Genomic DNA, 57,671 nt, shown 5'->3' with positions numbered 1-57,671 from the left:
AGCGCTTCCGGCAATCGGTTGGCATCAATTCCGGCGTTCACGGCAAGGCGCGCTGCTTCCGCGAGGACGGCCATCGCGCATCCCACGATCACCTGGTTGCAAAGTTTTGTGGTCTGGCCGGCGCCGACCGGGCCCATGTGAGTGAACCTGCGTGCCATGGCCAGCACATAGGGCCGCACCCTCTCGATATCACTGGCTTCTCCTCCCGCCATGATGGCGAGCGTGCCTTCCTCGGCGCCCTTCGTGCCCCCGGACACCGGCGCATCGATCCAGCCTGCGCCGTTCGCGTTTTTCAGTCGCGTTGCGAGATCGCGCGCCGCGTCAGGATGTATCGACGAGAAGTCGACGACAAGCTTGCCTGCGCCCGGCGCGGCCGCCAGGCCTTCAGGCCCGAAGATCACCTCCTCGACCGCCGCCGCATCCGTCACGCACATGAAGACGATGTCCGAGTGTACCAGAAGATCACGAGGCGTGGCCGCACGCTTGGCGCCGGCCTCTACGAGCGGAGCCGTCTTGCCCTCTGAGCGGTTCCAGACAGCGACCTGATAGCCGGCCTCGAGCAGGCGCCGGGTCATCGGCGCTCCCATGAGTCCAAGGCCGAGATAGCCGAGCCTCTCGGTGCCTTGCGGGTTTGCCTTGCTCTCATCAGCCATAGGTTGCCTCCTTCTGTCGCACTGCGGCGCCGCTTTACCATACATTGTGTATCCGACGGCAAAACCGTCCTGCTCGCATGGCTTGCCTGATTGTTTGAACCATGAAACATTTGCGGCGGTCGGGTTGGGGGCGCCGGTCGGCGCCGGAGCAGCGGAGTGGCACGATGCGAACCGTTTCGAAGTGGATCCTGGCGTTGGGGGCGGCAGCGGCCGCGAGCGCGGGGGCAAGCCCATCATGGGGGCAGCAGACGATCCGCGTCGGCTGGACGATCCCGGCCGAGGAATCCAAGTACTGGATGATGCGCAGGCCGGCCGAGTTTCCCAGTATCGGCAAGACCTACAACATCGAATGGACCCAATTCCAGGGCACCGCGCCGATGACGCAAGCATTGGCGGCCGGCGCGCTGGACTGCGCGACGCAGGCGCCGCTCTCGCTCTCCAATGGCGTGGTCGGCGGCAATCTCAAGGCCTATATCGTCGCGCAGCACGTTTTCGAGAAGCCTGGCGGTTTCTCGGTCTATTGGGCCGTCATGGATGACTCGCCCATCAAGACGATCGCGGATCTCAAGGGCAAGACCGTCGGGATTTCCGTGATCGGCGGCGGCACACAAGGGCCGTTCAACTTGCTGCTGAAGCAAAACGGCGTCGATCCGGCCAAGGACATCAAGCTGGTCGAGGTCGGCTTTGCCGTCTCCGAGGACGCGCTGCGGCAAGGCCGCGTCGATGCCGTCAACATGAACCAGCCGTTTGCCGCGCGCGCGGAGGCGAAGGGCGGCACCAGGAAGCTGTTCTCGCTGTCTCAGGCCATGCCAAACATCGTGCACATCCTGGAAGCCTGCCGTGCTGATTTCGTCGACAAGAATCCGGAGCTGGTCAAGGCCTATGTCCGCGACATCACGTCGGGCATGAAGAAAGCGCTGGCAAACCGCGAAGAGACTCTGAAGGTCGTCAATGAAGTTCTGAAGGCGCCCATTCCTGTGCTCGAGACCTATCTCCTGAAGGACAACGATTTTGGTCGCGATCCCGGTGCGGCGCCGAACTTCCCCGCGATCCAGAAGATGCTGGACATCTATGCCGAGACGGGAATGCTGCCGAAGCTGGATGTCGCGCAGTTCAAGCATCCGACCATCGTCGCTCCGCTGCAATAGGCGGTCAGCCGAGTTGTCCGAAACAGGGGATCGAGGCGTCCCGGATCATCCGGGACGCGCATGAAGAAGATGCGCGCATGAAGAAGTTGCGGTCACGCGTTACCACTGACGGTCTCGACCGAGCCCCGCATCGTGCATTCATGCGCGCGATGGGTCTCGACGACGCGGCGATTGCAAGACCGATGGTCGGTGTCGTCAGCATGAAGGGCGAGCAGACGCCCTGCAACATGACGCACGATTTCCAGGTCGCCGCGGCAAAGACGGGCATCGAGGAAGCCGGCGGTACGCCGCGCGAATTCTCGACCGTGTCGGTCTCCGACGGCATCAGTATGAACCACGAGGGGATGAAGTTCTCCCTGTTTTCGCGCGAACTGATCGCCGATTCGATCGAGGCTGTCGTCCACGGTCTCGCTTACGACGCGCTGATCGGGTATGGCGGATGCGACAAGACGCTTCCTGGTGTGATGATGGGCATGGTTCGCTGCAACGTGCCCTCTATCTTCATCTATGGCGGCAGCTCGCTGCCGGGACGTGTGGATGGACGCACCCTGACGGTGCTCGACTCCTATGAGGCTGTCGGCAGCTTCATGACCGGCGAGATCGACGGCGCCGCGCTCGAACGGATCGAGCGCGCCTGCCTGCCGACCATCGGCGCATGCGCCGGCCAGTTCACCGCGAACACCATGGGAATGGTGTCGGAAGCGATGGGGCTGACCATTCCGAACGTTTCGATGGTGCCCGGCGTCTATGCCGAGCGCGCGCAGATATCGCGCCGGGCCGGACGTCTGATCATGGAGATGCTGGAACGCGGCGGTCCGCTGCCGCGCGACATCGTGACGCGGAAATCCCTGGAGAACGGGGCGGCGATCGTTGCTGCCACTGGCGGCTCGACGAACGCCGCGCTGCATCTGCCGGCGATTGCTAACGAGGCCGGCATTGCATTTACGATCGATGATGTAGGCGAGGTCTTTGCCAGGACGCCGCTGATCGGAAATCTGCGCCCGGGGGGCAAGTACACGGCAAAGGATGTCTACGACATCGGCGGTGCCGCGGTGGTGATCCGTGAGCTGATCCAGAGCGGGCATATCGATGGCAGCTGCATCACGATCACGGGCCGAACGCTTGCCGAAGAATATGGCGCGGCCTCCGCTCCCGATGGAGAGGTCGTTTACGCGTCTCGTGCGCCAATCATGCCCGATGGGGGCGTTGCAGTTCTGAAGGGCAATCTCTGTCCGGACGGGGCGGTGATCAAGGTTGCTGGTTTGAAGAGCCAGTTCTTCGAAGGTGTCGCGCGAGTTTTTGAGGACGAGGAAGCCTGCGTCAAAGCGGTTCGTGACCGCAGCTACAAGGCGGGCGAGGTTCTTGTGATCCGCAACGAAGGACCGGTCGGCGGTCCCGGGATGCGTGAAATGCTCGGCGTCACCGCGCTGATCTACGGGCAGGGCATGGGCGAAAAAGTGGCGCTGATCACCGACGGTCGGTTCTCGGGGGCGACCCGCGGCATGTGCATCGGCTACGTGTCTCCCGAGGCGTTCGTTGGCGGTCCGTTGGCGCTTGTTCGCGACGGCGACAGGATACGGATTGATGCCGCAAACCGTCGGATGGATATGCTGGTCGACGAGCAGGAACTTGCGGCGCGCCGACGCGATTGGAAGCCTCGCCCGCCGCGGCATCGCGCCGGCGCACTTGCTAAATATGCGCGCTTGGTCGGGCAGGCGCCGGGCGGTGCCGTTACGCACGAAGGTCCGGCAGAATGGCCCTGGTTCGAATGACGCGCCTTGCCAGCGCGACGACGGCAGCAGTCTGGCAAGCTTCTTGCTAAGCTCGTGCTGCGAATGGAGTGCATTCAGCAGACCAGTTGCGCGGTGTTCGCGCGTTTGAAGTGAGAGACGAGATGAAGGTGGCGCCTTCGAGATCGGGCGAATGGGTGAGACCGGTGAAATCAACAGAGCCGGCTTCTACGATCATCGAGATCGAGCACGTCTCCCAGGTATTCCAGACCTCGGCGCGCAAGGATCACTTGGCGCTATCGGATATCTCACTAACGATCGACGAAGGCGCCTTCGTCTCCATCCTCGGCCCGTCCGGTTGTGGCAAGTCCACCCTGCTTTACATCGTCGGGGGCTTCGTCAATCCGACCAGCGGCACGGCAACGATGAAGGGACGAGCGATCACAGGGCCGGGCCCGGATCGCGGGCCCGTGTTCCAGGAGTTTGCGCTGTTTCCCTGGAAGACCGTACTCGGAAACGTGATGTACGGCCCGCGCCAACAGGGCGTGCGGGCTGCTGAAGCCGAAGGGCAGAGCCGCACCCTGATCGAGATGGTCGGCCTCAAGGGCTACGAAAACTTCTATCCCAAGGAGCTGTCGGGTGGCATGAAGCAGCGCGTGGCGCTGGCCCGAACGCTCGCTTATCATCCCGAAGTCCTGTTGATGGACGAACCGTTCGGCGCACTCGACGCGCATACCCGGACGCGCTTGCAGAACGATCTCCTGAACATCTGGGAACGCGATCGCAAGACGGTGCTGTTCGTCACCCACTCGGTCGACGAAGCCGTCTTCCTCTCCGACAAGGTGGTGATGATGTCGAAATCGCCCGGCCGCATTCGGCAGGTGATCGACATAGATCTGCCGCGGCCGCGCCGGCGTAGCGAGCTCTTGCTCGATCCACGGTACCAGAAGTACATCGTCGATATCGAGCGCATGTTCGATGAGAGCGACGAAGGCGGCGCGCTCTCATGATGTCGTCGACTGCCATGGTCAAGCGTGGTGCTCCGGTGCTGGCCTGCGTCGGATTGCTCGCGGCGTGGCAGGTCGCATCACTTGCGCTGAAGAACGACAGCTTTCCGACGGCGATCGAGGCGATCCGCGCGATCCCGGACATCCTCGGAGACAGGGAATCCCTGATCAACATTCTGGCGTCGCTCCGCCGCATGGCGATCGGATTCGGCGTAGCCGTGCTTGTTTCGATTCCTCTCGGTCTTTTGATGGGCCGTAGCCGCGCAGTCGCGGCCTTCTTCAATCCGCTCCTGATGGTGATCTATCCGGTGCCGAAGGCCGCCTTGATGCCGATCATCATGCTTTGGCTGGGCGTCGGCGACGTCACCAAGACTTTGGTGATCTTCCTCGGCGTTAGCCTGCCCGTGATCTACCATAGCTTCGAGGGTGCCAAGGCGGTCGCGGAGAAGATGCTGTGGTCAGGTGCTGCGATGGGGCTTTCGCCTGCTCAACGCCTAGTGCGGATCGTGCTGCCCGCGGCGCTGCCGGAAATCCTGACCGGATGCCGCACGGGATTGGTGCTGGCGCTGATCACGATGATCACCAGTGAGATGATCGCCCGTCAATCGGGCGCCGGCAACATCCTGTTCAATGCGCTCGACATGGGCCAGTACGACACGGTCTTTGCGATGATCATCATCGTCGGTGCAATGGGAATCTGCCTCGACGCGATCTTCGAAAGGATTCGCGCCAGGCTCGTGCGCTGGTCAGAGCCGCAGTTCGACATGCCGCTGAGCTTCTCATGATGTCGCGCCTCCTTTCCCCGAATATCCTTCTTGGGATCGCGCCGATCTTGCTGGTGATCGCGGTGTGGCAGGGCTTGGTATCATTCGGCTTTGCGCCTGCGGTCTTGCTGCCCCCGCCGGGTTTCGTCTTCAGCCGGCTTCTTCAGCAGCTCTTGACGTTTGCATTTCAACAGGAGATCGCAGCAACACTGATCCGGCTCTTTGCCGGATTCGCGATTGCGGTCGTGCTCGGCGTGAGCATCGGTATCGCAGCTGCCGCCAGTCCGGCGATCAACGCCGTGGTACGGCCGATCGTCCGTGTATTGGCGCCGTTGCCCAAAGTTGCGCTCTATCCGGCGCTCCTGCTCTTGCTCGGGTTCGGACACGGATCGAAGGTCACATTGGTGGCAGCGGACGCACTATTTCCCATTCTCCTGTCCACTTACTATGGTGCATCGACCGTCGAGCAGAAGCTGATCTGGTCGGCCATGGCGGCAGGAACGCCGCGCTACGAAATCCTCTTCAAGGTGGTGCTGCCGGCCGCCATGCCGTCGATCCTGACCGGCTGCCGGATCGGTCTTGTCATTTCCTGCATCGTGGTGTTTCTGGCCGAGATGATCACGTCGACGGACGGATTGGGCCATGCACTTGTGACTGCTGCCCGAACTTTCCAAGCCGTCGATATGTTCGTGCCTCTGATCACGATCTCGCTGCTGGGGTTGATCCTGAACGGCTTGCTGGGAGCGCTGCGCTCGTACTTGCTCCGGGGCTTCCCCGAGGCGTAACAAACAAGAATCCTGACGACCGGGAGTGGACCATGCTGGCTGACCGCATTGAGGCGAAATGGATCGACGCATTCTGCGAGATATTTGAGCGATGCGCCGTCAAGGCCGGCGACACCGCGGCGATCCTCTCGGAAACCCAGTCGCGTGCGTTGAACGTGCATCTGGCGGAGCTCGCGCTGCTGCGGATGGGAGCGCGTCCGTTTCACGTGGTGATGCCGACTCCGCGTAACCGGAACGTCGTCCCGGTACGCTCCACCGGGGCGAGCGAGGCGATCCAGCGGCTTGGTCCGGTCATCACCGCGCTTCAGCAGGCGGGCTTCGTTGTGGATTGCACCATCGAAGGCCTCATGCACGCGGTCGAGACGCCGGAGATCCTCAAAGCCGGCGCGCGGATCCTGGTGATCTCCAACGAGCATCCCGAGGCGCTGGAACGGATGGTGCCGGATCCCGCGCTCGAGAGACGTGTGCGTGCCGCGGCCAAGATGCTGCGTGGAACCAAGCGGATGCGGGTGACGTCGAAGGCCGGAACGGCGCTCGACATCGACATGGTCGGCGCCTCCACGGTCGGTGTTTGGGGCTGGACCGACAAGCCCGGCACGCTGGCGCATTGGCCAGGCGGTATCGTCGTCAGTTTCCCCAAGAGCGGCAGCATCAACGGTACGCTGGTGATGGCGCCAGGCGACATCAATCTCACCTTCAAGCGCTACCTGACATCGCCTGTGACGATGACGCTGAAGGACGATTATGTCGTCGAGCTGGAAGGTGAGGGCACGGACGCGGCGATGATGCGCGCCTATCTTGCGGCCTGGGGCGACCGCGAGGCCTATGCCGTCTCGCATGTCGGCTTCGGCATGAACCCCGGCGCACGCTACGAGGCGCTGTCGATGTACGATCAGCGCGACACCAACGGCACTGAGATTCGGGCCGTCTCCGGCAATTTCCTGTTCTCGACGGGTGCGAATGAGTTCGCTGGCCGCTACACGGCGGGCCATTTCGACCTGCCGATGATGGGAACGACGATCGAACTCGACGGGGTTCCCGTCGTCCGCGAAGGTGTGCTCCAGGACGTCTTCGGCTAGACTAGCCGAGATCGCGCACGGGCGGCCGTGCCAAGCCAAAGTGGCGGAGCAGGTCCACCATGGCCTTGAGCCGCTCGACTCGATAGGCATCGACGTCGAGGCCGGAATAGTCGAGGAAGCCGGCACCCGTCCGCAAGCCGATTCGTCCCTCGCTCATGTTGCGCGAAATCACTTCCGGCGCGCGATAGCGGTCGCTCCCGAGTGCGCCTTCGAGATAGCGGCTTGCATAGTACAGGATGTCGCCGCCGCCCCAGTCGATGAATTCGAGCAGGCCGAGCACGGCGTAGCGGAAGCCGAAGCCATAACGGATCGCCTTGTCGATGTCTTCCGCACTGGCGACGCCTTCTTCAACCATGCGGGCGGCCTCGTTCATCGCCAGCGCCTGGATGCGCGGGACGATGAAGCCCGGCGTCGCCGCGCAGACCACCGGGACCTTGCCGATGCCTTCGAGCAGCGCCTTGACCTCGCCGATGATGGCGGGATCGGTGGCCTTGCCGGGCGACACCTCGACCAGCGGGATCAGATAGGCCGGGTTGAGCCAATGCACGTTGAGGAAGCGACGAGGATTCAGGATCGCGCTGGACAGGTCGTCGACCAGGATCGTCGACGTCGTCGAAGCAATGACGGTGTCCGGGCCAACCTGCCTTGACGCTGCCCCCAGCACCTCGCGCTTGAGCTCGACGACCTCGGGCACGCCCTCGAAGACCATGCCGGCCTCGGAGAGCGCGGCACCACTATCGCCGGCTGCCACCACCGAGACCCGCGCGATGAGCGGATCGACATCCGCCTCGGTCAAGAGCCCCAGCTTCGACAGGCTGGCAAAGGTCTTCCTGACCTCGCCGAGCGCGTCCGCTTCCAGCCTGGCGAACTCCTCCGCGGAGCGCGGCTTGACGTCGATCATCGTGACCATGTGGCCGGCATAGGCGAACGCGACGGCGATGCCGCGCCCCATGCGGCCGGCGCCGAGACAGACGATGTGGACGCGTTTGGTCATCGACAGAATCCATTGCGAAGCAGCGTCTGCAGTTCAGCCTTGCTGAGATTGCCGAGGCCCAGCGTCTCGAGCGTTCGGCCGCCTTGCGCAAAATCTTCGCCGCAGACCGCGCCACCGATCGACAGAAACGCTTTGGCCAGCGGTGTGGCCGCGCCAGCCAGGCCTGCGACGGACACCAGCAGCGACAGCCCGAGCCGCAGATCCTCCCGCATGTAGCGGTGTTCGCTCAGCACGATCCGTTCGCGCCAGTCGCCGGAATCGGTCAGCCGGTCGTGCGAGCCGCGGCCGTACATCCAGATCTCGCCTTCTCTCGCGTAGTGATGAGCGAGCGGGAAATGTGGTGCGCCGTAACCGAGCGCCTCGCGCACCGCGATCCGCTCGGCATCGAGCGCGTCGGTCACCCGCCGGATCGCGGCTTGCGTGCCTTCCTTGTGGATGTCCCACTTTTCGAAGTGCTCGATCGGGCCGGCATTCATCACGATCAGCGGCGGATGGATGATGGGTCCTGCATTCATCAGCGCGCCGGACAGCGCATCCCCGCACGGCTCGATCACGCCCGGGAAAGCGCGTCCGATCACTTCGAGAGCGTGGGGCGCCTGATCAAGCGGGAACACCCCGACCGGCAGGCGTTTGGCACGGATGGTGATGGCGACCTCTAACGGCCCGTGCTTTCGCGTCAGCCAAGGCAGGGTGCCGGTCTCGGCAAAGCTTGCCTTGGCATTGTTGCCGGCATCACGGGCGGCTTGGGCGAAGATCATCGAGCCGAATGTCGCCGGCGGCAGAAACACGACCTGGCCGTCTCGCAGATGCGGGGCGAGCAGGCGGGCGATATCCGGTTGCGCGAAGGCAGGGGCGGGGCACAGGATCAGCTCCGTGCCTTTGACGGCTTCGGCGATATCGGTCGTGACGAGCGCGAGCTTCACGTCGTGAGACCCATTATGGTCCTTCACCACGATGCGTGAGCCGGCGGTGCGCTGGGCCGCGACCTGATCGGCATCGCGGCGCCAAAGCCGCACCTCGTGCCCCGACAGCGCAAAATCGCCCGCGGCCGCGAAAGAGCCGTTTCCTCCACCCAGAACCGCAATTTTCAAGGCGCTTCTCCTTGCCCGCGTGACTGCGCATCAAGCTGCTTCAGCAGGAAATGCTGGACCTTGCCGAGCGCCGTCCGCGGCAGATCGGTAACGAAGACAATCTCGCGCGGAACCTTGTAGCGCGCGAGTTGCGCCTGGAGATGCGCCCTCAATTCGTCCGTTCCGAGTTGGCAGCCGGATCTCGCAATGACATAGGCGACCGGCACCTCGTCCCAGCGCGGGTCGGGCCGGCCGATCACGGCGCATTCGCTGACATCGGGATGTTCGAGCAGAACGCGCTCGACCTCGGCCGGGTAGACGTTCTCCCCGCCGGATATGATCATGTTCTTCTTGCGGTCGCGGACCCAGAAATAGCCGTCGGTATCGCACAGGCCGATATCGCCGGTGCGATACCAGCCATCGTGCAGCGCGTCGCGCGTTGCGGCCTCATTGCCCCAATATTCGAAGAACACGTTGGGCCCGCGCACCGCGATCTCGCCCGGCGTGCCCGCGGGCAGTTCGTTGCCGGAATGATCGACTACCTTGGCTTCGCAGCACAGGCCGGCAAGGCCGGTCGACCCCGCTCGCGAGAGGTCGCCCCCGAGCCGAGTATAGACGGCAATGGGACAGGTTTCCGTCGAGCCATAGACCTGAAGCACGGGTACGCCGCGTGCGACGAAACGCTGGATCAGTTGCGGCGGCACGATGGTCGAACCGGTTGCCACTGCCTTGAGTGATGAGAGATCGGTCGTCGTCCATGCGGGATGCTCGCTTACGGCCTGAATGACCGCCGGCACCATCACGGTCAGAGTCGGTCGCTCCCGTTCGATGGCCGCAAGCGCGGTATCCGGCGTGAAACGGGCGTGGATCGTGACGGTTGCGCCGAGCTGGAGCGCAGGCGTGGTCTGGATGTTGAGACCGCCGACATGAAAGAACGGCAAAATCGTCAGCACGTGATCGTCGGACGTCATGTTGTGCATGTGCTGGCTCATGACGCCGTTCCAGAACAACGCCTCCTGACGCAGCACTGCGCCTTTTGGTCGTCCCGTCGTTCCTGACGTGTAGACGATCAGGAGAGGGCAGGAGAGATCGGTGTGCTGGTTGCGGTCGCTGCCCTGGCTGCGATCCAGCAGCGCTTCGAATGTCACCCCACGTGGCGGCTCGAAATCGAGGCCGACGACAGATACCCCTGGCGCGGTCTGCGCCAGTTCGGGAATAACTCCCCCGAAAGCCTGCTCGAGCACCAGGACCTTGGCGCCTGCATCGTTGAGAATGAACAACTGCTCGGCCACCGCCAGCCGCCAGTTCAGCGGTACCAGCATCGCCCCGAGCCGCGCGCAGGCGTATAGCAGAACCAGATAGTCCGGCCGGTTCAGGCTCAGGATCGCGACACGGTCGCCGCGGCCGATGCCGAACTCCCGCTTCAGGGCGGTCGCGGTTCGCTCGATGCGTGCGGCGAACGCCGCGTAGCTCAGCCGATTCCCTTCGAAGGCGATGGCTGTCTTATCTGGCGCGAACGCCGCGTTGCGATCGATCAGACTGCAGAGATCCACGGTCACTCGTCCGTTTCACCAGCCTCGTACAGCGCTTCGCGTCCGATCCGGTCGAGGCAGAGCTCCGCGGTCCAGGGCAGCATCAGCGAGCCGCAGCGGCTGTCGCGGTAGATCCGCTCCAGTGGCAGCGACCGGAGCATGGCCTGACCGCCGCAGGTTCGGATCGCGAGCGCGGCAAGCTCATTGGCGCCCTCCATCACCGAATATTGTGCGGCATAGGCTCGGAGCACCTGCTCCTTGCTCGGATTTGCGCAGGCTTCGGTGACGGCCTGGAACCAGATACCCTTGATCTGCTCCAGCTTGATCTGCATCTGCGCGACGGCGATCTGCTTGGTCGGATACATCCGCCGCTTGACCGGCGGCATGCCGGGCACCTCGCCCCGAAGGTAGCGCACGGTGAAGTCATAGGCGGCTTGCGCGAGGCCCATATAGGTCGGCGACAGCGTCAGGAACATGTGCGGCCAGCGCATCGCAGCCTGGAAATAGACGCCGCGCGGCATCAGCGCGGAATCCTCCGGCACGAACACGTCCTTGAACAGGAGCGTCCGCGAGACCGTGCCGCGCATGCCGAGCGGATCCCAATCGCCGACGACCGAGACCCCTTCCGACTTGGCGGGGATGGCCAGATAGAGCGTGTTGCGTCGCGATGCCTTCTCGCCCTGCTCGATCTCGGTGCAAAGCACGCCGTAATAGTCGGCGTGGCCGGAGAGCGAGGCGAATATTTTCTTGCCGTTGACGATCCAGCCCCCCGCAACCGGCTTTGCCTCCGTTCCGAAAGCAACGCCGCCCGCAGCCGCCGCACCACCTTCGGAGAAGGGTTGCGAGTAGATCGCGCCGTCCTCGACAATGCGCTTGTAGTGAACGGCGCGCCGCCGCTCGTGCTCGGCGCGCGTCTGCTCATCCATGTCGAGATCGTCGGCCAGCGGGCCCGACCATAGGGTCGAGCACACATGCATGTTCCAGGTCAGCGCAGTCGCGCCGCAATAGCGGCCGATCTCGGCTGCCGCCAATGCATAGGTCTGGTAATTTGCGCCGAGACCACCGTGCTTCTTGGGGACGGCGATGCCGAGCAGGCCGACGCGATGCAGATCGCGATAGTTTTCGGTCGGGAAGATCGCCTCGCGATCGTAGGTCGCGGCGCGACCGGCGAACACGCTCTGGCCGATCTCGCGGGCGCGCGCAATGATGCCGGCCTGCTCGTCGCTCAGGCGGAACGCGGCGGGATCGAAGATCGGCGCATCGAGCACGACCTTGTCGGTTGCGCTGATAGTCTTGCTGACTTGCATGGTCATTGCGCAATCACCTCACGCTTTGCTCGTAACGGAGTTCAGGAAGCGGCCGAGAGCTTCGTCGAAGGCACCGGGGCGCTCGAGGTTGGCGAGATGCCCCACGCCGGCGAGCTCGACATATTCCGCCCCGGGGATGTAGGTCGCCGTCTTTGCCATCATCGGCGCAGGCGCATTGTTGTCCTTGGAGCCGGACAGCAGCAGCGTGGGGACGGAGATATTTCCAAGCGTGCTGCGCTGATCGAAGCCGATGAGAGCCAGCATCATGGCGCGATAGCTTGCCTCGGGCACGCTCCCCATGCATTCGCGCGCCAGCTCCATCCCGTTCGGATCTGGATCATCGCCGACCAGCTCATTCACCAGCGCTGGCGCCAGCGACTTCATCGTCTCCCCGCGATCGAGGGGCCCGAGCCGTGCCGCGATGAATGATTTCTGCCACTCGCCGTCGGCCTTCCCGAAGGCAGGGCTGGTCTGTGCCAGCACGACCGCACGCGCCAGTGTGGGGGACTGCGCCAGCCACTTCTGGACGATCATGCCGCCAATGGAATGGCCGACCAGAATAGGCTTGGCCGCACCAAGCTGCTCGATGAATTGCTGAAGCGCATCGGCCAAGGCTGCAATGCTGACGCTCGCGAGCGGCGTCGATCCGCCATAGCCCGGCATGTCCCATGCGATCGCGCGGAAGCGGTCGCCGAATGTGGCAAGCTGCCGCCGCCACGCCCGCGCCGCGCCGCCAATGCCATGCAGGAAAATCAGGGGTACTGCGCCCGGATCACCCGAGGATTCATAGGCGAAGCGTCCGTCCTTTGTTATCATTGGCGCAGGCTGCGACACGCGACATCCTTTTGCTTGGCCTCTTGATGCTAACAGGCCTGTGGGGGATGGGAAGAGATAATTTTATACTTAAAGCAATTTCCGGGCCGCTTCTGTGCGGCGGCACTCCGAGAGACGATCGCGCTTTCGTTGCAAAAATTTGAAGGTTAAAATATATTGCAAGAACGATCACAAGATCCGAGGGAGTCAGCGCATGTCCGGGTTGCCGCACTCGCTGCACGCGCTGGTGACCGGCGGCGGTCGCGGCATCGGTCGTGAGATAGCTGCTTCTCTCGTCGGCGCTGGCGCGACCGTAACCGTGCTTGGCCGAAATGCGGCGGTTCTCGAAGAGGCAGTCAGTGCAGGTGCGGCGCACTTTGCGGCTGTCGCCGACGTCTCGAACGAAGCGTCTCTGAAAGCCGCCATTGCCGGAGCGAGTGCGCGCAAGGCGATCGACATTCTGATTGCCAATGCAGGCAGCGCTGAATCGGCGCCGTTTGCGAAATCGGATACCGCCCTTTTCACGCGCATGATGGATGTCAATTTCATGGGCGTCGTGCATGCCGTCCAGGCTGTCCTGCCGGGGATGAAGACCCGCCCCTATGGTCGTATTGTCGCGGTCGCGTCCACGGCCGGGCTCAAGGGCTACGCCTATGTCAGCGCGTACGTCGCAGCCAAACACGCGGTGGTCGGGCTCGTACGTTCTCTCGCCCTCGAGATGGCCGGAAGCAACGTGACCGTGAATGCGGTGTGTCCCGGCTTCACCGACACCGATCTCGTCGCAGGCAGCATCGAGAACATCATGAAGAAGACGGGGCGTAGCCGCGAGCAGGCGGTCGCAGAGCTCGCGAAACACAATCCGCAAGGACGCCTGATCACGCCGCAGGAAGTGGCAGACGCGGTTCTCTGGCTGTGCGGTGAGGGCGCGAGCGCAATCACCGGCCAGGCGATTGCCGTGGCTGGGGGCGAGGTCTAGCCTGCCCGATGCAGGCGCCCGGAACAAGGAATCCAAGGAGATCGCATGAGCAGACCCGCCAATCCCGTTACCTTGCCGCTTGCAGATTACTCGCCGCAGCACTTCCTGCTGGCTGTGGTCGACGGTGTCGCGACAGTCACGCTCAACAGGCCCGAACGAAAGAATCCGCTGACGTTCGAAAGCTACCGTGAGCTGACCGATTTTTTCCGTGCCTGCGCCTTTGACGACGCGGTCAAGGTCATCGTCGTCACCGGTGCCGGCGGCAATTTCTCGTCTGGCGGCGACGTGTTCGAGATCATCGGGCCTCTCGTGAAGATGGACACCAAGGGGCTGACCGCCTTCACGCGCATGACCGGCGACCTCGTCAAGGCGATGCGGGCATGCCCTCAGCCGATCGTGGCCGCGGTCGAGGGTATCTGTGCCGGGGCCGGGGCGATTATCGCCATGGCCTCCGACATGCGCCTTGCTGCGAGCGGGGCCAAGGTGGCGTTCCTGTTCAACAAGGTGGGGCTGGCCGGCTGCGACATGGGCGCTTGCGCGATCCTGCCGCGTATCATCGGGCAGTCCCGCGCCTCCGAGCTGCTCTACACCGGCCGGTTCATGACCGCGGAAGAGGGCGAGCGCTGGGGCTTCTTCAGCCGCATCGTCACGCCGGAGCAGGTGCTGCCTCAGGCCCAAGTTCTGGCGAAGCAGATTGCGGAAGGACCGACCTTCGCCAACACCATGACCAAGCGGATGCTGGCCATGGAATGGGCGATGTCGGTGGAGGAGGCGATCGAAGCGGAGGCCGTTGCCCAAGCGCTGTGCATGACGACGGCGGATTTCGAGCGCGCCTTCGAGGCTTTTGCCAACAAGGTCAAGCCGGTCTTCAGGGGCGACTAGGCCGACCGTCTTTACGGCGGCCACGCCAGCAACGGGGACTTGCGTAAAACTATTTTAGGCTTAAAATAGTTTCATGGCCGGGTGAAGTGGCGAGGCTCCCATGAAAGTCGCGATCATCGGTGGCGGACCTGCGGGTCTCTATGCTGCGATCCTGCTCAAGAAGCAGCGCCCGGCCGCCGACATTACGGTGTACGAGCGCAATCGGGCCGACGACACCTTCGGCTTCGGCGTGGTGTTCTCGGACGCGACGCTCGATAATTTCGAGAAGCACGATCTTCCGAGCTACCGTCGCATCACCCAGGAGTTCGCCTACTGGGATGACATCGCCGTGCACTTTCGCGGCACGGTGCATCGCGTCGGCGGAAACGGCTTTTGCGGCTGCTCGCGACGCAAGCTGCTCTTGATCCTTCAGGAGCGCGCCCGCGAGCTCGGCGTCGTCTTGCACTTCGAAGTGGATATCGACGACGAGTCCCGCTTCGCCGATGCCGATCTCGTCCTGATCTCCGACGGCATCAACAGCCGCTTCCGCGAGAAGTACGTCGACCATTTCCAGCCGGAGGTCGACATCCGCTCCAACAAGTTCGCCTGGATGGGCTCGACCAGGCCGCTCGATGCCTTCACTTTCATCTTCCAGGAAACCGAGTGGGGACCGTTCATCGCCCATGCCTATCAGTATGAGGCCGGGCATTCGACCTGGATCTTCGAGACCGATCCGGAGACGTTCGAGCGGGCCGGGCTGACGGGGCTCGACGAAGCCCAGTCCGCCGCGCGGATGGCTGACATCTTCGGCTGGTTCCTTGGTGAGCATCGATTGCTGACCAACCGCTCGATGTGGCGCAATTTCCCGATGATCCGCAGCAAGCGCTGGGTCAAGGACAACATGGTCCTGCTCGGCGACGCGAAGGCGAGCGCGCATTTCTCGATCGGCTCGGGTACCAAGCTCGCGATGGAGGACGCGATCGCGCTTGCCGAAGCCATGGAGAAGGCGCCCAGCATCGGGGCGGCGCTGGAGGTCTACGAGAACGGCCGCCGCGAAGAGGTCGAGAAGACGCAGCATGCCGCCGACGTCTCGCTGGTCTGGTTCGAGCACGTCGACCGCTTCTGGGACTTCGATCCCGTGCAGTTCGCATTCGGCGTCATGACGCGCTCGAAGGCGATCACCTACGACAATCTGAAACTTCGCGCCCCGGATTTCGTGGCGGAGGTCGAAAAGTCGTTTGCAAGGCAGGTGCGCGGCAGTGGCTTCGATGTCGACACCGATCGGCCGATGGTGCCGCTATTCCAGCCGTTCCGCTTGCGTGAGATGGAGCTCGCCAATCGCGCGGTGATGTCGCCGATGTGCATGTATTCGGCGAAGGAAGGCGTGCCGACGGATTTTCACCTCGTGCACTACGGATCACGCGCGATCGGCGGGGCCGGGCTGATCTTCACCGAGATGACCTGCGTCAGCCGCGATGCCCGGATCACGCCCGGCTGCGCCGGCCTGTGGAACGACGAGCAGGAGGCTGCCTGGCGCCGCATCGTGGATTTCGTCCACGGCAATTCAGCCGCGAAGATTTGCCTGCAACTGGGCCACGCCGGCCGCAAGGGCGCGACCAAGCTGATGTGGGACGGCATTGACCGGCCGCTGGACGAAGGGGGCTGGGAAACCGTTTCGGCATCGCCGCTACCCTATTTCCCCGACAGTCAGGTGCCCCGCGAACTCGATCGCGCGGGGATGGTTGCGGTGAGAGACGCTTTCGTTGCGGCGGCAGAGCGCGGCGAACGCTGCGGCTTCGACATGTTGGAGCTGCACTGCGCCCACGGCTACCTGCTCGCGAGCTTCATCTCCCCGCTGACGAACACCCGCACCGACGATTATGGCGGTTCTCTTGAGAATCGCCTGCGTTTCCCGCTCGAGGTGTTCGAGGCGCTGCGCGCGGCGTGGCCGTCGTACAAGCCGATGTCGGTGCGCATCTCCGCAACCGACTGGGCTGACGGTGGCATCACCGGCGATGATGCCGTTGCCATTGCGCGGGCCTTCGCCGAGGCGGGTGTCGATCTCGTCGATGTCTCAACCGGCCAGACCGTGCGCGATGCGCAGCCGGTTTACGGGCGCATGTTCCAGACCCCGTTCTCCGATCAGGTCCGCAACGAGGCGCGCGTGGCCACCATGTGCGTCGGCAACATCACCACGGCGGACCAGGCCAACACCATTTTGGCCGCCGGCAGGGCGGATCTCGTCGCGCTCGGCCGTCCGCATCTCGTCGATCCCTTCTTCACCATGAAGGCGGCGGCCTGGTACGGGGCCAACGATGCATTCTGCCCACCCCAATATCTTCCGGGAAAAGATCAGATTTTCCGCAACAGCGTGCGCGACCGGCAGGATCTGGAGGAGCTGAGAATTAAGGCTAAGCCCAAGACCCGCGCCGAGCTCAAGGCGGAGGCGACAAAGCCGCTTGCGGCGGAGTGACCGACCGTGCGACGTTAACCCATTGCCTGTGTTTCGAGTGGAGTTTGGGCGATGAAGGCGATTATCGTCGGTGGCGGTATCGGTGGTCTCACCACGGCATTGATGTTCCGCTCGCGGGGCCTGGACTGCGAGATTTTCGAGCAAGCCGACACCATTCGCGAGCTTGGCGTCGGCATCAACACGTTGCCGCATGCGATGCGCGAGTTGGCCGGGCTCGGCCTGTTGCAGCGGCTCGACGACGTCGCGATCCGTACCGATCAGCTTTACTACCTCAACCGCCATGGCCAGGAGGTCTGGCACGAGGCCCGCGGCATCGACGCCGGTCACGACGTGCCGCAATTCTCGATCCATCGTGGGCGCCTTCAGGGCGTCATCCATCGTGCGGTCGAGGAGCGGCTCGGGCCGGACGCAATTCACACCGGGTGCCGGCTTGGCGCCTTCACGCAGGATGAGGGCGGAGTCACCGCCTACTTCTTCGATCGCGCAGGCGCGCACGTCCACACCGCGCGTGGCGATATCCTGATCGGCGCCGACGGCATCCACTCGCGCGTCCGCGAGACGCTGTTCCCGAACGAAGGGCCGCCGTGCTGGAACGGCTTGATGCTGTGGCGCGGCGCCCGCGACTGGCCGCTGTTCCTGACCGGGAAATCGATGATCGTGGCCGGCGGTCTCAATGCCAAGGTGGTGATCTATCCGATCGCGGAAGGATCGAGCCCGGCAAGCCGCCTCACCAATTGGGCGGTGCTGGTCAAAGTGGGCGAGGGCAATGCACCGCCGCCGAGGAGGGAAGACTGGTCGCGGCCGGGGCGGCGCGAAGAGCTGATGCCGCATGTGGCGCGCTTCTCCGTGCCGTATATCGACGTCAAGAGCCTGATCTCGGCCACGCCCGAATTCTACGAGTATCCGACCTGCGACCGCGATCCCTTGCCCTATTGGTCGTCCGGGCGCGTCACGCTGCTCGGCGATGCCGCGCATCCCATGTATCCAGTCGGCTCGAACGGCGCCTCACAGGCGATCCTCGACGCGCGCTGTCTTGCGGATGCGCTGGTGCGCGCCGAGCATCCACGCCAGGCGCTGCGCGAGTATGAGACGAAGCGCCTGCCTATGACGGCAGAGATCGTCCGCTCAAATCGGCGCGGCGGCCCTGAGGGCGTCATCGATGCCGTCGAGCAGCTTGCGCCCGACGGTTTCGATAATGTCGACAACGTCCTGAGCTATTCCCAGCGCGAGGCGATCGTGCGTGGCTACGCCACCAAGGCCGGCTTCGCAGCGGTCCCGGGACTTGCGGCGGTACGCGCCTGAAGCGATTGCCGCGGCTCGTTCACCTCTCCCGCAAGCTGGAGAGGGGAGCGCGCCCAATCAAACCCGATCTCTTCGCGCTTTAGCCGCCACCGGGAGGCGGCGGCAGGAAGTGGATGTTGAACTCGGCGGCCATCGTCACCACGTCTTCCGGCTTCTGCTCCTTCATGTTGTGAAGGCCCCAGAACAGGTCGAACAGCTTGCGGCTCGGAGAGACCCAGAACAGCACTTTTGCGGTCTGCTCCGACTTGTTGAAGATGCCGTGAGGGACGCCCATGCCGAGGCGGATCAGGTCGCCGGCGCTGGCCTGCGACTCCGAATCGCCGAGCATGAAGTCGAGCTTGCCCTCGAGCATGTAGAGATACTCATCCTGATCGGGATGAATGTGCGGCGGCACGAACGTGCCTGGCGGCAGTGTCGCATGCCAGGAGAAGCTGTGTTCGGCGTAGCTCTTTGGCACATAGGTCTGGCCGAGGATGTTCCAGGAGATGCCCTGGATGCCCTCGTTCGCCCGGGTGATGCCGGTGATTTCGCTCTTCATTGCAGTCCTCCCGTAACGCGATACGCAGCTTAATTCGCCGCCTTGCAATCCTTGGCATAGCGGTCGCCGTAATTCTCGAAGACCTTCTGTACGATCTCGGTCTGGAACTTGCCGTCCGGACGCTTGGCGACCTTGGTCAGGTAGAAATCCTGGATCGGATAGCCGTTGGTGTTGAACTTGAAGGAGCCGCGCAGCGAGGTGAAGTCGGCTTTCTTCAGCGCGGCGGCGACTGCCTCCTTCTTGGAGAGGTCGCCCTTCAAGGCCTTGACGGCGCTGTCGATCAGCATCGCGGCGTCATAAGCCTGGAATGCGTAGGTGCCGGGAACGCTGTTGTAAGCCGCTTCATAGGCCGCAACGAACTTCTTGTTCTGCGGGTTGTCGAGATTTGGCGCCCAGTTCGCGCCACCGAACATGCCGACGGCCGCATCCTGTTGCGCCGGCAGCGTCGATTCGTCCACCGTAAATGCCGACAGCACCGGAATGGTGTCCGCAAGGCCGGCCTGCCGGTACTGCTTGACGAGATTGACGCCGAGGCCGCCCGGCATGAACGTGAACAGCGCATCCGGCTTCTGCGAGGAAATCTTGGAAAGCTCCGGCTGGAAGTCCAGCGTGTTCAGCGGCATGTAGGATTCCTCGACGATCTCGCCCTTGTAGTCGAGCTTGAAGCCCGCCACGGAATCCTTGCCCGCTTGATAGTTCGGGACCATCAGGTACATGCGCTTGTAGCCACGATCCTGCGCGACCTTGCCGAGGATCTCGTGCACCTGATCGTTCTGATAGGACGTCACATAGAAGAACGGGTTGCAGTCCTTGCCGGCGAAGGTCGACGGACCGGCATTCGGGCTGATCAGGAAGGTCTTCGATTCAGTGACGGGCCGGTGGATCGCCTGGAGGATGTTGGAGAAAATCGGACCGACCACGAAATCGACCTTCTCGCGCTCCAGAAGGCCCTTGACCTTGGTCACCGCCGCATCCGGCTTGAGCTCGTCGTCGACGACGACGACCTCGACGTCGCGGCCGCCCATCTTGCTGCCGAGATCCTTTACGGCCAGCGTGAAGCCGTCGCGAACCTGTTGGCCCAGTGCGGCGGCAGGTCCCGACAGGGTCACGATTACGCCCAGCTTGATTTTGTCCTGGGCGAGGGCAGGGGTCACCACGGTGCCGAGCAGCACGGCGGCTGCGGCCAAGGTCGTTTGCGTCTTCATGATCTGTCCCTCGTGACGATCGGCTTGCGCTGCAAGCACGTACTCCAATCCAAGATTATGCCGATGATGACAGCCGCGGCAAGCTGAGCTCGAGGCGTCGCATCCTGCGAACGGCGGCGCATGCAAGCGGCGCGCCAATTATTTGAAGCCTAAAGAAATTGTCGTGCGGTCGATTGTTGCAGCTTTGGACTTGCAGCCGGCTCCGATTTACTTGAAGCTCAAAACGTTGGGGAATCCGTGCCGGCGCCAATGCCGGCCGCGAGTGGCTGCATCAACATGCTCGATTCCGAGACCAAGGCCGTCGAAACGCCGGAGGACCACGCCGAAGAGCTTCGGCTGTGGCTACGCCTCCTGACCTGCACGACCCTGATCGAGGGCGAGGTTCGCGGCCGGCTGCGGCAGCGCTTCGACGTCACCTTGCCGCGTTTCGATCTGATGGCGCAGCTCGACAAGGCCCCTGACGGCATGACGCTGTCGGATGTCTCCAAGCGCATGATGGTATCGAACGGCAACGTGACCGGCCTGGTCGAGCGCCTCGTGGACTCCGGTCATCTCGATCGGCGAACCTCGGAGACCGACCGCCGCGTCCAGGTGATCCGCCTCACGAAGCTCGGACGCGCCGAGTTTCGCCGAATGGCTGCGGAACACGAAACCTGGATTGCCGATCTTTTCGCCGATCTGACGCCGAAGGATGTCCGCGAGCTGATGCGCCTCCTGGCCAAGACCAAGGCGTCCGCGCAGAAATCGGCCGCGCGCCGCCGGTCGTAAGCCCGCCACAGGGACGGGTCGCCGATCCCTCTTGCCGCAGGAAAAAGCACATGATGCCCAAAATCGGCTATTGCGCCGAATTGTTTTAAGCCTAAAATGTTTCCAGATCGTGCTGCCGGGTGCAATCCATGCTGAAAGGAGCGTGCGATGGCCAACGCCGCCAAGATTCAAGTGACGGGCTCGCATGACGGCGATGCCGCAACGGCCCATGTCGATACGTTCGCACGGCAGAACCTGCCGCCGCGCGAGCTCTGGCCCGACTTCATCTTCACGCGGCCGGAGCTGAACTATCCGTCGCGATTGAACTGCGTCAGCTATTTTCTCGATCGCTGGGTCGAAGAGGGCCACGGCGACGCCCCTTGCGTCATCAGCCCCGCCGTCAGCTACACCTATCGCGAGTTGCAAGCGCTGGTGAATCGCATTGCCAATGTGTTGGTCGGCAAGCTCGGTCTCGTGACCGGCGGGCGCGTGCTGCTGCGCTCGGCCAACAACCCCATGATGGTTGCGACCTATCTCGCCGTGATCAAGGCGGGCGGAATCTGCGTCGCGACGATGCCGCTGTTGCGCGCGAAGGAGCTATCCTATCCGATCCAGAAGGCGGAGATCACGCTGGCGCTCTGCGACGGAAAGCTTTCCGAGGAGATGGAAAAGGCGAAAGCCGGGGCGTCCAATCTCGGGCGGGTCGTGTATTGGGGCAACGGCGCGGCCGACTCGCTCGAAGCGCTGATTGCCGACGCAAGCCCGGAGTTCAAGGCCGTCGATACTGCCGCCGACGACGTCTGCCTGATCGCATTCACGTCGGGCACGACGGGAGATCCCAAGGGCACCATGCATTTCCACCGCGACATGCTCGCGGTCTGCGACGGCTACGCGCGCAACATCCTGCGCGCCGAGCAGAAGGATCGCTTCGTCGGCTCGGCCCCGCTCGCCTTCACCTTCGGCTTCGGTGGGGTGCTGTTTCCGATGCATATCGGCGCCTCCTTCGTCGTGCTGGAGAAGACCACGCCCGATGACATCCTCACGGCGATCGAGCAGCACAAGACCACGGTCTGCTTCACGGCGCCGACCGCGTACCGTGCCATGATCGGCAAGCTGCCGGGCCGCGACATCTCCTCGCTACGCAAATGCGTCTCCGCGGGCGAGACGCTGCCCAAGCCGACATTCGATGCCTGGCTCAAGGCCACCGGCATCAAGCTGATGGACGGCATCGGTTCGACCGAGATGCTGCACATCTTCATCAGCGCGACCGAGGACGAGATCCACCCGGGCGCGACGGGGAAGCCCGTGCCGGGCTATGAAGCCAAGATCGTCGACGATGAGGGCCGCGACGTGCCGCCCGGGACGATGGGCCGGCTCGCCGTGCGCGGGCCGACCGGGTGCCGTTATCTGGCCGACGAGCGGCAGCGGAAATACGTCCAGAACGGATGGAACATCACCGGCGATACCTATCTGATGGATAGCGACGGCTATTTCTGGTACCAGTCGCGCTCTGACGACATGATCGTGTCGTCCGGTTACAACATCGCAGGGACCGACGTCGAAGCGGCGCTGCTCACGCATCCGGCTGTCGCCGAGTGCGGCGTGGTCGGTGCGCCGGACGAGGCGCGCGGCATGGTAGTTAAGGCCTATGTCATCGCCGCGCCCGGCGTGACTGCGGACGCGCAGCTCGTTGTGGAGCTGCAGGAGCACGTCAAGCGCGAGATAGCGCCTTACAAATATCCGCGCGCGATCGAGTTCGTGACGCAACTGCCGAAGACCGAAACCGGCAAGCTGAAGCGCTTCGCCCTGCGGCAGCTGGCGCAGGTCGCGGTAACGTCCTCAGGCGTCGCTGCGGAATGAGAGAAGGATAGAGAATTGTCTGTGACGACGCCGAAAGGCCCGCAACTCGCGGTGCTGCCGACGGCAGCCGAGGACGGAGCGCGCATCAAGGCGCAGGTCCTGCAGCCATCGGGCTGGCCGGTGCCGAAGGGCTACGCCAACGGCATGGCTGCCGAGGGGCGCATCGTCGTCACAGGCGGGGTGATCGGCTGGGACGCCCAGGAGCGCCTCGCTGAAGGCTTCGTCGCGCAGGTACGCCAAACCCTGGACAACATCGCCGCGATCCTGGCCGAGGCCGGCGCCCGGCCCGAGCACCTGGTGCGGCTGACCTGGTACGTCGTCGACATGGACGAGTACCTGGCCAATCTGAAGGAGCTGGGCAGGGTCTACCGCGAACTCTTCGGAGCGCACTATCCTGCGATGGCGCTGGTTCAGGTGGTTCGCCTGGTGGAGAAGGCGGCGCGCGTCGAGATCGAAGCCACCGCCGTCGTTCCGCACTGAGCTCTGCCGTGATCAGCTTGCCTTGATCAGCTTGCTTTGGCGAGCTCGTCGTCCTCGGGCGAGTTCAGATAGACGCCGGTAATGGTGTCGACCCAGCACAGATGGTCGTGCACCTTCTTCACGCCCTCGACATTCTCTGCTGCGACGATCGCGGCCTGCCGTGCACGCTCTTCGCTGATGACGCCGCTGAGATGAACGATGCCATCGCGCACGATGACGTTCAGCCCGAACGGGCACCATTCGTTCTTCTCAATGGCGTCGATGATGCGGCCGCGGATGTGATCGTCGTCGGCGGTCGGATCCGGAACTTCGCGGGCGAGCCCGGCCACCGCCTGCAACAGGTTGGCGCGGGAGACGATCCCGACGACCTTGTCGCCGCGCACGACCGGAAGTCGCTTCACGTTGTTCCGCTCCATGAGGTCGACGATCTCCGCAAGCGCCGTATCCTCCCTGATGGTCACCGGCGAGTCGGTCATCACTTCCGAGACCTTGCGGCCGTGCTCGTGGACGAAGTCGCTGGCCGATGTGCCGGGACCAAGGATGAACCGCAGCCAGCGTCCGCGCTTGCGTCCGGTTCCGATTTCGCTGCGGCGGATGAAATCTCCTTCCGAGACGACACCGACCAGCTTGCCGGTCTCGTCGACGACGGTGAGGCCGCTGACATGCCGCTTCAGCATGATATTCGCCGCTTCGACGATGCTGGTGTCGGGGGTGACCGAGATGACCGATCGGGTCATGATCTGGTGGGCGCGCATGGATAACTCCGCTGGCTTGTTGAAACGTCGATGCACGAAACCTAGCGCGGGTATCGAGGTGCTGTTTGACGCAAGTCAATCGAACGCGGTTGATCCTGATTGAGAACTTGTCATCCGATCCGGATTTGATGCAGCTCAACACGGCGCTGAGGCCTCGCGATACCCTTCAAGACACGTCCAACTGAAGCCCGCAGGAACATGAGCTATGAGCGTCGTGCAGATATTTCCACGGGCTGAAGAGCCGGCGGTGCAGGTTCTCCCCGCCCATCCCGTCGCCGGTCCCGAGGCCTCGCCTCTGAGCCCCGGAAAGCTCGAGTCGATTCCGGTCGCTGCCGATCCCGCGCCTGGATCAGAACCCTATCCCCTGGATCGCGCCTTGCACGCGATGCTGGCGCGGTTCACGGGCGGAATCTCGCCGCTGGCCTTGTCGCTCGCCTGGCTCGATTGGAGTTCGCATCTCGCCGCGGCGCCGCAGCGCCAGATGGAGATCTCGCGGAACGCCCTTCGCGACGTCGGCCGGCTCGCCGAAGCTGTCGCGCACGCGGCGTCGCCCGGGCAAAAGCCGTGGTCTGTGATCCAGCCGCAGGAGCGGGACCGCCGGTTCAGGGGATCGCAATGGGAGATCGCGCCGTTCAATCAGCTGGCGCAGGCGTTTCTGCTCGGAGAGCGCTGGTGGCGCGATGCTGCGCTGGGCGTACGCGGCGTATCGCACGCAAATGAAGCCATCGTCGAGTTCTCGATGCGGCAGATGCTCGACATGCTGGCGCCGTCGAATTTCGCGGCGACCAACCCGAAGGTGCTGGAGAAGGCGTTCCAGAGCGGTGGGGAGAACTTCGTCTTCGGCTGGCAGAACTGGTGCAGCGACCTGATGCGCCTGCTCTCCAACTCGAAATTGGCGGACGACGGGCAGTTTGCGGTCGGCAAGACGGTGGCGGTTTCGCCCGGCAAGGTCATCTACCGCAACGCGCTGATCGAGCTGATTCAATACCATCCAACCACCGCGCAGGTGCGGCCCGAACCGATCCTGATCGTGCCGGCCTGGATCATGAAATACTACATCCTCGATCTGTCGCCGCAGAACTCGCTGGTCAAGTATCTCACCGGGCAAGGTTTCACCGTGTTCGCGATCTCCTGGCGCAACCCGGATGCGAGGGATCGGGATATCGCCTTCGACGACTACCGCAGGCTGGGTGTCATGGCGGCGCTGGACATGATCGGCTTGGTCATGCCGGGCCGGAAGACCCACGCGCTCGGCTATTGTCTTGGGGGTACGTTGCTGTCGATCGCCGCTGCCGCGATGGAGCGCGACGGCGACAACCGCCTCGGCACCGTCACTCTTCTGGCCGCGCAGACCGATTTCACCGAGGCCGGAGAGCTGACGCTCTTCATCAATGAGAGCCAGGTGACCTTCCTCGAAGACATGATGTGGCAGCGCGGCTATCTCGACACGACGCAGATGGCCGGCGCTTTCCAATTACTGCGCTCCAACGAACTGATCTGGTCCCGGCTGTCACACGATTATCTGATGGGCGAGAGCGCAGCGCCGAGCGACCTGATGGCCTGGAACGCCGACGCCACGCGGCTGCCGTATCGCATGCACTCGGAGTATTTGCGCAAGCTGTTCCTCGACAACGATCTGGCGGGCGGGCGCTATCTCGTCGGAGGCCGCAGCATTTCGCTCTCCGATATTCACGCGCCGATGTTCGTGGTCGGCACGCTCGCCGATCACGTGGCGCCATGGCGATCCGTCTACAAGATCCACTATCAGGTCGATGCCGACGTGACGTTCCTGCTGACCAGCGGTGGTCACAATGCCGGTGTCGTTGCGCCTCCGGAGGAGCCAGGCCACAGCTATCAGGTGCTGACCAAGGCTGCTGACGCGCCCTATGTCGGTGCCGATGAATGGCTGAAGCTGGCTCCGCGCGTTGAAGGGTCGTGGTGGCTGGAATGGACGAAATGGCTGGCGGCGCGCTCCGGCGGGCCCTGCGATCCGCCGCAGATCGGGCTTGGCGGCGCAACCAGCCTGCCCGACGCGCCGGGAGACTACGTCCACACCTAGACTTCCGGCTCGGAGCCAGGCGCGAGGTCCGAGGAGCGGAAGGGCTTGGCCTTGTCCAATTTCCGGTAGGCCACCGACGCGGTTCGCAACAGCTTCTTTTCACGCTTGCGGTCGAGGAAGCGCTTGGCGGCATCGCGGCCGGCGCCGTTCAGGGACGCTGCCAACGCTTGTCCTCGTGCATCGTCGTTCAATTGTCCGAGTGCTCTTTGTGCCTTGCGCAATTGCTTGAGGATGGACTTCTGCTTCGTCGCCGCGCCATGGGCGAACAGATCCGCGAGCGACTCGACCGAATAGGTCAGCCGCTTGTTGAGAAGCCGCAGCTTGTGTCGTTTCTCGACGTCGAGCTTGCGGAGTTTTCGCGCATTCTTGAGCAGTCTCGTCTCCCACTCGGTCAGCCGTTCCGTCGCGTGCTCGGCGAGCGTGCAGTGGCGCAATCGAATGGCTTCCTTGTTGCGTCGGGTCGACCAGGGGCCGCTATCGATCCACTTCGAGGTCTGCTCGACCAGACGGCGGTATCGTGCTGATTGCAGCGAACGCGCCAGCAGCCGGTGGCTCTCCGCGCGCTTCTCGTTCCAGTGCTGAAGCTCGGCGACCACGGCCGGTTCGTCGCCACTCTCGGCGACGATCCGCTCGATTGCCACGTCGAGGTCCCGCACCATGCCGAGCTGGCCGTTCAGCCACTTCAATTCGGCCCAGACATTCGGCCGCAGTGCATCGTCGACCATCGGCGAGAAGAAGCGGATGGCTGTTCGCAGATGCGTCAGTGCGATGCGGATCTGGTGCAGCGCGTCGGGATCGCCGCGGCAGGTGCCGTCGTGCTGAGCGAGTACGGCGTCGAGGTGACGGCGGCCGATGATCCGGAAGGCCGTGTCGCAGGCCATGCCGGGGCTGAGGCGGGCGGGCAGCGCATTGCGCCGCGCCGCAGGCTTGGCCTGCGTGGTCGCCTTCGAGCTTGCGCTGGGTCGCGACATCCTTGCCCGCGTCAATCCGATTGCCTTACTTGCCCTTCAGCGATCGCGTCCCGGCAGTTCTGGAGCGTCTGCTCTGGTGTCCCGGATGCATCGATGATCGCCCAGCCGACATGGCCGATATTATAGTGCTCTTGCAGCGCGGCAACCTCTTGCGTTGCGTCCGATGCGTCTCCCCGGCGGCTACCGATCCGCGCCTGCCGGGTCGCGAGGTCTGCGACCAGGAACAAGCCGTTCAAGGGTACATCGCGCTCGCGTGCCAGCGCGGCGATCGTGTCGCGTTCGTCCTCGCGGGCGAATACGCCGTCGATGATCGCGGAATGGCCTTGAGCCAGCACCCGCCGGGCGTGCTGCGCCAGCGTCTCGTAGACGCGGGCTGTGACCTCCGGCGTATAGGCGGATGGCGGCAGGCGGTGCGTATCCTCGACCCCGAACATTTGCTTGCGGACGAGATCGCTGCGCAGCACGACGGCTCCCGGCTGCGGCGCGACGACCGGCGCGAGCGCGCGCGCCAGAACACTCTTTCCGGTGCCGGACAGCCCGCCGACGGCAATTAGACGCGGAGCAGGAGGGTGGATCAGCGTCCTGGCGAGGTCGAAATAGCGCTTTGCCTGGTCGAGAATGCCGGAACTGTTGGAATGCGGCCGCTTCAGTCGTGCCAGGGCAACCTGGGCGCGGATCGCCGCCCGGATCGACATGAACAGCGGCAGGGCCGACAGCGCGTCGAGATTGCCAGCCGGCGTCACGGCGAGATAGCGGTTCAGGACCACGTTGGCCGCGCGCGGCTGATTGTGATGCAAGAGGTCCATCAGCGTGAACGCGAGATCGTAGAGCACGTCGACCGTTGCCATCTGCGCATCGAACTCGATGGCATCGAACAGCACGGGCCGCTCATCGATCAGAACGATGTTTGCAAGATGCAGATCGCCATGGCAGCGGCGCACGAAGCCCTGGCGGCCACGCTCTGCGAGCAGGGAGCGAATACGCAGAAATGCCTCGTGCGAGGCCTCGCCGAGCTGCTCGATGTCGTCCGCGTGGAAATATCCGTCGGCCCGCAGACCGTCACTGTTGCCGTCGATCAGGATCGGGACGGATGAGACCCAGGCTTCTCCGTCGGCGCGTGTCGCCGCCGCGTGCGACGCCACGATTGCGTCAGCGGCAGCCGAGGCGAGCTTCGCCTCCAGCGGGCCGGCCTTTGCCAGATGATCCAGCGTCCTGTTCTCGTCGAAGCGCGACATGTCGACCGCATACTCGATCGGCCGGCCGGCGCCATCGACCTTCAGAGATCCATCCGGCTCTTCGGTGATCGCCACGACGCCGTGATAGATCTGCGGCGCCAGCGGCCGATTGATCCTGATCTCCTCCTCGCAGGCCGCCTTGCGCTTCTCGAGCGTCGAATAGTCGAGGAACGGAAACCGGACGGCGCGCTTGATCTTCAGCGCGCGCTTTGCGTCCAGGAACACCGATGCCCCGTGCGTGTCGATCCGCGTCACGCCGGGATGATCGGTCAGCATCTGGAAGATACGCTCCTGGGCCGCCGTTTCATCCTTGATCGAAGCGGGCATCGAAAGCACCATCACGGCGTCAGCACGGCTGCGCCGAGTATCTGGCCATTCCGTAGCATGTTCAGAACCTCGTTGGCCTGATCGAGCGGAAACGCCGTCGTCTCGGTGCGCACGCCGGCTTGCGGAGCGACCTTCAGAAAATCGAGGCCATCCTGCCGGGTCAGATTGGCGACCGAGACCAGCTGCCTTTCCTGCCAGAGCAAGTCATACGGAAAGCTCGGAATGTCGGTCATATGGATACCGGCGCATACGACGCGACCGCCCTTGCGCACGGCGCGCAACGCGGCCGGGACAAGCTCGCCGGCTGGTGCGTAGATGATGGCGGCGTCGAGCGGCTCGTCGGGCGCTTCGTCCGATGCCCCCGCCCAGACCGCGCCGAGACGACGTGCAAGGTCCTGTGCAGCGGTGTCGCCGCGTCGCGTGAAGGCATGGACGGATCGCCCCTGCCAAACCGCGACTTGCGCGATGATGTGGCCGGCTGCGCCGAAGCCATAGAGGCCAAGCCTGTCGGCGGGGCCGGCCAGGACCAGCGAGCGCCATCCGATCAGTCCTGCGCACAGCAGAGGCGCAATCTCCACGTCGCTGCCGGCCTCACCGAGCGGAAAGGCGTAGCGTGCATCGGCAATGGTGTGGGTTGCGTAGCCGCCGTCGCGCGTGTAGCCGGTGAACAGCGGTGCGTCACACAGGTTCTCCATGCCGTTCCGGCAGAAGCGACAGTTTCCGCAGGTGAAGCCGAGCCAGGGAATGCCGACGCGATCACCCAGCGCATGTGTCGTAACATTCGGGCCCAAGAGATCGACCCGCCCGACGATCTCATGGCCAGGCACGATCGGATAGCGAATGTCGGGCAGCTCGGCATCGACGAGATGAAGATCGGTCCGGCATACGCCGCAGGCGTTGATCTTCACCCGGAGCTGACCCTCGCCCGGCATCGGGTCAGGCCGCTCCTCCATCTGGAGCCGCGCTCGTGGGGCCCGCAACACCATCGCACGCATGAGTTTCTCCGGGGCGAACCGCTCCGAGCAATTATTCATAGAATGACCAAACGGCCAGTCCTTGACGTCGGTCAACCTGTTCCCGGGTGACCGGACGAGGCTGCGCTGGCTTGACGCGGATCAAGCGGAATCGACGAGAGCCGGCCTATCGTGGCGACTGAGGAGAATTTCGATGCCCATCAAGGACGTCTTTCTGCCCCTTGTCGGCCAGCCGCGCGGACCGGCCGTGGCCGCGATAGAGAAGTGCGTGGCTGCAGCCGCCGATCTCGGTGCCAGGATCGCCGTGCTCGCGCTCGCGGAAGCAGTTTTCGAGCGGCCGAAGGTGACGCTGGCTGGCTCTCGTCGATCATTTGACGGAGCATGGGGTCCATGCCTCGTTCGAAGCGACGAAAGGCGGCGGCAGGTCGATCGGCAAGGTACTGGGAAGCTGGGCGAATTCCCATGGCATCGATGTGATCGTGATGGGCGCCCAGCATCATTCGCGCCTGAATGAGATCGTCTGGGGCGGTGTGACAAAGACCGTCATTGGCCAGCCACCGTGCTGGGTTATGATCTCACACTAAGGCTCCTTCTTCCGGCTTGATCGTCAACCAACGGAACCGCCGCTGACCCGGCGCATTTGCTTCCATGTCAGTTTATCGTTTGAACAACCTGCTGTCGCCGCGCTCGGTCGCGCTCGTTGGGGCGAGCGCCCGTCCGGGGTCCGTGGGACGCGCCGTCCTGGAGAACATCCGCAAGGGCGGATTCAAGGGGCAGTTCGGCCTCGTCAATCCGCGCCATGCCGAGATCGGCGGCGTCGCGGCGGTGACGAGCCTGGACAGGCTGGACTTCGTGCCCGAGCTCGTGGTCATCACCGCCCCCGCGGGCGAGATTCCAGGCATTGTCGAACAAGCCGGGCGTCGCGGGTCTGCGGGCGCGCTGATCGTCTCGGCCGGACTTGGCCAGGGAACGGGATCGCTGTACGAGGCTACAAGCACTGCGGCCCGCAAATACGGCATGCGGCTGATCGGGCCGAACTGCCTCGGCATCATGATCCCCGGCGTCAGCCTCAATGCCAGTTTTGCTGCGCACATGCCGGGGGCAGGCAACCTTGCGCTGATCTCGCAATCGGGCGCAATCGCTGCCGGCATGGTGGATTGGGCCGCCCAGCGGGGCGTCGGCTTCACCGGTATCGTCTCGATTGGCGACCAGATCGACGTCGATATTGCCGATCTGCTCGACTATTTCGCGATGGATCACAAGACCCGCGCGATCCTGCTCTACATCGAGGCCATCAAGGATGCGCGCAAGTTCATGTCTGCGGCGCGCGCCGCTGCGCGCGTGAAGCCCGTCGTCGTGGTGAAGTCCGGCCGCATGGCGCAGGGGGCGAAGGCCGCCGCCACCCATACCGGGGCGCTCGCAGGCGCCGACGCCGTCTACGACGCAGCGTTCCGCCGCGCGGGCGTCCTGCGGGTCTCCGATCTGCGCGAGCTGTTCGATTGCGCCGAGACTCTCGGCCGCGTTGAATCGCCCATGGGGAAGCGCCTCGCTATCCTGACCAACGGTGGCGGCATCGGCGTCCTCGCGATCGACCGATTGGTCGAGCTCGGAGGAATTCCGGCGACGATCTCGGCGGAGGCCCGCAAGAAACTCGATGACGTGCTGCCGCCGACCTGGTCCGGTGCAAATCCGGTCGACATCGTGGGCGACGCGGATGCCTCGCGCTATGCCGCGGCGCTGGAGGTGCTGCTCGCCGATACCGATAACGACGCAATCCTCGTCCTCAACGTACAAACAGCGATCGCCTCGGCCGCCGAGATCGCCACGACTGTCACGGAGCTCGTCGGCAAATATCGCGAGCAGCACCGCCGATGGGCGAAGCCCGTACTGGCGGCCTGGGTTGGAGCCGATCAGCATATCATTCAGGCGCTCTCCGACGCCGGTGTGCCGAACTACCCGACCGAGGACGATGCCGTGCGCGGCTTCATGCATCTGGTCCGCCACCGCGAAGTGGTTGAGGAGTTGAGCCAGGTTCCTCCCGCGATGCCTGATACGTTCGTTCCGGACGCCAGGGGAGCGAGACAGATCGTCACCGCCGCAATCGCGGACGGCCGTGAATGGCTCGAGCCCGTCGAGATAAAACAACTGCTGGAAGCCTACGACATCGCGATGGTGCCGACCTATGCGGCAACCGATGTCGAACAGGCGGTGGCCTATGCCACGGACATCATCGCACAGGGCGGCACCGTCGTCCTGAAGATCATGTCGCGGGACATCATTCACAAATCCGATGTCGGCGGCGTCGTTCTCAACTTGACCACGCCCGAAGCAGTCCGAGGGGCTGCCACGGGCATTATCGCGCGTGCGAAAAAGTTGCGTCCGGAGGCGCGCATCGGCGGCGTCATCGTCCAGGCGATGGTCGTCAAGGCAAAAGCGCGCGAGCTGATCCTGGGTCTCGCCGACGATCCGACCTTCGGCACGGTGGTCGTTTTCGGCCGGGGCGGGACGGCGGTGGAGATCATCAACGACAAGGCGCTCGCACTGCCGCCGCTAGATCTGCAGCTGGCCCGCGATTTGATCGACCGTACGCGCGTGTCGCGACTGCTGAAGGCCTATCGCGACGTGCCGGCGGTCAAGCAGGACGCCGTCGCCATGGTCCTCGTCAAGCTGGCGCAGATGGCCGCGGACATTCCCGAGATCCGGGAATTCGACATCAACCCGCTGCTGGCGGACGAAACCGGCGTGACCGCGGTCGATGCACGCGTCGCAGTCGGGCCGCCGCAGCGCAAGTTTGTCGGCTCCGGCCCGGCCAATTTCGCCGTTCGCGCCTATCCGTCGCAATGGGAGCGCCGACTCAAGCTCAAGGACGATTGGCGCATCTTCGTGCGGCCGATGCGCCCCGAGGACGAGCCGACCATCCACCAATTCCTGCGTCACGTCACGGCGCATGACCTGCGCCTGCGTTTCTTCGCCCCGATGAAGGAGTTCACCCATGAGTTCATCGCGCGCCTGACCCAGCTCGACTATGCGCGCGCGATGGCCTTCATCGCATTCGACGAGGCGACCGGCGAGATGGTCGGCGTCGTCCGGCTCCATTCGGACTCGATCTACGAGAGCGGCGAATACGCCATCCTGCTGCGCTCCGATCTCAAGGGCAGGGGGCTGGGCTGGGCCCTGATGCAGCTGATCATCGACTACGCGAAGTCGGAAGGGCTGAAGACCATATCGGGCGATGTGCTCCAGGAAAACATCGTGATGCTCGAGATGTGCCGCCAGCTCGGCTTCGAGGTGAAGCCGGATCCGGACGAGCCCGATATTTGCGACGTCAGACTGAACCTCTGAGCTCGCCCCCTAGGAGCGTGCCTCGGCCGAACTTGCATCGGCGGACGTCTTGTCTTTCGTCTTGGCATTCGCCCGCAAATTCCTGATGATGACCGCGATCAGCGGCATCAGCACCGGCACGATCGTGCTGAACGGATGATGCACCGCGCCTGACACCTGGGCCTGGAGCGCGCGCGCCTCAAGCTGCAGGGCTTCGATCGAGGCGCCGTGAATTTCGTTGGCAAGCTCGATGTCACGTCCTGACGGAGCGCGGCCGGCGATCACGAAGAGAACGGCCGCGATGACGAAATTCACGGCGCCGAGGATGGCCGCGGCGGCAATTGCGCTCCAGATCTGCACCAGCGCGAAATAGGCAGACAGCTCCAGCATCAGAAGCCCGAACGCCGCGATCAGCGCCGCGAAGGCCCGCAGGCCGAGGCCGATCAGCAGATGGCGCAGCCTGATGTCCGCGATGATCCTGTCGGTGCGCCACAGCACGCGCAGATGTTTGACCACATTCTCGGTATTCACCTAATGTCTCCTCAACATGAAGCCGACAACCACGCCCAGCGCGAAGGCGGACGCGAGCGACGTGATCGGGCGCTCTGTTATGAGGCCTTGGAGCTGCTCCTGCTCTTGTTCGACGGTCTCGCCGAGCTCGGTGAGCGCGGCCTTGATCTGATCGGCGAGCGCCTCGGCGCGATCTTTCGAGCTCTCGAACATCTCCTCGCCGGCGGTGCTCAGCAAGCGTGTGACGTCGACCTTCAGCGCCCGCAATTCTTCGCCCATCCTGTCGCTGTCGAACATGAATCTGGTATCCTTGTTGAATTGAAGCAAGCCTAAGTCCGGCCCGCGCGAACGCGCTTGATTTGTGTCAAGATGTAAAGCGTGTCCGGGTCTTGAGACAGGTCAAACCGGCCGCCACATGCTGGCCTAGAAATGCCGGCTGAATGGGGACCGATTGTCCCGACGAGGTGGAAGCGTGAACCACGAACCGCTGTTGCTCGCGACGCCGTCCGGCGACGAGCTGAAATTGCGCCCTGAAGGGCCCTGGACTGCCGCGAATGTGGTGACGCTCGAGACTTTGTCCCGGTCTGTCGGAGCCGACGTCGATCGCTCGCGCGTCGTAACCCTGGACATGTCGGGCATCAGCGCGCTCGACACGCTCGGCGCCTGGATCCTGGAAAAGCTGTCGCGCAGGGCCTCATCCTCAGGCAGATCGGCCGAATTCGTCGGTGTCGCCGACCATTTCAGCGGGTTGCTGGACGAGGTGCGCCAGGTCAACCGCCGAACGCCCGTCCCGGCGGCTGCGCCCAATCCGGTTCTGGCGAGGCTGGGCGATCTCGGCAAATCCACGGTCGGGTCGCGTGAGGACATCACCATCTTCCTCCAGATGCTCGGCGCATTGTTCATGGCCGTGATCGGCGTGCTGCGCCGGCCGCGTTCGTTGCGAATGACGTCGCTGGTCTATCAGCTCTACCGCATCGGGTGGCAGGCGATTCCCATCGTCGCGCTGATCACCTTCCTGATCGGCGCGATCATCGCGCAGCAGGGCTTCTTTCACTTCCGCAGATTCGGCGCGGAGTCGTATACCGTCGACATGGTCGGCATCCTGGTGCTGCGCGAGCTTGGCGTGCTGATCGTCGCCATCATGGTCGCCGGCCGGTCGGGAAGCGCCTATACCGCCGAGCTGGGCTCGATGAAGATGCGCGAGGAGATCGACGCGCTCTCGACCATGGGGCTCGATCCCGTCGACATCCTGATCCTGCCGCGCATCGCGGCCCTGGTCATTGCGCTGCCGATCCTTACCTTCATCGGATCGATTGCCGCGCTCTATGGCGGCGGTCTCGTCGCTCAGTTCTATGGCGACATGGGGCCGGCGATCTACATTGCGCGGCTGCATGAAGCCATCTCCGTCACCCATTTCCAGGTGGGCATCCTCAAGGCGCCGTTCATGGCGCTGGTGATCGGGATCGTGGCCTGCAGCGAGGGATTGCGCGTCAAGGGCAGCGCGGAGTCGCTCGGACGGCAGACCACGACCTCGGTGGTGAAGTCGATCTTCCTGGTGATCGTCCTCGATGGCCTGTTCGCTATCTTCTTTGCCTCGATCGGAATGTGACGATGGACGGACCGCAACACCAGTTCGCGATCCGCGTCCGTGATCTCGTGGTCGGCTTCGGCCGTCAGACCGTGCTCGACCATCTCTCGCTCGACGTTCGCCGGGGCGAGATCCTCGGGCTGGTGGGGGCGTCCGGCGGCGGCAAATCGGTGCTGATGCGGACCATCATCGGCCTCATCCCGCGCAGGAGCGGGACCATCGAGGTCATGGGGCAACCCGCCGGCGGCCACGGTCGAAGCGCGGCCACCGCATGGGGCATCCTGTTCCAGCAGGGCGCGCTGTTCTCCTCGCTGACGGTCCGCCAGAACGTCCAGTTTCCGCTCCGCGAGAATCTGGTTCTGTCGCAGGAGCTGATGGACGAGATCGCAATCGCCAAGCTCGAAATGGTCGGGCTGCGCGCCGAGGATGCCGACAAATATCCGTCGGAGCTGTCCGGCGGCATGACCAAGCGCGTGGCGCTGGCGCGCGCGCTCGCGCTCGATCCGCCGATCCTGTTCCTGGACGAGCCGACCTCGGGCCTCGATCCGATCGCCGCCGGCGAGTTCGACGCGCTGATCAAGACGCTGCAAAAGACCCTGGAGCTCACCGTGTTCATGGTGACCCATGACCTCGCAAGCCTGACCACGGTCTGCGACCGCGTCGCCGCGCTGGCCGACGGCAAGATCGTGGCGATCGGCCCGATGCGCGAACTGCTGCAATCCGAGCATCCCTGGGTGCGCGCCTATTTCCACGGCAAGCGCTCGCAGATGCTGCAACACGAGATGAGATGAGAGATGGAAACCCGTGCTCCCTACGTGCTGATCGGCAGTTTCGTGCTGGCCGCGATCCTCGCGGTGTTCGGCTTCGTCTATTGGCTGAACAACACCGGCGGCATCGGGCCGCGCACGAACTACCAAGTGCAATTCCAGGGGCCGGTGCCGGGCCTCCTGGTCGGCGCCGGCGTGCTGTTCAACGGCATCCGCGTCGGAGAGGTGACACAGCTCGGGCTCGTGCCGGACAACCCGCGCTTCGTCAATGCGACGATCTCGGTTGCCACGGCCACGCCCGTCCGTGCCGACACCAAGGTCGGCCTCGAATTCCAGGGCCTGACCGGCGTGCCGGTGGTGACACTGGAGGGCGGCGTGATCGTCGCCAAATCCGGCGAGCTCCCGACGTTGATCGCGGAGGCCGGCGCCGGCCAGAGCATGACGCAAGCGGCGCGCGATGCGTTGCGGCGGGTGGATACGGTGCTTCAGGACAATTCCGGCCCGCTGAAGGACACCATTGCGAACTTCAAGACCTTCTCCGAAGGGCTCGCGCGTAACACCGGCAAGATCGATGGAATTCTGGCGGGCGTCGAGAAGATGACGGGCGGCGGCGCGCCCGCGCAGAAGATCACCTATGATCTGCGCACGCCGCAGAACCTCGGGCAGGCCGGCAAGACGCTGTCCGCGCCGCTGGCGATTCCCGAACCGACGGCGGTCGCAATGCTGCAGACCCAACGCATGCTGTTCGCGCCCGCGGGGGACAGGCCGGGCTTTGCCGAGTTCCTCTGGGCCGACAGCATCCCGAAACTGCTGCAGGCGCGCCTGATCGACAGCTTCGAGAACTACGACATCGCTCATGCGCCGCTGCGCACGACGGACCTCGGGCAGGCGGATTACCAGCTCCTGATCGACATCCGGCGCTTTCGGATCGCCACGGAGGGGGAGCCTCGGGCCGAGATTGGACTGTCGGCGCGGATCGTCGACAAGAACGGCAAGGTGATCGCCTCGCGCGTCATCGAGGCCAGCGAAAAGCTCGACAAGGTCGAGCCGGCCGCTTCAGTCGCCGCCTTCGATGCAGCCTTCGCGCGCATCGCGAAAGAACTGATCGGGTGGACCGTGCAGGCGGTGTGAGACCGCTATTCCAGCGTCTTCAGGTAGGATAGCAGGTCGTGGATCTGCTCCGGACTGAGCTCGAAGACCGGCATGTCGCCATGACCGGTGGAGATCCCCTCGGCCAGCGCCTCGCCAAGGCTGTCGATCGGATAGCGCCGGTGCAGCGTTCGCAGCGGAGGCGCGATCGCGATCGGACTCTTCGAGACGCGGTCGATGGCGTGACAACGTGCGCAATTGGCCTGAGCAAAAGCCTTGCCGCGTCGTTCGGCCGTGGGGGCCGCCAGCGCAGGCGTCATCAGAAGCAGCCCAATCAGGCCGTAACGCAGTGCGCTTTGCAGCATGGAAAAGTCATCCCGTCGAACTGTTTAGGCAGAATATGACTGGGATGCCACTCGAATTTGATCTGGGTCAATCGGCTGTGGCGCGGTGCAGTAAAATGCAGCTGCGCGGTGGACTCGGCCTGGTGTCGGGGGCAGCCGGCGCGGGGAGCGGTGGATGAAGCCTTCCGTGGTCACGATTGAGCCGAACGGACATTTTTGCGACGATTGCGCCGTACGCGGAGCTGCGGTTTGTTCATCGCTGGATACGGCCGAGCTCAGGGAATTCGAGCATCTCGGCCGCCGCGTCCATTTTGGCTCGGGCGATACCGTGTTCTCCGAGGAGGACATCACGACCTCGTTCTACAATGTCCTCGAAGGCGTCATGCGGCTGTACAAGCTGCTGCCCGACGGCCGGCGGCAGATCGTGGGTTTCGCGTTGCCCGGCGATTTCCTTGGGATGAATCTGTCCGGCCGGCACAATTTTTCGGCCGACGCAATCGGCGCTGTGACGGTGTGCCAATTCGCAAAAGTGCCCTTCAACCGTTTCATCGAGGATCGGCCGCAGCTGCTCAGGCGAATCAACGAGCTGGCTATTCGCGAGCTGAGCCAGGCTCGCGACCATATGGTCCTGCTTGGCCGCCGCTCGGCCGAGGAGAAGGTCGCGACCTTTCTGCTCGGCTGGCGTGAGCGGCTGGTCGCGCTCAAGGGTCTGTCCGACACGGTACCGTTGCCGATGAGCCGTCAGGATATCGCCGACTATCTCGGCCTGACCATAGAGACCGTCAGTCGCACCTTCACCAAGCTGGAGCGTCAGGGCGTGATCGAGATCATTCACGGCGGCATCAGCCTGCTCGATCCGGCTCGAGTCGAGGCCATGGCCGCAGCCTGACATCCTGTCCACAACGCCCTCGTATTTGATCCCGATCAATGACGCCTGCCGTGTGCGGCAAATAATGCTCCAAACAATCAGGGAGGAGCATGATGCCTGCTGACGCGTTGGTGGTGACCGTTATTGTCGTCGCGATCTTCGTCACATTCGCTGCAGTTCTGGCTTGGGCAGACCGGCAAACCAGCGCGGGCCGGCTCGATCCGCATTCCAAGCCCTGAAGCTCCTCAGGTCCTGGTCCGCCTTCGGCGTGCCAGCGGTTGATGTTTGCCTGGCCGGTGCTGGCCGCTCGGCAGCGCCTCAACGCAACCGCGGCTTGCGGTGCCTGCAACTTTGCATCGATTGAGATGCGTCGGCACATCCTTCGGATGCAAAACTTGGGTTTGCCACGGCCTTTTCGTGGCAATTGCCTCAAATCGCGCGCGTGCTTTCAGGTTGAAAAGCCTGATAACGTTGACTACGCAGGAGCCAGTGCCTCGTAGCCTTAGGAGCCCCGCGGCGTGCCTCAGGACAAGACCGGCGATCCCCGACAGTCGGCGGGCAACAAACTATCGGTCCTGCGCAAGCACCCGATCTTCGCGGATCTGGAGCCGGAGGCACTTGATCAGCTCTGCCGCTACGCCAAGCACACCACCGTCAAGCGCGGCGCGACGATCGCCGCCAAGGGTGATCCCGGCAACAGCCTGTTCGCGGTGATCGCGGGGACGGTGAAGATTTCCTCCTCGTCGCCCGACGGTCGGAACGCCATCCTCAACCTGATCGGTCCGGGGGAAATTTTCGGCGAGATCGCGGTGCTCGACGGCGCGCCGACGTCGGCGGATGCGACCGCCAACACCAATTGCGAGCTCTACGTCATCGATCGCCGGGACTTCCTGCCCTTCGTGAAGAGCCAGCCGGCGCTGGCGATGAAATTCATCGAGCTGCTCTGCGCGCGTCTGCGCTGGACCAGTCAGCAGGTCGAGCAGGTGATCCTCCAGAATCTGCCGGGCCGGCTTGCCAGCGCATTGCTCGGTCTCACCGAAGAGCGCAAGCTGGACTCCGGCAGCGGCACGCTCGCCATCACCCAGCAGGAGATCAGCGAGATGGTGGGGATGACGCGCGAGAGCATCAACAAGCAATTGCGCGCCTGGGCCGGCCGCAACTGGGTACGTCTCGAGCACGGCGCCATTGTCGTGCTGGATATGGAGGCGCTGCGCGAACTCGCCGAGAGCGGGCTCGACGGCGGGTGATGCCTCAGGCCTGATCGTCGATGATGGCGACCGCGCGGGTCCATCCGGCGGACGCGCGCTCGATCTTCACCGGAAAGCATGAGACCGTGAAGCCGGTCGAAGGCAATTGATCGAGATTGTGCAGCTTCTCGAGATGGCAATAGCCGATGTGCCGTCCCGCCTTGTGGCCTTCCCAGATCAAGCCGGCATCCTTGGTTTCGGCATATTTTTTCGCAGTGTAGACGAACGGCGCGTCCCAGCTCCAGCCGTCGGTGCCGGTCAGCCGTACGCCGCGTTCGAGCAGGTACATGGTGGCTTCATAGCCCATGCCGCAGCCGGAGTTGACGTAGTCGGCCTTGCCGAATTTCGCCCCGGCGCTGGTGTTGACGACCACGATCTCCAGCGGCAACAGCGTGTGCCCGATCCGCTTCAGCTCCGTCTCGACGTCGTCGGCGCTCACCACGTAGCCGTCGGGCAGATGCCGGAAATCGAGCTTCACGCCGGGCTGGAGGCACCATTCCAGCGGCACCTCGTCGATGGTCCATGACCGTTCGCCGCGGTTCATGGTCGGATGAAAGTGCCAGGGCGCATCGAGATGCGTCCCGTTGTGGGTCGACAGCGAGACCTGCTCGACGGCCCAGCCCTGACCATCAGGCAGATCCTGCGCCTCGAGGCCGTCGAAGAACTGCAGCATGCGCGGCAGGCCCTGTTGGTGATCGATATACTGGATCGTCGGGTGATTGCCGGGCGGATCTGCGGTGGCGTCGTTTGCGAGCGGCACCGAGATATCGATCAGCTTCCGCGGCATGAGCATTCCCTCAAGATGGTCCGGAGTTTCCGGCATCTTGAGGGGCCGCCATTGCCAGCGTCAAGTCACGTGCCGGCGACGTCCCGCCGGCCCGCCAGACCCACATCTTGCAAATTGCGCCAGGAATTGATCGATGCGACTCTTGCATCGATCGATGCCGGATTTGGCTTGGACAGGGAATGCCGCCCGCCCTAGGGACGACATTGGCGCTTGACTTCACACCTGAAGTGGAGCGACCCAAGGCGCCCGCAGCCGCCGACAACGATATAATCAATCCAATCAACCAGGAGGAAAGCCCAGATGAAGACGCTCACCGGTATCATCGCAGCTGCTGTGCTGGCGGTCTCGGCACCCCTGGCGACCGCGCGCGATTTCCGTTCCGCCGACATTCACCCCGCCGACTATCCGACCGTCGAGGCCGTCAAGTACATGGGCAAGCAGCTCGCGGCGGCGAGCGGCGGCAAGCTCGGCGTGAAGGTGTTTCCGAACGGCGCCCTGGGCTCGGAGAAGGACACGATCGAGCAGCTCAAGATCGGCGCGCTCGACATGATGCGGATCAACGCATCGCCACTCAACAACTTCGTGCCCGAGACCATCGCGTTGTGCCTGCCTTTCGTCTTCCGGGATACGCAGCACATGCGCACGGTTCTCGACGGGCCGATCGGCGATGAGATCCTGGCCGCGATGGAGCCTGCGGGACTGGTCGGCCTCGCCTATTACGACAGCGGCGCCCGGTCCATCTACACCGTCAAGGCGCCGGTCAAGTCGCTCGCCGACCTCAAGGGCCTGAAGATCCGCGTCCAGCAATCCGACCTGTGGGTCGGCATGATCCAGAGCCTCGGGGCCAACCCGACGCCGATGCCGTACGGCGAGGTCTATACCGCGCTCAAGACCGGCCTCGTGGATGCCGCCGAGAACAACTGGCCCTCCTATGAGTCCTCACGTCATTTCGAGGCCGCCAAGTTCTACAACATCACCGAGCACTCCCTCGCTCCCGAAGTTCTCGTGATGTCGAAGAAGGTCTGGGACACGCTGAGCAAGGACGATCAGGCGATGGTCCGCAAGGCGGCCAAGGAGTCGGTGCCGGTCATGCGCAAGCTCTGGGATGAGCGTGAGCAGGCCTCCCGCAAGACCGTCGAGGCGGCCGGAGTTCAAGTCGTCACCGTCGCCAACAAGGCGGAGTTCGTCGATGCGATGAAGCCGGTGTACCAGAAGTTCGCCGGGGACGAGAAGCTCCAGAGCCTCGTCAAGCGCATACAGGACACTAAGTAACCACAGCGGCGTCGGGTCCGGAGTCGCCGGCTTGCGGCACCGGCCCCTCGCGAGGGAGCCGCGGGATGACCGACCCACACGTCGCAGAGCACGAGCAGGAGGCGTCGGCACGCCCGTCCACCGGCTTGCTGTCGCGGATCAATGCCCCCGTGGCGCGCGTCGGCATGTACCTGTCCGTGACCGGACTGCTCGTCATCGTGGTCATCGTGTTCTACCAGGTGTTCGGACGTTACGTGCTCAATTCCAGCCCGACCTGGACCGAGAACCTCGCGCTGGTCCTGATCCTCTACGTCACGCTGATCGGCGCCGCCGTGGGCGTGCGCGATGCCGGGCACATCGGCATGGACAGCCTGCTGGTGATGCTTCCGGATCACACGCGGGAGAAGATCGAGCTCGTGATCCACGTCCTGGTCGCGGTGTTCGGCATTGCGATGGCCTACAACGGCTGGATCCTCGGTGCGTCGGTTGGAACCGTGAAGATCCCAAATCTCGGCCTGCCTGAGGTCATCCGCTACGTGCCGCTGATCGCCTCCGGCGTCCTGATCGTCTCCTTTTCAATCGAGCACATCATTGCTCTGTTGCGCGGCGAAGAGGTCGTCCCCTCATGGAACTGATCATTCTCGGCGCGACTTTCTTCGGCTTCCTCATTCTCGGCGTCCCCGTCGCCTTCGCGATCGGCCTCGCGGCGATCTGCACCATCCTCTATGAAGGCCTGCCGGTCGCGGTCATCTTCCAGCAGATGATGTCGGGGATGAACATCTTTTCCTTCCTCGCCATCCCGTTCTTCGTCTTCAGCGGTGAACTGATGCTGCATGGCGGCGTCGCCGACAAGATCGTGCAACTCGCCAAGAATCTGGTCGGGCACATCCGCGGCGGGCTCGGCATGTCGAACGTCGTCGCCTGCACGCTGTTCGGCGGCGTCTCCGGCTCTCCCGTGGCCGACGTATCGGCGATGGGGGCCGTGATGATTCCGATGATGAAGAAGGAAGGTTTCGATACCGACTACGCCGTCAACGTCACCACCCATGCCTCGCTGGTCGGAGCGTTGATGCCGACCAGCCACAACATGATCATTTATGCGCTGGCCGCCGGCGGCAAGGTCTCGATCGGCGCGCTGATTGCCGCCGGCCTCCTGCCGGCGCTCGTATTGATGGTCTGCATGCTTGTTGCCGCCTATGCGGTTGCGGTGAAGCGCGGCTATCCGGCCGGCAAGTTTCCCGGCTGGGCCGAGGTATTCCGCTCGCTCGCGGCCGCGCTGCCCGGCCTCCTGATCGTCGGCATCATCCTGGCGGGCATCCTGTCCGGCGTCTTCACCGCGACCGAATCGGCGGCGATCGCGGTCACCTACACGATTCTGCTGACCTTCCTCATCTATCGCACCATGACCTTGCAGAACTTCCTGCGCGCCGCCGCAAAGGCGGTGAAGACGACGGGCGTGGTGCTGCTGCTGATCGGCGTCTCCACCATGTTCCAGTATCTGATGGGACTCTACGAGGTGGCCGACCTGGCCGGCGCGATGATGAGCAGGATCTCCACGCAGCCCTGGGTCATCTTCCTGCTCATCAACGTCATCCTGTTCGTGCTCGGCACTTTCATGGACATGGCCGCGACCATCCTGATCTGCACCCCGATCTTCCTGCCGATCGCGATGAAGGCGGGCATGGACCCGGTACAGTTCGGCATGCTGATGCTGATCAATTGCGCCCTCGGGCTCAACACGCCACCCGTCGGAACGACGCAATTCGTGGGCTGCGCCATCGGCGGCATCTCGGTGGGCGCGGTGATGCGCACCATCCTGCCGTTCTATGCCGCGCTGATCGCAGCATTGATGTTCGTGACCTACGTCCCTGCATTCTCGCTGTGGCTGCCTCGCCTGTTGATGGGCTACAAGGGCTAGCAGCACCAGGGAGACACTATCAGTGACGGACTATCGCAAGCTCTTCGATCTCACCGGCAAGACCGCTATCGTGCTCGGCGCCGCATCCGGCATCGGCAAGTCGTCGGCCGAGGCCCTGGCCGGGCTCGGCGCCCGTGTCGTTTGCGCCGATCGCGCGCTTGACGCTGCAGAAACAACGGCCGCCGGCATTCGCGACAAAGGCGGCTGGGCGGAGGCAGCAGCTTGCGATGCCGCAAGCGCGGCGGACGTCAACGCGCTCGCCAAGACGGTGATGCAGAAATTCCCCCGGCTCGACATCGCCGTGACGACGCCCGGGCTCAACATCCGCAAGACCATCCTCGACTACACCGAGGAGGATCTCGACCGCGTCCTGAATCTCAACGTCAAGGGCACGGTCTGGTTCTTCCAGGCTTTTGGCCGCATCATGGTCGCGCAGAGGGGCGGCAGCATCATCGCCTGCTCCTCCGTGCGCGCGGTCACCATCGAGCCCGGCCTTGGCGTCTATGGCTCGACCAAGGCTGCCATCGGCCTGCTGGTGAAGGGGTTCGCCTCCGAGGTCGGCCATGCCGGCGTGCGCGTCAACGCGATCGCGCCGAGCATCGCCGAGACCGCGCTGACCGGCCCGTTCAAGCAGCGCCCCGACATCTACAATCTCTATGCCGGCCATACCGTGTTCAACCGCTGGAGCAGTGCCGACGAGGTCGCGACCGCGGTGGCCTATCTCGCCTCGGATGCCGCGAGCTATGTCAGCGGCAGCACGCTGTTCGTCGATGGCGGCTGGACCGCGGTCGACGGCCCCCCGACCGGCCTCACCCAGCTGCACAAATAGGGAAGGCATTCGCATCTGGCCGTAGAGCCGCCGGTGTGCCGGTCGGACATTGGCCGGCGCGCAACCGCCGTTCTTTTGCCTCGCCAATCCGTCTTCGCGGTTGCAGCAGGAACCCACGGCGCGTGCGCTTTGTGCAAATCGCATGGGTCTTGCCGGATAAAGGCGCTCGGCTGGCCGGTATTTTGGTGTTACGAACTAGGACATGAACCAGCACGCCAAGATCGAGATCCGCCATTCGACCTGTCCGCATGACTGCCCCTCGGCCTGCGCCCTCGATGTCGAGGTGATCGAAGGCCGCAGCATCGGCCGCGTCCGCGGTTCGAAGCAGCAGACCTACACGGCCGGCGTCGTCTGCGCCAAGGTCGCCCGCTATGCCGAGCGCATCCACCACCCCGAACGGCTGATGTATCCGATGCGCCGCACCGGGCCGAAGGGTTCGGGCCAGTTCTCGCGGATCTCCTGGGACGAGGCACTGGATGAGATCGCGCACCGCTTCAACGAAGCCGAGCGCGCGTTCGGCGCGGAATCGATCTGGCCCTATTACTATGCCGGCACGATGGGCCTCGTGATGCGCGACGGGCTCAACCGTCTCACCCATGTGAAGAAATATTCGCGCTTCTATCAGACCATCTGCGCCAATGTCGCGCGCATCGGCTTTGCGATCGGCACCGGCAAGATTGCCGGCGTCGATCCGCGCGAGATGGCGCTGTCCGACCTCGTCGTGATCTGGGGCACCAATCCCGTCAACACCCAGGTCAATGTGATGACGCACGCCGCGCGTGCCCGAAAGGAGCGGGGCGCGAAGATCGCCGCGGTCGACATCTACGACAACGAGACCATGAAGCAGGCCGACATCAAGATCATCCTGCGGCCCGGCACCGACGGCGCCTTCGCCTGTGGCGTGATGCACGTCCTGTTCCGCGACGGCTATGCCGATCGCGCCTACATGGACAAGTACACCGATTGCCCCGCCGAGCTCGAGGCGCACCTGAAGACGCGCACGCCTGAATGGGCGTCAGCCATCTGCGGTGTGCCGGTGTCAGAGATCGAGGCCTTCGCCAAGGCCGTGGGCGAGACCAAGCGGACGTTTCTGCGCCTCGGCTATGGCTTCACGCGCTCGCGCAACGGCGCGACGCAGATGCATGCGGCGCTCTGCATTCCAGCGGTGACGGGCGCCTGGCAATATGAAGGCGGCGGTGCGTTCTTCAACAACTACGCGCTGTGGCACTTCAACGAATCCATCATCGAAGCCCACGACGCGATCGACAAGACCACGCGCGCGCTCGACCAGTCGCAGATCGGCCGCATCCTCACCGGCGATCCCGAGGCCCTGCAGGGCAAGGGCCCGGTCAAGGCGATGCTGATCCAGAACACCAATCCGATGACGGTGGCGCCGGAGCAGGCGCTGGTCCGGCAGGGCTTTGCGCGCGAGGATCTGTTCGTCGCGATGCACGAGCAGTTCATGACCGAGACCGCCGAGATGGCCGACATCGTGCTGCCCGCGACCATGTTCATGGAGCACGACGACCTCTATTACGGCGGTGGCCATCAGCACATCTCGGTCGGGCCGAAGCTGATCGATCCTCCCGGCGAATGCCGCTCCAACCACGAGGTGTTGCAGGCGCTGGCCCCGCGGCTCGGCGCGAAGCATCAGGGGTTCGAGATGTCGCCCCGCGAATTGATCGACGCGACGCTGAAGCTGAGCAATCACGGCGACATCGCCGGCCTCGAAGCGGATATCTGGCGCGACCTCCAGCCGGATTTCCGCACCTCGCATTATCTCGACGGCTTTGCCCATGCCGACGGCAAGTTCCATTTCAAGGCTGACTGGGCGCATCCGCCGTTCGGCGTGACGATGGGCGAGTTCGACAAGATGCCGGCGTTGCCGGACCATTGGGCTGTGATCGAGCACACCGATCAGGCCCACCCGTTTCGGCTCGCGACCAGCCCTTCGCGCAGCTTCCTCAACACCACCTTCAACGAGACGCCGTCCTCCCAGGCGCGCGAGGGCAAGGCCAGCGTGATGATCCACCCTCTGGATGCGGCCGCTCTCGGCATTGCCGATGGCGACGCGGTGACGCTCGGCAACGGAAGAGGCGAGACCACGCTGGTGGCATCGCTGTTCGAGGGTGTGCGGCGCGGCGTGCTGATCGCGGAATCCGTTCACCCGAACAAGAATCATGTCGGCGGCCGCGGCATCAACATGCTGACGGGGGCCGATACCATCGCGCCGATCGGCGGAGCCGCGTTCCACGACAACAAGGTCTGGATCAAGAAAGCGGCCTCAGCCTAGGGCACGCATTCCGTCACACCGTAACCCGCAAATTCCTTCGCGATGTTCGGGTTCATCGACTTCGCCTGCGCGATGTCAGCGGCGCCGTCGCCGCCGCTCTTGCGTGTGGCGATGCCGCGGCCGAACAGCGAGGATGAGGAGCGCGGGTTGCGCTGGATCGCGTCGGTGTAGTCCTTGATCGCCTCGGCGGTTCGTCCGAGCTTCAGGTTGACGAGCCCGCGGCTGTCGAGCGCATCGCTCAATCCGGGGTCGATCTGAAGCGCCAGACTGCAGTCGGCTAGCGCGCCTTGCAGGTCGCCGGTCGCAGTCCGCGTCCAGCAGCGATTGTTCAGCGCTTCCGCATCCCTGGGAGCGCGGCGGATCACCGCGTCGAAATCCTGCATGGCGAGTGCGTAAGCGCGCTTGATCGCGTAAACTTGGCCGCGCTTGTAGCGAAAGGCCACATCGTTGGCATTGGCCGCGATCTTGCGGCTGAGATCGGCGATGACAGGATCTCTTGCAAGATCGTTCGCATTCGGGGCGGGTTCTGCCTGCGGCACCTCGCAGACCGGCTTTTGCGGCTCCGGCTTCTGAAACTCCTGTTTCTGGGATTCGGGCTTCGTCGGCGTCGGGTCGGCGGGCTTGTCGCCCGGTGGTCGCGTCACGGGGCCTGCGAACGAGAATTCCGTCGTCAGCGAAGACGACAGCCACGGCACCTGCTCGCGGTTGGTGGCGGCGACCACGCCATTCTTGGTGTTGGTCAGGGCCTGCTCGGCGGTGATGTTCGGCGCGCGCATCTCGCGCAGCAGCTCGGCGACGAACAGGCTGCGGTCGGTCTTGCCGCCGGCGGTGACCGCGCCGAGTGCGGCGGAGTAGAGCACGAGCGAATTGCTCGGGGCGATCGCCGGCGCAAGGCCCGCCGAATAGCGGCGGAAACGCCGCTCGAACGGGTTGCGGCGGGAAGCGTCGATCAGAGCGATCTTGATCGCTGCGCCGCGCGTGTTCATCTCGGCGAGAATCGTGTCGAGGTTGAAGCCGTCGCGCGAGACGTCCGGCTCGGTCCAGACCTGCGCGTCGACCGGCAGCAAATAGGTCTGACGGTTGGACTGGATGGCAAATCCGCCGAAGAAGATCAGGGCCACCGCGCCGCGCTCGATGCGGGCATAGAAGCGATCGAGCACCTGCCGCATGGCATCGCCCGTGAGGTTGCCCTGCCTGTCGACGGCGAAGCCGTCACGTTTCAATTCCTCGGCGACGTCCTGCGCATCGTTGGCGACTTCGTTGAGGACGGCTTGGTTGTCGGGATATCGCGCATTGCCGATCACGAGCGCGATCTTCGCACCGTCGGCCGCGTGGCTCGCTCCGCCGCTCAGCACGACCAGGCCTGCCAGCAACAAGATGAGTGCGGCGCGCATGAAATGGCTCATTGGTGATCAAAATCTCCGGTCAGGATAGCGGTCGTGCCCCATAATTCAATCGACAAGCGAAGTTGCGCCCACACGCTATGGTGACAGGACATCGCAGATTGCCCTTGCACGCGTCGCCGACCTGCCGCAAATGACGGCGAAGCGGAAGCCAAGGAAGCGAGCGGGCCATGACCGAAACCAAAGCCGTTGTCACCGAGAAGCGCGGGCAGGCATTTTGGATCACCATCAACCGACCGGAGAAACGCAACGCGCTGAACGGCGACGTGATCGCCGGCATCAGCAAGGGTTATCGCGATGCGCATGACGACAAGGACATCCGCGTCATCGTGCTGACGGGCGCGGGCGACAAGGCGTTCTGCGCCGGCGCCGATTTGCAGAATTCCGGCGCGGCCTTCGCGATGGATCATTCTAAACCAAACGTCGACTATGCCGATCTGTTACGTTTGTCACAGAACGCCACCAAGCCGGCGATTGCGCGGGTCGGAGGCGTCTGCATGGCCGGCGGCATGGGCCTGTTGTGCATGACCGACATGGCGGTCGCGGCCGACCACGTGATATTCGGGCTGCCGGAGGTGAAGGTCGGCGTGTTCCCGATGCAAGTGTTGAGCCTGCTCCAGAGCATCGCGCCGCCGCGCCTCGTCAACGAATGGGCGCTCACGGGCGAGCCGTTCGACGCCAGGGCCGCACAGGCCGCGGGCCTCCTCAACTACGTCGTGCCCAGCGCCGAGCTCGACGCCAAGGTCGATTGGCTAATCGGCCGCATCGTCGACAAATCGCCGACCGCGATCCGCCGCGGCAAATACGCCATGCGCGCGATCGCCTCGATGTCGTTCGACGAGAGCATCGCCTACACCGAAAGCCAGATCGCACTGCTGGCGATGACCGAGGATGCGAAAGAGGGTCTGAAGGCGTTCAGCGAGAAGAGGAAGCCGGTCTGGACGGGACGGTGAGGGAGGCCGGGAAGGAATGGCGCATGCGCACAGGATGACTGTCATGCCCCGCGAAGGCGGGGCATCCAGTATGCCGCGGCCCATCCGTATCCTCGCACTCTCTCGGAGTACTGGATCGCCCGATCAAGTCGGGCGATGACACCGAAAGTGCTGTGAGCGCTTGCCACAAGCTCGTCACTACGAGCAGCGAACGACCTTCTAGCCCGGCCGCTACCCCGCATTCGCCTTCAGCCCCGCCGCCTGGATGCCCGCTACGGCGCAGGCCTCGTCATTGTCGGAGGTGTCGCCGGAGACGCCGACGGCGCCGAGCAGCGTGGGGCCGTCCATGACCAGCACGCCGCCGGGGACCGGCACCAGCGCACCCTTGGCCATGGTGTTCACGGCGTCGATGAAATAGGCCTGCTCCTGCGCGCGCTGGAACAGCGCGCGCGAGCCCATGCCCATGGCGAGCGCGCCATAGGCCTTGCCGTGCGCGATCTCGGCGCGCATCAGGCTGGTGCCGTCCTGCGCGGCTGCGAGCTTGAGCACGCCGCGCGCGTCGAGGATGGTGACGACCAGCGGCTTCAGCTTGAGCTCGCCGGCTTTCGCGAAGGCGGCGTCGAGGATCTTGCGGGCGGTATCGAGCGTGAGGTCAGCCATCACTGTTTTCCTTTGCAGCTTGAGAGGAGGAACGGGTTTCGAACTTATCGAGGCTCATCGCCAGCACGCGCGAGACGTGAAGCGCCTCGCGTTGTGCACCGTCATGGATCTGGTGCCGGCACGAGGTGCCGTCGGCGACGACGAGTGTGTTTTGGTCCGCACGCCGCACGGCCGGCAGCAGCGAAAGCTCGGCCATCTCGATCGAGGCATCGTATGTGTCCGCGCCGTAACCGAAGGCGCCCGCCATGCCGCAGCAGCTGGACTCGATGGCCTCGACCTTGAGGCCGGGGACGAGGCGCAGCACCTGCTCGACCGGCTTGAAGGCGCCGAAGGATTTTTGGTGGCAATGGCCGTGCACGATGGCTTTGTCGGCGACGGTCCCCAGCGGCAGTTGCAGGCGGCCGGCCTCGGCCTCGCGAACCAAAAATTCCTCGAAGGTGAGGGCATGGGCACTGATGGCCTTGGCGTTGCTGTCCTTGCGCAGCGAAGCGAGCTCGTCGCGCAGCGTCAGGAGGCAGCTCGGCTCGAGGCCGACGATCGGCACGCCGCGTGCGGCGAAGCGCGCGAAGGCGGCCACGAGGCGATCGAGCTCGGCCCTGGCTTCGTCGACGAGGCCGGCGGAGAGAAACGTGCGGCCGCAACAGAGCGGGCGGCTGCCGCGCGCAGGCTGCGGCAGATGCACGCGATAGCCGCCGGCCGCGAGCACGCGCAGCGCTGCGTCGAGGTTTTCGCGCTCATAGATGCGATTGAAAGTATCGGCGAAGAGAACGACCTCACGACCGGTCTCTGGTCCAACCGCTTCTTCCGGCGGCACGAACACGTCGCTGCGGAAGGCGGGCAGGGCGCGGCGCGCGCTGATGCCGGCGAAGCGCTCGAACAGCTTTCGCAAGAGTGGGCTGCGGTTGCGCAAGTTCGCCAGCGGCGCGAAGCGCGACGCGAGGCCGGCATAGCGCGGGAGGTAGCCCACAAGCCGGTCACGTAGCGTCAGGCCGTGCGTGGCCGCGCGCGCGGCCAGCACCTCGATCTTCATCTTGGCCATGTCGACGCCGGTGGGGCACTCGTGGCGGCAGGCCTTGCAGGAGACGCAGAGCTTCAGCGTTTCCATCATCCCGTCGGAAGATAGCGCATCGGGACCGAGCTGGCCGGAAATCGCCAGCCGCAAAGTGTTCGCGCGTCCTCGAGTGACATCTTTCTCGTTGCGCGTTGCGCGGTAGGACGGGCACATCACGCCGCCCTCGAGCTTGCGGCAGGCGCCGTTGTTGTTGCACATCTCGACCGCACCCTGGAAGCCGCCGCCGGCGCCGGGCCAGGCCGACCAGTCGAGCTTCGTCTTGAGCTCGCCGACGCGATAATCGGGCTTGAAGCGGAACAGCGAGCGGTCGTCCATCTTGGGTGCGTCGACGATCTTGCCGGGATTGAGGACACCGTCGGGATCGAACCGCTGCTTCACCTCCTTGAAGTCGGCGACGAGACGGGTCCCGAACATCGTCTCGTGAAATTCGGAGCGTACCAGCCCGTCGCCGTGCTCGCCGGAATGCGAGCCCTTGTATTCGCGCACCAGCGCAAACGCCTCCTCGGCGATGGCGCGCATCGCCTTGACGTCCTTCTCCAGCTTCAGGTTCAGCACAGGGCGTACGTGCAGGCAGCCCTCGGAGGCGTGGGCATACATCGTGCCGCTGGTGCCGTGCCTGGCAAACACCTCGTTCAGCCGCGCGGTGTAGTCGGCCAGATGCGGCAGCGGCACGGCGCAGTCCTCGACGAAGGAGACCGGCTTGCCCTCCTGCTTCATCGACATCATGACGTTGAGGCCGGCGGCACGAAAATCGGCAATGCCGCCCTGCAGCGCCGGCTCGGTGACCTCGACCACGCCGCCCCATTTGCGCGTCTCGTTGTTCCAGCCGAACCCGAGATCGCCCATCAGCTCGCCGAGCTGCTTGAGGCGCGCCAGATTGTCCGCCTGGTCTTCCTCGGCGAACTCGACCACCAGCACGGCGTCCGGATCGCCCTTGATGGCGGCGGAGATGATCGGGCGGAACATGGCGATGTCCCGGCCCAGCGCGATCATGGTGCGGTCGACCAGTTCGACAGCGATCGGCTTCAGCTTCACCAGATGCTGAGCCGCGTCCATGGCCTCGTAAAAGCTGCCGAAGTGGCAGACGCCGAGTGCCTTGTTGCGGATGACGGGCCACAACTTCAACTCGACCTTGGTGGTGAAGGCGAGGGTGCCTTCCGAGCCGACCAACAGATGCGCCATGTTGTTGGGCGCGTTGCGCGGCACCAGCGCATCGAGATTGTAGCCGCCGACGCGCCGCTGCACTTTTGGAAACCGCGCCGCGATCTCGTCGGCCTCGCGGGCTCCGAGATCGAGCATGTCGCGAAACAAGGCGCGGGCGCTGTCCCCGGCTTTGAGATCGGAGAGATCGCGCGACACCTCGCCGAAGCGGCTCAGAGTGCCGTCGGAGAGGGCGGCCTCCATCGAGAGCGTGTTGTCGCGCATGGTGCCGTAGCGCAGGCTGCGGCCGCCGCAGGAATTGTTGCCGGCCATGCCGCCAATGGTGGCGCGCGAGGCGGTGGAGACGTCGACCGGAAACCACAGGCCGTGCTTCCTGAGCTGGCGGTTGAGATCGTCGAGCACGATGCCCGGCTCGACCACGCAGGTCTGGTTCTCGGCGTCGAGCGACAGGATCCGGTTCAGATGCTTGGAGAGATCGACCACCAGCCCGTCATTGACGGTCTGGCCGCATTGTGAGGTGCCGCCGCCGCGCGGCGTGACCTTGCACCCCTCGTCACGGGCGATCGCCAGCGCCCGCAAGGCCTCGTCCATGGTCCTCGGCACCACCACGCCCGCCGGCACGATCTGGTAGAACGAGGCGTCCGTGGCGTAGCGGCCGCGATTGAAGGCGTCGAACAGAACGTCGCCCGTCATCTCGCGGGCCAGACGTGCCGCCAGACGGTCCGCTTGGACCGATTCCGGTGATTTTCCAGCCACTTCCGCCGCCATGGTCCGCTCTCGCCCGTTCGCCGGCACCGTCTTGCCTCCCGTCAAGGCCCTTGGCAAGCGAGCCCTGCTTGTTGTGCATTGACGGACCCTGCGGGGCGAGGGACAAGCCCGGCGAATAGTGATATGCGAGCGGCTCTCCGGAGCCCTCGATGCGGGCCCACGGACGCTCGAGCCAAGATAGCCTCAAAGACCGGGAAGGACGCCGATGACCGTGCATACTGGAAGGCATTTCCTACAGATTCCAGGACCGACCAACGTGCCCGACCGGGTGCTGCGGGCGATGGACATGCCGACGCTGGACCACCGCGGTCCGGAGTTCGCCGAGCTCGGTTTCGCGGTTCTCGCTGCGATGCAGCGCGTGTTCCGTACCAAGCAGCCCGTGATCATCTTTCCCTCGTCCGGCACCGGCGCCTGGGAAGCGGCGATGGTCAATGTGTTCGCGCCCGGCGACAAGGTCCTGATGTGCGAGACCGGCCAGTTCGCCGTGCTGTGGCGCGGCATCGCCGACAAATTCAAGCTCGACGTCGACTTCATCCCCAGCGACTGGCGCCATGGCGCCGATCTCGCCGAGATCGAGAAGCGCCTTGCCGCCGACAAGCAGCACGCGATCAAGGCGGTCTGCGTCGTGCACAACGAGACCTCGACCGGCTGCGTGACGCCGCCGCTGGAGGTGCGCAAGCTGCTCGACCGCGTCAAGCATCCGGCGCTGCTGATGGTCGATACCATCTCCGGCCTCGGCTCGATGGAATATGAGCACGATGCCTGGGGCATCGACGTCTCGGTCGCGGGTTCGCAGAAAGGCCTGATGCTGCCGCCGGGGCTCGGCTTCAACGCCGTCTCGGAGAAGGCGCTCAGCGTCGCGAAAGCCAATCCCGGCATGCGCTCCTATTGGGACTGGCAGGAGGTCATCAACTTCAACAAGCTCGGCACTTTCCCCTATACGCCCGCGACCAATCTGCTCTACGGCCTGCGCGAGGCCGTGAAGATGCTGGAAGAGGAGGGGCTGGAGAACGTCTGGTCTCGCCACAAGCGCCACAGCGCTGCGACCCGCGCGGCGGTCAAGGTCTGGGGCCTGGAGACGCAATGCGCCGACCCCGCCGCCCATTCGCCGGCGCTGACCGGCGTGCGCGTGCCGGAGGGGCACGACGCAGACGCCTTCCGCAAGGTGGTGCTGGAAAACTTCGACATGTCGCTCGGCACCGGCCTCAACAAGGTCAAGGGCAAGGTATTCCGCATCGGCCATATCGGCCACTTCAACGATCTGATGCTGATGGGTACGCTTGCCGGCGTCGAGATGGGCCTCGATCTTGCAAAGATCCCGCATCGGAGCGGCGGCGTGCTGGCAGCCATGGACGTCCTGAAGGGACGCGACGTGGTGCCGATGGCCAAGGCTCAGGTGGCCTGACGGCTCAGGTGGCTTGATCCATCCAACTTGAAAGAAGAAAGCGCGCGATGAACGCACCGACGACGACCAACGAAGACTTGCTGTACTCCGTCCAGGACGGCATCGCGCGGATCACCTTCAACCGCCCGCAGGCGCGCAACGCCATGACCTTCGCCATGTATGACCGCATGGCCGAGATCTGCCAGGAGATCAACGCCGACCGCTCGATCAAGGCGCTGATCCTGACCGGCGCCGGCGACAAGGCGTTCGCCTCCGGCACCGACATCTCGCAGTTCCGCGCGTTCAAGACCGCGCAGGACGCGCTCGACTACGAGGCCCGCATCGACCGCGTACTCGGCACGCTCGAGCAGTGCCGTGTGCCGGTGATTGCGGCGATCGCCGGAGCCTGCACCGGGGGCGGCGCCGGCATTGCGGCCTGCTGCGACCTGCGCATCGGCACCGAGACGACGCGGATGGGCTTTCCGATCGCGCGCACGCTCGGCAACTGCCTGTCGATGTCGAACATCAGCCGCGTCGTCGCGCTGGTCGGTCCCGCCCGCACCAAGGATATGATCTTCAAGGCGCGCCTGGTCGAGGCGCAGGAAGCGCTGGCGCTCGGCCTGCTCAACGAGGTCGTGCCCGACGTCGAGACGCTGCAGCGCCGCGCGGACGAGACCGCAAGGCTGGTCGCGAGCCATGCGCCGCTCACGCTGGAGGCGACCAAGGAAGCGGTGCGCCGCATCCGCCGCACGCTGTCGCGCGAAGAGGGCGAGGACCTGATCCTGAAAGCCTATATGAGCGAAGATTTCCGCGAGGGCATGGACGCCTTCCTCAACAAACGCGCGCCGGTCTGGAAGGGCAAGTAAAGCTCATGCGCCTCGACGTCGTCCGTCGAAAGTCATGTGCGCCCAATTGCCCGTCTGCTTGCACTCGTCAGCTTTAGTCCGCACAATGCAGGGATAGAGTTCTTCCGCACTACAACTTAAAAAAACATCAGGGGGCGAAACTCGTGCGAATTCCAGTGAAAGCCGTCGGCGCTGCGACGGCGCTGTTGTTGAGCACGCCGGCCTTCGCCGGCTGGGAACCGGCGAAACCCGTCGAGATCGTCGTGGCGGCGGGCGCGGGCGGCGCCTCCGACCAGATGGCGCGGATGATGCAGGCCGCGATCCAGAAAAACAATCTGATGAAGCAGCCGGTGGTCGTTTCGCTCAAGGGCGGCGCCTCGGGCGCGGAAGCGCTGATGTACATGAAGTCCAGCGAGGGCGATCCAAACAAGGTGCTGATCGCCTATTCGCTGATCTACATGCTGCCGCTGTCGGCCAAGATCCCGTTCAACTGGCGCGAGCTGACTCCGGTTTCTGTGGTCGCGCTCGACCAGTTCGTGCTCTGGGACAACAGCGCCGGCCCCAAGACGGTGAAGGAATTCGTCGCGGCCGCCAAGGCGGCAAGCTCGCCGTTCAAGATGGGGGGCACAGGCTCCAAGCGCGAGGATCACGTGCTGACCGTGTTCCTCGAACAGAAGACCGGCGCGAAATTCTCCTATCTGCCCTACAAGTCCGGCGGCGAGGCCGCGACCCAGCTGGTCGGCAACCACACCGAGGCCAACGTCAACAATCCCTCCGAAAATCTCGAAGTCTGGCGCGCGGGCCAGGTGCGTCCGCTCTGCGTGTTCGACAAGGAACGCATCTCCTACACGACGAAGGTGACGGAGACGCAATCCTGGGCCGACATCCCGACCTGCAAGGAAGAGGGCGTCGACGTGCAGTATCTGATGCTGCGCGCGATGTTCCTGCCCGGCAAGGTGTCGCCAGACCAGCAGGCCTTCTATGTCGATCTGTTCCACAAGGTGACGCAGACCGCGGAATACAAGGAGTACATGGAAAAGCAGGCGCTGAAGCCGATCTTCCTCACCGGCAAGGACATGGTGAAGTTCCTCGAGGAGGACGATGCGCTGAACAAGTCGCTGATGACGGAAGCCGGTTTCGTCGCGAAGTAGATCTTTCGCCTCTCCCCGCATGCGGGGTAGAGGCTGGAATTCAAGCGCAGCTTGAATTCCAGGTGAGGGGGACTCTCCACGAGTCCAATTCTCACGGTCCCCGCGGAGACTCCCCCTCACCCCGACCCTCTCCCCGCAAGCGGGGAGAGGGAGAACAGAACGCACTCCGTCCCTAACAGCCCATGTCCCAAACCGATCTTGAAATCGTCGTCGACGATCCGACCGCGCCTGAAGACGATTCCCCCTCGGTCGTCTCGACCGGCTCGGTGGAGATCGTCGTCTGCCTGCTGCTGCTCGGGCTCGCGGTCACGCTCGGCTACGACAATTGGCGCACCGGCGCGTCCTGGGATGCGACCGGGCCCGAGCCCGGTTATTTCCCGTTCTATCTCTCGGTCATCCTCGGCGGCGGCAGCCTCTACGGCCTGATCGCGGCGCTCGTCTCGCATCGCGCGGCGCGCGAGACTTTCGTCACGCGCGCACAGGCCCGCCGCGTGATGGCGGTGTTCGTCCCGACGCTGCTGTTCTGCCTGGCAACGCAGTTCCTCGGCATTTATGTCGCAAGCTTCCTGCTGATCACGGGCTTCATGCGGCTCGTCGGCAGGATCGCGCTGTGGAAGTCGCTGCTCACCGCTATCGTGTTCACGGCGATCATGTTCGTCACTTTCGACATCGCCTTCGACGTCATCATGCCGAAGGGGCCGCTCGAAGCGGCCCTCGGCCGCTAGGCGGGCTGCGCGATGGAAGCTTTCGGTCTCCTGCTCCACGGCTTCGCCGTCCTGCTGACGTGGAAGACCCTGCTGCTGATGATGGTCGGGCTGGTGCTCGGTATCTTCGTCGGCGTGCTGCCGGGTCTCGGCGGTCCCAATGGTGTTGCGATCCTGCTGCCGCTCACCTTCACGATGGATCCGACCTCGGCGATCGTGATGCTGTCCTGCATCTATTGGGGCGCGCTGTTCGGCGGCGCGATCACCTCGATCCTGTTCAACATCCCGGGCGAAGCCTGGTCGGTAGCAACCACCTTCGACGGCTATCCGATGGCGCAACAGGGCCGGGCGGCGGAGGCGCTCACCGCGGCGTTCACCTCCTCCTTCATCGGCTCGCTGGTCGCGGTGCTCTTGATCACCTTCCTCGCGCCGATGATCTCGTCCTTCGCATTGAAGTTCGGCCCGCCCGAGTTCTTCGCGGTGTATCTGCTGACCTTCTGCTCCTTCGTCGGCCTCGGGCGCGAGGCCAAGCACAAGACGGTCATCTCGATGTCGCTGGGCCTGCTGCTCGCCGGCATCGGCATGGATACCGTGTCCGGCAGTCTCCGCATGACTTTCGGCTCGCCGGAGTTGCTCCGCGGCATCAACTTCCTGGTCGCCGTCATCGGCCTGTTCGGCATCAGCGAGATCCTGCTGACGATGGAGGAACGGCTGGCGCTGCGCGGACATGCGGCGGGCATTTCGCTCCGCGTCGTGCTCGGCGTCTGGAAGGACCTGCCGAAATATTGGGTGACGCTGCTGCGCTCCTCCTTCATCGGCTGCTGGCTCGGCATCACCCCGGGCGGCGCGATCGCGGCCTCCTTCATGGGCTACAACCTTGCCAAGCGCTTCGCCAAGGAGCCCGAAAGTTTTGGCAAGGGCCGCATCGAGGGCGTGTTCGCGCCGGAGACGGCGGCGCATGCCTCCGGCACCGCGGCGCTGCTGCCGATGCTGGCGCTCGGAATTCCCGGCTCCGGCACCGCGGCGATCCTGCTCGGCGGCCTGATGGTGTGGGGGCTCAATCCGGGGCCGCTGCTGTTCGTCGAGCACAAGGACTTCGTCTGGGGCCTGATCGCCTCGATGTATCTCGGCAAC

General features: G+C 64.2%; 51 protein-coding genes and 1 pseudogene (2 of these 52 cut by a window edge). 33 read left to right on the top strand and 19 right to left on the bottom strand.

What is annotated here, in order from left to right:
* Positions 1-653, bottom strand: partial view of an NAD(P)-dependent oxidoreductase gene (locus tag AX729_RS30450; protein WP_061027873.1) — the 5' portion only. The gene continues 265 nt to the left of window position 1, outside the view; only the first 653 of its 918 coding nucleotides appear in the window; its start codon is at positions 651-653; its stop codon lies off the left edge, out of view.
* Between the two features lie 164 nt (positions 654-817).
* Between AX729_RS30450 and AX729_RS30445 the strand changes: the two genes are divergently transcribed.
* From AX729_RS30445 to AX729_RS30420, 6 genes are all read left to right on the top strand, one after another.
* A complete protein-coding gene (locus tag AX729_RS30445) occupies positions 818-1,801 on the top strand; it encodes an ABC transporter substrate-binding protein (protein WP_061027872.1) in 984 nt (327 codons plus the stop codon).
* A 77-nt stretch (positions 1,802-1,878) separates the two neighbouring features.
* Positions 1,879-3,573, top strand: coding sequence for a dihydroxy-acid dehydratase (ilvD, locus tag AX729_RS30440; RefSeq protein WP_061027871.1), 1,695 nt, complete (start codon positions 1,879-1,881; stop codon positions 3,571-3,573).
* Positions 3,574-3,695: 122 nt separating this feature from the next.
* A complete protein-coding gene (locus AX729_RS30435) occupies positions 3,696-4,541 on the top strand; it encodes an ABC transporter ATP-binding protein (protein WP_061027870.1) in 846 nt (281 codons plus the stop codon).
* Positions 4,538-5,323, top strand: coding sequence for an ABC transporter permease (locus AX729_RS30430; RefSeq protein WP_061027869.1), 786 nt, complete (start codon positions 4,538-4,540; stop codon positions 5,321-5,323). The genes AX729_RS30435 and AX729_RS30430 overlap by 4 nt, the downstream gene beginning before the upstream one ends.
* Complete coding sequence (locus AX729_RS30425) at positions 5,320-6,087, top strand: ABC transporter permease (RefSeq protein WP_061027868.1); 768 nt, start codon at positions 5,320-5,322, stop codon at positions 6,085-6,087. The genes AX729_RS30430 and AX729_RS30425 overlap by 4 nt, the downstream gene beginning before the upstream one ends.
* Positions 6,088-6,119: 32 nt before the next feature.
* A complete protein-coding gene (locus AX729_RS30420; protein WP_061027867.1) occupies positions 6,120-7,166 on the top strand; it encodes a 2,5-dihydroxypyridine 5,6-dioxygenase NicX family protein in 1,047 nt (348 codons plus the stop codon).
* Between the two features lies 1 nt (position 7,167).
* Here AX729_RS30420 and AX729_RS30415 read toward each other — a convergent pair whose 3' ends face one another.
* The 5 genes from AX729_RS30415 to AX729_RS30395 are packed head-to-tail and all read right to left on the bottom strand — an operon-like array spanning position 7,168 to position 12,885.
* Positions 7,168-8,160, bottom strand: coding sequence for a 3-hydroxybutyryl-CoA dehydrogenase (locus AX729_RS30415; protein WP_061027866.1), 993 nt, complete (start codon positions 8,158-8,160; stop codon positions 7,168-7,170).
* Positions 8,157-9,251, bottom strand: coding sequence for an NAD/NADP-dependent octopine/nopaline dehydrogenase family protein (locus tag AX729_RS30410; RefSeq protein ID WP_061027865.1), 1,095 nt, complete (start codon positions 9,249-9,251; stop codon positions 8,157-8,159). The genes AX729_RS30415 and AX729_RS30410 overlap by 4 nt, the downstream gene beginning before the upstream one ends.
* Positions 9,248-10,783: a class I adenylate-forming enzyme family protein gene (locus AX729_RS30405; RefSeq protein WP_061027941.1), complete on the bottom strand. Its 1,536-nt coding sequence runs from the start codon at positions 10,781-10,783 to the stop codon at positions 9,248-9,250. Before AX729_RS30405 ends, AX729_RS30410 begins: the two co-directional genes overlap by 4 nt.
* Positions 10,784-10,785: 2 nt before the next feature.
* Entirely contained in the window at positions 10,786-12,075 is a 1,290-nt protein-coding gene (locus AX729_RS30400) for an acyl-CoA dehydrogenase family protein (RefSeq protein ID WP_061027864.1), read from the bottom strand.
* Positions 12,076-12,087: 12 nt separating this feature from the next.
* Positions 12,088-12,885 carry an alpha/beta fold hydrolase gene (locus tag AX729_RS30395; protein WP_061027863.1) on the bottom strand — a complete coding sequence of 266 codons (798 nt, stop codon included), beginning with the start codon at positions 12,883-12,885 and terminating at the stop codon, positions 12,088-12,090.
* Positions 12,886-13,096: 211 nt separating this feature from the next.
* On the opposite strand from AX729_RS30395, the gene AX729_RS30390 reads away from it, so the two are divergent.
* From AX729_RS30390 to AX729_RS30375, 4 genes are all read left to right on the top strand, one after another.
* Complete coding sequence (locus tag AX729_RS30390; protein ID WP_061027862.1) at positions 13,097-13,858, top strand: SDR family NAD(P)-dependent oxidoreductase; 762 nt, start codon at positions 13,097-13,099, stop codon at positions 13,856-13,858.
* A 45-nt stretch (positions 13,859-13,903) separates the two neighbouring features.
* Positions 13,904-14,740, top strand: coding sequence for an enoyl-CoA hydratase family protein (locus tag AX729_RS30385; RefSeq protein ID WP_061027861.1), 837 nt, complete (start codon positions 13,904-13,906; stop codon positions 14,738-14,740).
* A 100-nt stretch (positions 14,741-14,840) separates the two neighbouring features.
* Positions 14,841-17,192 carry a bifunctional salicylyl-CoA 5-hydroxylase/oxidoreductase gene (locus AX729_RS30380; protein WP_061027860.1) on the top strand — a complete coding sequence of 784 codons (2,352 nt, stop codon included), beginning with the start codon at positions 14,841-14,843 and terminating at the stop codon, positions 17,190-17,192.
* A gap of 51 nt (positions 17,193-17,243) precedes the next feature.
* Positions 17,244-18,494, top strand: a complete 1,251-nt coding sequence (locus AX729_RS30375; protein ID WP_061027859.1) for a flavin-dependent oxidoreductase — start codon at positions 17,244-17,246, stop codon at positions 18,492-18,494.
* Positions 18,495-18,573: 79 nt separating this feature from the next.
* Here AX729_RS30375 and AX729_RS30370 read toward each other — a convergent pair whose 3' ends face one another.
* The gene (locus tag AX729_RS30370) at positions 18,574-19,032 is read right to left on the bottom strand and encodes a cupin domain-containing protein (RefSeq protein WP_061027858.1); all 459 of its coding nucleotides are present in this window, start codon (positions 19,030-19,032) and stop codon (positions 18,574-18,576) included.
* A gap of 29 nt (positions 19,033-19,061) precedes the next feature.
* A complete protein-coding gene (locus AX729_RS30365; RefSeq protein ID WP_061027940.1) occupies positions 19,062-20,237 on the bottom strand; it encodes an ABC transporter substrate-binding protein in 1,176 nt (391 codons plus the stop codon).
* Positions 20,238-20,486: 249 nt separating this feature from the next.
* Between AX729_RS30365 and AX729_RS30360 the strand changes: the two genes are divergently transcribed.
* The 3 genes from AX729_RS30360 to AX729_RS30350 all read left to right on the top strand — a co-directional run bounded on the left by AX729_RS30360 (position 20,487) and on the right by AX729_RS30350 (position 23,324).
* Positions 20,487-21,005 carry a MarR family winged helix-turn-helix transcriptional regulator gene (locus AX729_RS30360; RefSeq protein WP_061027857.1) on the top strand — a complete coding sequence of 173 codons (519 nt, stop codon included), beginning with the start codon at positions 20,487-20,489 and terminating at the stop codon, positions 21,003-21,005.
* 147 nt (positions 21,006-21,152) lie between these two features.
* Positions 21,153-22,844, top strand: a complete 1,692-nt coding sequence (locus tag AX729_RS30355; RefSeq protein WP_061027856.1) for a benzoate-CoA ligase family protein — start codon at positions 21,153-21,155, stop codon at positions 22,842-22,844.
* Between the two features lie 21 nt (positions 22,845-22,865).
* On the top strand, positions 22,866-23,324 hold the full coding sequence (locus AX729_RS30350; protein WP_061027855.1) for a RidA family protein: 459 nt from the start codon (positions 22,866-22,868) through the stop codon (positions 23,322-23,324).
* Positions 23,325-23,350: 26 nt separating this feature from the next.
* Here the strand turns inward: AX729_RS30350 and AX729_RS30345 are convergent, their stop codons facing one another.
* A complete protein-coding gene (locus AX729_RS30345) occupies positions 23,351-24,079 on the bottom strand; it encodes a CBS domain-containing protein (RefSeq protein WP_061027854.1) in 729 nt (242 codons plus the stop codon).
* A 205-nt stretch (positions 24,080-24,284) separates the two neighbouring features.
* Here AX729_RS30345 and AX729_RS30340 point away from each other — a divergent pair, with 205 nt between their 5' ends.
* On the top strand, positions 24,285-26,138 hold the full coding sequence (locus AX729_RS30340) for a PHA/PHB synthase family protein (RefSeq protein WP_061027853.1): 1,854 nt from the start codon (positions 24,285-24,287) through the stop codon (positions 26,136-26,138).
* Here the strand turns inward: AX729_RS30340 and AX729_RS30335 are convergent.
* From AX729_RS30335 to AX729_RS30325, 3 genes are read right to left on the bottom strand one after another with little or no spacing between them, the layout of a single operon-like run.
* On the bottom strand, positions 26,135-27,109 hold the full coding sequence (locus AX729_RS30335; RefSeq protein WP_061027852.1) for a CHAD domain-containing protein: 975 nt from the start codon (positions 27,107-27,109) through the stop codon (positions 26,135-26,137). The genes AX729_RS30340 and AX729_RS30335 overlap by 4 nt on opposite strands.
* An 11-nt stretch (positions 27,110-27,120) precedes the next feature.
* A complete protein-coding gene (locus tag AX729_RS30330; protein WP_502686928.1) occupies positions 27,121-28,671 on the bottom strand; it encodes a bifunctional aminoglycoside phosphotransferase/ATP-binding protein in 1,551 nt (516 codons plus the stop codon).
* 11 nt (positions 28,672-28,682) lie between these two features.
* On the bottom strand, positions 28,683-29,666 hold the full coding sequence (locus AX729_RS30325) for a zinc-dependent alcohol dehydrogenase family protein (RefSeq protein ID WP_061027851.1): 984 nt from the start codon (positions 29,664-29,666) through the stop codon (positions 28,683-28,685).
* 172 nt (positions 29,667-29,838) lie between these two features.
* Here AX729_RS30325 and AX729_RS39090 point away from each other — a divergent pair.
* Together AX729_RS39090 and AX729_RS30315 are read left to right on the top strand one after the other, a co-directional pair.
* A pseudogene (locus AX729_RS39090) lies at positions 29,839-30,229 on the top strand (universal stress protein).
* Positions 30,230-30,293: 64 nt separating this feature from the next.
* Positions 30,294-32,987, top strand: coding sequence for a bifunctional acetate--CoA ligase family protein/GNAT family N-acetyltransferase (locus AX729_RS30315; protein WP_061027849.1), 2,694 nt, complete (start codon positions 30,294-30,296; stop codon positions 32,985-32,987).
* A 9-nt stretch (positions 32,988-32,996) separates the two neighbouring features.
* Here the strand turns inward: AX729_RS30315 and AX729_RS30310 are convergent, their stop codons facing one another.
* Positions 32,997-33,497 (bottom strand): phage holin family protein, encoded by a 501-nt coding sequence (locus AX729_RS30310; RefSeq protein WP_061027848.1) that lies wholly within the window; start codon positions 33,495-33,497, stop codon positions 32,997-32,999.
* Positions 33,498-33,773, bottom strand: coding sequence for a hypothetical protein (locus AX729_RS30305; protein WP_061027938.1), 276 nt, complete (start codon positions 33,771-33,773; stop codon positions 33,498-33,500).
* A 175-nt stretch (positions 33,774-33,948) separates the two neighbouring features.
* Between AX729_RS30305 and AX729_RS30300 the strand changes: the two genes are divergently transcribed.
* From AX729_RS30300 to AX729_RS30290, 3 genes are read left to right on the top strand one after another with little or no spacing between them, the layout of a single operon-like run.
* Positions 33,949-35,085, top strand: a complete 1,137-nt coding sequence (locus AX729_RS30300) for an MlaE family ABC transporter permease (RefSeq protein ID WP_061027847.1) — start codon at positions 33,949-33,951, stop codon at positions 35,083-35,085.
* A 2-nt stretch (positions 35,086-35,087) separates the two neighbouring features.
* Entirely contained in the window at positions 35,088-35,855 is a 768-nt protein-coding gene (locus tag AX729_RS30295) for an ABC transporter ATP-binding protein (protein ID WP_061027846.1), read from the top strand.
* A gap of 3 nt (positions 35,856-35,858) precedes the next feature.
* Complete coding sequence (locus AX729_RS30290; RefSeq protein ID WP_061027845.1) at positions 35,859-36,962, top strand: ABC-type transport auxiliary lipoprotein family protein; 1,104 nt, start codon at positions 35,859-35,861, stop codon at positions 36,960-36,962.
* 5 nt (positions 36,963-36,967) lie between these two features.
* On the opposite strand, the gene AX729_RS30285 is transcribed toward AX729_RS30290, so the two are convergent.
* Positions 36,968-37,285, bottom strand: a complete 318-nt coding sequence (locus AX729_RS30285) for a c-type cytochrome (RefSeq protein WP_061027844.1) — start codon at positions 37,283-37,285, stop codon at positions 36,968-36,970.
* Between the two features lie 154 nt (positions 37,286-37,439).
* Here AX729_RS30285 and AX729_RS30280 point away from each other — a divergent pair, with 154 nt between their 5' ends.
* The 3 genes from AX729_RS30280 to AX729_RS30275 all read left to right on the top strand — a co-directional run bounded on the left by AX729_RS30280 (position 37,440) and on the right by AX729_RS30275 (position 39,379).
* Entirely contained in the window at positions 37,440-38,153 is a 714-nt protein-coding gene (locus tag AX729_RS30280; protein WP_061027843.1) for a helix-turn-helix domain-containing protein, read from the top strand.
* Positions 38,154-38,245: 92 nt separating this feature from the next.
* Positions 38,246-38,371, top strand: a complete 126-nt coding sequence (locus AX729_RS41595) for a hypothetical protein (RefSeq protein ID WP_283807826.1) — start codon at positions 38,246-38,248, stop codon at positions 38,369-38,371.
* Positions 38,372-38,650: 279 nt separating this feature from the next.
* Entirely contained in the window at positions 38,651-39,379 is a 729-nt protein-coding gene (locus AX729_RS30275) for a Crp/Fnr family transcriptional regulator (protein ID WP_061027842.1), read from the top strand.
* Between the two features lie 4 nt (positions 39,380-39,383).
* On the opposite strand, the gene AX729_RS30270 is transcribed toward AX729_RS30275, so the two are convergent.
* Positions 39,384-40,166, bottom strand: coding sequence for a cyclase family protein (locus AX729_RS30270; protein ID WP_061027937.1), 783 nt, complete (start codon positions 40,164-40,166; stop codon positions 39,384-39,386).
* 300 nt (positions 40,167-40,466) lie between these two features.
* Here AX729_RS30270 and AX729_RS30265 point away from each other — a divergent pair, with 300 nt between their 5' ends.
* The 5 genes from AX729_RS30265 (at position 40,467) to AX729_RS30245 (ending at position 46,457) form a co-directional block, all read left to right on the top strand.
* Positions 40,467-41,438, top strand: coding sequence for a TRAP transporter substrate-binding protein (locus tag AX729_RS30265; RefSeq protein WP_061027841.1), 972 nt, complete (start codon positions 40,467-40,469; stop codon positions 41,436-41,438).
* 65 nt (positions 41,439-41,503) lie between these two features.
* Positions 41,504-42,052, top strand: a complete 549-nt coding sequence (locus AX729_RS30260; RefSeq protein WP_061027840.1) for a TRAP transporter small permease — start codon at positions 41,504-41,506, stop codon at positions 42,050-42,052.
* The gene (locus AX729_RS30255) at positions 42,043-43,335 is read left to right on the top strand and encodes a TRAP transporter large permease (protein WP_061027839.1); all 1,293 of its coding nucleotides are present in this window, start codon (positions 42,043-42,045) and stop codon (positions 43,333-43,335) included. Before AX729_RS30260 ends, AX729_RS30255 begins: the two co-directional genes overlap by 10 nt.
* Before the next feature lie 22 nt (positions 43,336-43,357).
* The gene (locus AX729_RS30250; RefSeq protein ID WP_061027838.1) at positions 43,358-44,164 is read left to right on the top strand and encodes an SDR family NAD(P)-dependent oxidoreductase; all 807 of its coding nucleotides are present in this window, start codon (positions 43,358-43,360) and stop codon (positions 44,162-44,164) included.
* Between the two features lie 202 nt (positions 44,165-44,366).
* A complete protein-coding gene (locus AX729_RS30245) occupies positions 44,367-46,457 on the top strand; it encodes a molybdopterin oxidoreductase family protein (RefSeq protein ID WP_061027837.1) in 2,091 nt (696 codons plus the stop codon).
* Here AX729_RS30245 and AX729_RS30240 read toward each other — a convergent pair.
* The gene (locus tag AX729_RS30240) at positions 46,454-47,851 is read right to left on the bottom strand and encodes a caspase family protein (protein WP_061027936.1); all 1,398 of its coding nucleotides are present in this window, start codon (positions 47,849-47,851) and stop codon (positions 46,454-46,456) included. The two genes, AX729_RS30245 and AX729_RS30240, sit on opposite strands and share 4 nt — an antisense overlap.
* A 179-nt stretch (positions 47,852-48,030) precedes the next feature.
* Between AX729_RS30240 and AX729_RS30235 the strand changes: the two genes are divergently transcribed.
* Entirely contained in the window at positions 48,031-48,813 is a 783-nt protein-coding gene (locus AX729_RS30235) for an enoyl-CoA hydratase/isomerase family protein (RefSeq protein ID WP_061027836.1), read from the top strand.
* Positions 48,814-49,023: 210 nt separating this feature from the next.
* Here the strand turns inward: AX729_RS30235 and AX729_RS30230 are convergent, their stop codons facing one another.
* A complete protein-coding gene (locus AX729_RS30230; RefSeq protein ID WP_061027835.1) occupies positions 49,024-49,452 on the bottom strand; it encodes a GlcG/HbpS family heme-binding protein in 429 nt (142 codons plus the stop codon).
* Positions 49,445-52,453: an FAD-binding and (Fe-S)-binding domain-containing protein gene (locus tag AX729_RS30225; RefSeq protein WP_061027935.1), complete on the bottom strand. Its 3,009-nt coding sequence runs from the start codon at positions 52,451-52,453 to the stop codon at positions 49,445-49,447. The genes AX729_RS30230 and AX729_RS30225 overlap by 8 nt, the downstream gene beginning before the upstream one ends.
* A 205-nt stretch (positions 52,454-52,658) precedes the next feature.
* Between AX729_RS30225 and AX729_RS30220 the strand changes: the two genes are divergently transcribed.
* From AX729_RS30220 to AX729_RS30200, 5 genes are all read left to right on the top strand, one after another.
* Positions 52,659-53,858, top strand: a complete 1,200-nt coding sequence (locus AX729_RS30220; RefSeq protein ID WP_061027834.1) for a pyridoxal-phosphate-dependent aminotransferase family protein — start codon at positions 52,659-52,661, stop codon at positions 53,856-53,858.
* A 47-nt stretch (positions 53,859-53,905) separates the two neighbouring features.
* Positions 53,906-54,703 carry an enoyl-CoA hydratase/isomerase family protein gene (locus tag AX729_RS30215; protein WP_061027833.1) on the top strand — a complete coding sequence of 266 codons (798 nt, stop codon included), beginning with the start codon at positions 53,906-53,908 and terminating at the stop codon, positions 54,701-54,703.
* A 149-nt stretch (positions 54,704-54,852) separates the two neighbouring features.
* A complete protein-coding gene (locus tag AX729_RS30210) occupies positions 54,853-55,833 on the top strand; it encodes a Bug family tripartite tricarboxylate transporter substrate binding protein (protein WP_502686930.1) in 981 nt (326 codons plus the stop codon).
* Between the two features lie 182 nt (positions 55,834-56,015).
* The gene (locus tag AX729_RS30205) at positions 56,016-56,558 is read left to right on the top strand and encodes a tripartite tricarboxylate transporter TctB family protein (protein WP_061027831.1); all 543 of its coding nucleotides are present in this window, start codon (positions 56,016-56,018) and stop codon (positions 56,556-56,558) included.
* 12 nt (positions 56,559-56,570) lie between these two features.
* Positions 56,571-57,671: the 5' portion of a tripartite tricarboxylate transporter permease gene (locus AX729_RS30200; protein WP_061027830.1), read on the top strand. It continues 417 nt past the right edge of the window; 1,101 of the gene's 1,518 nt are visible here — the first part of the coding sequence; the start codon lies at positions 56,571-56,573; its stop codon lies off the right edge, out of view.

Origin of the sequence: Bradyrhizobium sp. CCH5-F6, assembly GCF_001556045.1 — a bacterium.
GTDB lineage: Bacteria > Pseudomonadota > Alphaproteobacteria > Rhizobiales > Xanthobacteraceae > Bradyrhizobium.
This window is presented reverse-complemented; position numbering and strand designations above follow the sequence as displayed.

Bases quoted from the DNA above. Each gene is read 5' to 3' on its own strand.
- AX729_RS30445 (WP_061027872.1), top strand. From the start codon at position 818: ATGCGAACCGTTTCGAAGTGGATCCTGGCGTTGGGGGCGGCAGCGGCC.
- ilvD (WP_061027871.1), top strand. From the start codon at position 1,879: ATGAAGAAGTTGCGGTCACGCGTTACCACTGACGGTCTCGACCGAGCC.
- AX729_RS30435 (WP_061027870.1), top strand. From the start codon at position 3,696: ATGAAGGTGGCGCCTTCGAGATCGGGCGAATGGGTGAGACCGGTGAAA.
- AX729_RS30430 (WP_061027869.1), top strand. From the start codon at position 4,538: ATGATGTCGTCGACTGCCATGGTCAAGCGTGGTGCTCCGGTGCTGGCC.
- AX729_RS30425 (WP_061027868.1), top strand. From the start codon at position 5,320: ATGATGTCGCGCCTCCTTTCCCCGAATATCCTTCTTGGGATCGCGCCG.
- AX729_RS30420 (WP_061027867.1), top strand. From the start codon at position 6,120: ATGCTGGCTGACCGCATTGAGGCGAAATGGATCGACGCATTCTGCGAG.
- AX729_RS30415 (WP_061027866.1), bottom strand. From the start codon at position 8,160: ATGACCAAACGCGTCCACATCGTCTGTCTCGGCGCCGGCCGCATGGGG.
- AX729_RS30400 (WP_061027864.1), bottom strand. From the start codon at position 12,075: ATGACCATGCAAGTCAGCAAGACTATCAGCGCAACCGACAAGGTCGTG.
- AX729_RS30395 (WP_061027863.1), bottom strand. From the start codon at position 12,885: ATGATAACAAAGGACGGACGCTTCGCCTATGAATCCTCGGGTGATCCG.
- AX729_RS30390 (WP_061027862.1), top strand. From the start codon at position 13,097: ATGTCCGGGTTGCCGCACTCGCTGCACGCGCTGGTGACCGGCGGCGGT.
- AX729_RS30385 (WP_061027861.1), top strand. From the start codon at position 13,904: ATGAGCAGACCCGCCAATCCCGTTACCTTGCCGCTTGCAGATTACTCG.
- AX729_RS30380 (WP_061027860.1), top strand. From the start codon at position 14,841: ATGAAAGTCGCGATCATCGGTGGCGGACCTGCGGGTCTCTATGCTGCG.
- AX729_RS30375 (WP_061027859.1), top strand. From the start codon at position 17,244: ATGAAGGCGATTATCGTCGGTGGCGGTATCGGTGGTCTCACCACGGCA.
- AX729_RS30370 (WP_061027858.1), bottom strand. From the start codon at position 19,032: ATGAAGAGCGAAATCACCGGCATCACCCGGGCGAACGAGGGCATCCAG.
- AX729_RS30365 (WP_061027940.1), bottom strand. From the start codon at position 20,237: ATGAAGACGCAAACGACCTTGGCCGCAGCCGCCGTGCTGCTCGGCACC.
- AX729_RS30360 (WP_061027857.1), top strand. From the start codon at position 20,487: ATGCCGGCCGCGAGTGGCTGCATCAACATGCTCGATTCCGAGACCAAG.
- AX729_RS30355 (WP_061027856.1), top strand. From the start codon at position 21,153: ATGGCCAACGCCGCCAAGATTCAAGTGACGGGCTCGCATGACGGCGAT.
- AX729_RS30345 (WP_061027854.1), bottom strand. From the start codon at position 24,079: ATGCGCGCCCACCAGATCATGACCCGATCGGTCATCTCGGTCACCCCC.
- AX729_RS30340 (WP_061027853.1), top strand. From the start codon at position 24,285: ATGAGCGTCGTGCAGATATTTCCACGGGCTGAAGAGCCGGCGGTGCAG.
- AX729_RS30335 (WP_061027852.1), bottom strand. From the start codon at position 27,109: ATGTCGCGACCCAGCGCAAGCTCGAAGGCGACCACGCAGGCCAAGCCT.
- AX729_RS30330 (WP_502686928.1), bottom strand. From the start codon at position 28,671: ATGCCCGCTTCGATCAAGGATGAAACGGCGGCCCAGGAGCGTATCTTC.
- AX729_RS30325 (WP_061027851.1), bottom strand. From the start codon at position 29,666: ATGCGTGCGATGGTGTTGCGGGCCCCACGAGCGCGGCTCCAGATGGAG.
- AX729_RS30315 (WP_061027849.1), top strand. From the start codon at position 30,294: ATGTCAGTTTATCGTTTGAACAACCTGCTGTCGCCGCGCTCGGTCGCG.
- AX729_RS30305 (WP_061027938.1), bottom strand. From the start codon at position 33,773: ATGTTCGACAGCGACAGGATGGGCGAAGAATTGCGGGCGCTGAAGGTC.
- AX729_RS30295 (WP_061027846.1), top strand. From the start codon at position 35,088: ATGGACGGACCGCAACACCAGTTCGCGATCCGCGTCCGTGATCTCGTG.
- AX729_RS30290 (WP_061027845.1), top strand. From the start codon at position 35,859: ATGGAAACCCGTGCTCCCTACGTGCTGATCGGCAGTTTCGTGCTGGCC.
- AX729_RS30285 (WP_061027844.1), bottom strand. From the start codon at position 37,285: ATGCTGCAAAGCGCACTGCGTTACGGCCTGATTGGGCTGCTTCTGATG.
- AX729_RS30280 (WP_061027843.1), top strand. From the start codon at position 37,440: ATGAAGCCTTCCGTGGTCACGATTGAGCCGAACGGACATTTTTGCGAC.
- AX729_RS41595 (WP_283807826.1), top strand. From the start codon at position 38,246: ATGCCTGCTGACGCGTTGGTGGTGACCGTTATTGTCGTCGCGATCTTC.
- AX729_RS30270 (WP_061027937.1), bottom strand. From the start codon at position 40,166: ATGCCGCGGAAGCTGATCGATATCTCGGTGCCGCTCGCAAACGACGCC.
- AX729_RS30265 (WP_061027841.1), top strand. From the start codon at position 40,467: ATGAAGACGCTCACCGGTATCATCGCAGCTGCTGTGCTGGCGGTCTCG.
- AX729_RS30260 (WP_061027840.1), top strand. From the start codon at position 41,504: ATGACCGACCCACACGTCGCAGAGCACGAGCAGGAGGCGTCGGCACGC.
- AX729_RS30255 (WP_061027839.1), top strand. From the start codon at position 42,043: ATGGAACTGATCATTCTCGGCGCGACTTTCTTCGGCTTCCTCATTCTC.
- AX729_RS30245 (WP_061027837.1), top strand. From the start codon at position 44,367: ATGAACCAGCACGCCAAGATCGAGATCCGCCATTCGACCTGTCCGCAT.
- AX729_RS30240 (WP_061027936.1), bottom strand. From the start codon at position 47,851: ATGCGCGCCGCACTCATCTTGTTGCTGGCAGGCCTGGTCGTGCTGAGC.
- AX729_RS30235 (WP_061027836.1), top strand. From the start codon at position 48,031: ATGACCGAAACCAAAGCCGTTGTCACCGAGAAGCGCGGGCAGGCATTT.
- AX729_RS30230 (WP_061027835.1), bottom strand. From the start codon at position 49,452: ATGGCTGACCTCACGCTCGATACCGCCCGCAAGATCCTCGACGCCGCC.
- AX729_RS30225 (WP_061027935.1), bottom strand. From the start codon at position 52,453: ATGGCGGCGGAAGTGGCTGGAAAATCACCGGAATCGGTCCAAGCGGAC.
- AX729_RS30220 (WP_061027834.1), top strand. From the start codon at position 52,659: ATGACCGTGCATACTGGAAGGCATTTCCTACAGATTCCAGGACCGACC.
- AX729_RS30215 (WP_061027833.1), top strand. From the start codon at position 53,906: ATGAACGCACCGACGACGACCAACGAAGACTTGCTGTACTCCGTCCAG.
- AX729_RS30205 (WP_061027831.1), top strand. From the start codon at position 56,016: ATGTCCCAAACCGATCTTGAAATCGTCGTCGACGATCCGACCGCGCCT.